The following is a 56,179-nucleotide window of genomic DNA, read 5'->3' on the forward strand; positions in this document are numbered from 1 at the left end:
CGATCCCGACCGCGAGCCGCCGTTCTTCTTCCAGAAAAACCCCGACAACCTCGATGCCTCGGGCGAGTTCCCCTACCCGGTGAAGAGCGAGGACGTGCACCACGAGGCCGAGATGGTCGTGGCGCTGAAATCGGGCGGCAAGGACATCCCCGTCGAGAGCGCGCTGGACCATGTCTATGGCTATGGCCTGTCGCTGGACATGACGCGCCGCGACCTGCAGGGCGTGGCCAAGAAGATGGGGCGGCCGTGGGAAATCGGCAAGGCCTTCGAGCGCTCCGCCCCCGTGGGTCCGCTGCACCCGGTGAGCGCGGTGGGCCATCCCACCGAGGGCCGCGTCGCGCTGGAGGTGAACGGCGAGCTGAAGCAGGAAGGCGACCTGAACCAGATGATCTGGAAGGTGCCGGAAATGATCTCCTACCTGTCGGAGTATTTCGAGCTGGCGCCGGGCGACGTGATCATGTCGGGCACGCCCTCGGGCGTCGGGCCCGTGGCCAAGGGCGACGTTATGAAACTCTCCATCGAGGGCCTGGGCGAGATGACGGTGACCGTGGTCTAAGATCACGGTCCATGTTGGGCAGGACGGTCCGGAGGTTTCCTCCGGGCCGTTTCTGTTTGCGGGGCTGACGTGAAGACCGGGGCAGGGGCCTCAGTCGTGATCGTCGCGGGGGCGGCCGGCCTCGCGCACCGCTTCGGAGAGGCGGACCAGCACCTCGCCCCGGGTGGAATGGGGGCTTTGCACGATGCCGAGCCTGCGGTGAATCGGCGGGTTGCCGAAGGGGAACCATCCCAGCGAGGCGGTGATCGCATCCTGCAGCACCGCGTAGGGCACTATGGCAAAGCCGAGCCCCGCCTGCACGCAGCCGATCACCGAGGTCATCGTGTTGACCGAAACGACCTGTTCCGGCGCGGCGCCGAGGCGGGCGATTTCGGTGTCGATCTGGCGCGCCAGTGGCACCTGCGTACGGTAGCGGATGTAGGGGATGCTGCGGACCACCTCGGCCAGCGAGCGGCTGAGGGTGCCGGGCGGGGTGATCACCACCAGCATCTCCTTCACCACCTCGGTCCAGTAGAGGCTGGGCGGCACGGCCACGTGATCGGCGACGAGGGCGGCGTCGAGCTGCCCGGTTGCGACCTCGTTCATCAGCTCCTCGGACATGCCGATGCGCATCCGGAAGGTCAGTTCGGGATAGAGCGGGCGCAGCGTGGCAAGGGCCCGGGGCAGGATCGATTGCGCTCCGGTGCGCAGCGATCCGATGGCCAGCGTGCCGCGCACTGCGCCGCCGCCGGGGGCGGCCCTGGCCTCGTGCACCAGCTGCAGGATCGTCCGGGCCGAGCGCACCATCTCGGCCCCCTTGGCGGTGAGCGCGGGCGGGCGGCGGGAGCGGTCGAAGAGCGGCGCGCCGATCTCCTCCTCCAGCGCGCTGATCTGCTGGCTGACAGCTGAGGCGGTGAGATGCACCTCGCGCGCGGCGGCGGCGAAGCCGCCGTGCTGCACGATGGCGAGGAGGGTCTGAAGCTGGCGGGTGTCCATGACACTCATGTTAAGCAAAACTGGAATTGATGCCAAGTATTACGCGCTTTGTGTGGGTCTGTCTTGTGTTAGCTGTATACCGCAACCAAAACGCCCGGCGGTCCACGTCGGGCCCCTCTAGGGAGATCTCGAATGACGATCCGTGCGGGCCTTGCAGCTCTCTTCACCGCCGCCACTCTGGTCGCGGCCCCTGCCTCGGCGCAGGACTACCCCGATCACCCCGTTGAATTCATCGTGCCCTGGTCGCCGGGCGGTGGGTCGGACACGCTGATGCGCCTGATCGCAGGCAATGTCGCGCCCTACCTCGGCACCGAGATGCCGATCATCAACATGCCCGGCGTCGGCGGCACCGTCGGCCTGCGCGAAGCCTCGCGTCGCGCGGCGGACGGCTACACCATCAGCCAGGTCCACGAAGGCCTGCTGGTCGCCCATGAAACCGGCATCACCGAGCTCAACTGGGACAGCTTCGACCCGATCGCGCTGATGACCGCCTCGCCGCAGTACCTCGTCGTGCACCCGACCGAGGACTACAGCGACTTCAACGAATTCGTGGAGTTTGCCAAGGCGCACCCCGGCGAGATCACCATCGGCGTGACCCTGGGCGGCGTGCCGCACCTGCACGCGGCGATGATCGAACAGGCCTATGGCCTGCAGTTCCAGTACGTCGGCTATGAAGGCACCGGCGAGCGCGTGCGCGCCCTCGTGGGTGGCAACCTCGACGCCGCCATCGGCGACATCTCCTCTTCGCTGCAGTTCGTCGAGAACGGCGACCTCCAGTTCCTCGCCGTCGGCTCGCCCGAGCGCATGGCTGCCACGCCCGACGTGCCGACCTTCATGGAACTCGGCTCGGACCTCGAGCTGAACGTGACCCGCGGCATCGTGATGCCCAAGGGCGCGCCGCAGGAGGCAAAGGACAAGCTGGAAGCCGCGCTGGAGGAACTCTCCAAGGATGCGACCTACATCGAGCAGACCAACAATGCCGGTGCGGAAGTGATGTTCCGCGGCCAGGAGGGCTATGCCACCTACCTGAGCAAGCTGGATGAAACCGTGAAATCGCTGTCGGAGGTCCTCGCACCGTGAGCGAAAACGGCTTCAACAAGGAGCAGGCGCGGGAGGCGGGCGAGATCGCCCGCCTCCTCAGCTACGTCCTGATCCTGATCGCTTCCGTGGCCCTCTTCCTCTCGGCCGCCGCTATTCCGACCACACGGTTCGAGCGGCTGGGAGCAGGGGCCTTTCCCAAGATCGTCTTTGCCGGTCTCGCGCTGATGGCCGTGGTCGCCATCGTCGACGCGCTGCGCAAGATCCCCACCGATGCCTATGGCCGGTTCGCGGCCGAGACGGTGGCCTGGGCCAAGCGCCGCTCGCTGGTCTTCGTCTGCCTTGCCGCCTTCGGCATCTACATCGTGGCGATCCCCGTCCTCGGGTTCTCGATCGCCAGCTTCGTCTTCATTCTTGCGGTGGAACTCGTGCTGATGCCCCGCAGCCCCAAGACGCTGATCATCGCCGTCATCGCGGCCGCGGTCTTCTCCTTCGGGCTGAACTGGCTCTTTGCCGAGGTCTTTACCGTCTTCCTGCCGCGCGGGGTGCTGTGACATGGAAGATTTCCTCTCCGGTCTGACGCAGATCTTCACCTTCGCCACGCTGATCTACATGCTGGCGGGCTCCGTCGCGGGCATCATCGCCGCGGCGATCCCGGGCTTTACGGTCACCATGGCGATCGTGCTGACCCTTCCGCTGACCTTCACGATGGAGCCGCTGCAAGGCATCGCCGTGATGCTCTCGGTCTATGTGGGCGGCTATACCGGCGGCCTGATCTCGGCCGCACTGCTGGGCATCCCCGGCACGCCGTCCTCGGTCGCCACCACCTTCGACGCCTTCCCCATGGCGCGGAAGGGTGAACCGGGCCGCGCGCTCTCGCTGGGGGTCTGGGCCTCCTTCTTCGGCACCGTCATCTCGACCGTGGTGCTGATCGTGGCGGCGCCGCCGCTGGCGATCTTCGCGGTCAAGCTGGGGCCGTGGGAATACTTCTCGCTCATCGTCTTTGCGCTGACCATCGTGGCCAGCCTCGTGGGCGACAGCGTGATCCGCGGGATGCTGGCCGGCCTCATCGGCCTTGCGATCTCGACCGTGGGCCCCGACCCGATGATGGGGCGTCCGCGCTTTGACTTCAGCATCGAGATGCTGGAGGCGGGGCTGCCTTTCCTCGTGGTGCTGATCGGGATCTTCGCGATCTCGCAGCTGGCCTCCGAGGTCGAGGACAAGAGCGAGGTCCGGTCGGGCAATGCGCTCGTCACTGGCGCCATCGACTTCCAGACCTGGAAGGTGATGAAAGAGGTGCTGATGCGGCCCGTGAACCTGATCCGCTCCTCCATCGTGGGGGTTTTGATCGGGGCGCTGCCGGGGGCCGGGGGCTCGATCGCGAACCTCGTGGCCTATGACCAGGCGAAACGCGCCAGCAAGGACCCGGACAGCTTCGGCAAGGGCAACCCCGACGGCGTCGTGGCCTCGGAGGCGGGCAACTCCGCCACCGCGGGCGGCGGTCTGATCCCGCTGATCGGCCTCGGCATTCCGGGTTCGGCGGTGGATGCGATCCTGATGGCCTCGCTCATGGTGCACGGCATCTCGGTCGGGCCGCGGCTGATCATGGATCACGGCGATCTGGTCTATGGCATGTTCATCGCCATGGCTGTGGCTTCGCTGCTGATGCTGATCGTCTCGGTGCTGTCGATGCGGCTCTTCCTGCGGGTTGCGACGGTGCCCAAGTGGCTGATCGTGCCGGTTGTGATGGTTTGTTGTGCTGTTGGCTCCTTCGCCCTCAATAACCGGGTTACCGATCTGTATTTGCTGGGCTTTATCGGCGTGGCTGGATACGTTCTGCGGGCGCTCGGCTACTCGCTTGCCCCGCTGGTTCTGGGCGTGATCCTCGGACCCATTGCCGAGACCAACCTGCGCCGCGCCCTGATGACGGACGGCGATCCGACGCTCTTCGTCACGCGCCCGATCAGCCTGCTGTTCCTCATCGCCGCGGTCCTGTCGATCGCATGGGCCATCCGTGGCCATCTGAAGCAACGCAACAAAGCCAAGAGGTCCTCCGATGCAGCTGCGTCATGATCCCGTCTACCCCTCCCGCCGCTCCCCTGTGCTGGCGGAAAACATGGTCGCCACCTCGCAGCCGCTGGCGACGCAGGCCGGTCTGACGATCCTGCAGCAGGGCGGCAACGCCGTGGACGCGGCCATCGCCACCGCTGCGGCGCTGACGATCGTCGAGCCCACCGGCAACGGGCTTGGCTCCGACGCCTTCTGCATCCTCTGGGACGGCAAGCAGCTGCATGGCCTGAACGCCTCGGGCCGTGCGCCGGTCGCCTGGTCGCCCGAGCGGTTCCCGAACGGGATGGTGCAGCATGGCTGGGATTCGGTCACCGTGCCCGGCGCCGTCAGCGCCTGGGTCGCGCTCTCCGAACGCTTCGGCAAGCTGGGCCTCGCCACGGTGCTGGCGCCCGCGATCCGCTACGCGGAAGAGGGCTTCCTCGTCTCGCCGGTGATCGCCGCGCTCTGGGAGAAGGGCGCCAAGACGCTCGGCCACCAGCCCGGCTTCGCCGAGACCTTCATGCCCGGCGGCCGTGCCCCGAAGGCGGGTGAGCGGTTCCGCAACCCCGGTGCCGCGCGCACGCTGCGCCTGATCGCCGAGACCAAGGGCCGTGCCTTCTACGAGGGGGAGATCGCGGAAGAGATCGCCGCCTTCGCCAAGGCCCATGGTGGCGCCATGACGGTCGAAGATCTGGCGGCCCACGAGGCCGACTGGTGCGGGACCATCTCGCAGAAGTTCGACGACGTGGAACTGCACGAGATCCCGCCGAACGGGCAGGGGATCGCGGCGCTGATGGCGCTCGGGATGCTGCAGCACACCTCGATCCGCGACCACGGGCCGGATGACCTGACGGCGGTGCACCTGCAACTGGAGGCCATCAAGCTGGCCTACAGCGACATGCACGCCTATGTCGCCGACCGCCGCTTCATGACCGAGGTGGACGAGACGGCGCTGCTGGATGCCGATTACCTCAAGTCCCGCGCCGCGCTGATCGACCCGACCAAGGCGCAGGACTTCGGTCCCGGCGCGCCCAAGCAGGGCGGCACTGTCCTGATGAGCACCGCCGATGCCTCGGGCATGATGGTGAGCTTCATCCAGTCGAACTACGCCGGTTTCGGCTCTGGCGTCGTGGTGCCGGGCACGGGTGTGTCGCTGCAGAACCGTGGCTTCGGCTTCACCACCAAGGAAGGCCACCAGAACCAGGTGGCGGGCGGCAAACGTCCGTTCCACACGATCATCCCGGGCTTCGCCATGAAGAACGGCGCGCCGCTGATGGCCTATGGCATGATGGGTGGCCCGATCCAGGCACAGGGGCATCTGCAACTGCTGCTGCGCACCCAGCTTTGGGGGCAGGATGTGCAGGTCGCGGCGGATGCGCCGCGCTGGCGGATGATCTCGGGCCTCGACGTGGCCTGCGAGCCGACCATGGACGCCAATCTGCTGGCGGGTCTGGAAGGGCTGGGCCACAAGATCACGGTCGAAAGCCCGGACAACGCCTTCGGCTTTGGTGGGGCGCAACTGATCCATCGGCTGGAAGACGGCGGCTATGTCGCTGGCTCCGATCCGCGCAAGGATGGTCAGGCCGCCGGGTTCTGAGCCTGTCGATTGTGAGATGAGAGGAGCCTCCGCCGGGTGCGGGGGCTCTTTTCGTTTGGGGGTGGGTCAGTCTCTAAACTGCCGTGCAGAGCCTGAACTCACGGTGCACCAAACGGGTGAACCGTCGCGGACACCACGAAGCCGCGCAGTGCCGGCGCGCGCGGGGGCGATCCGAACCCCTCTGGCCACCACTTTATGGTAGCCAAGCTTGTCCCTCCCTCTCGAGGGACGGCCCAGCCTCACCAAATCGCCGCCGCGTGGGGGCGCGCCGGCGATGCGCGGCGGCCTGCGGCCTTGCTCCGCGCTGGAGATAGTCGGTGCCGGGGCTTAGGGGGCGCTGCGGATTAGTGGTCGTAATGCATGAGAAAGGGCGGCGCGAGGCCGCCCTTTCGCCTGAAACAGGGACGCGTCAGCGCTGCATCAGATGCGCCACGGCCGCATGCGACGGCCGGGCGCGGACGCGGTCCAGATGCGCCGCGAGGTTCTCGGGCAGGGTCACGCCGTCGCCGTCGGCCCAGCGGGAGGTGAAGTAGAGCGCGGCATCCGCGGCGGAGAAATCGCCCAGCAGGTACTCCTGCTCGCCCAGCATGTCGGAGAGCAGTGCAGAGGCCTGCGCCACCTGCTCATGCCCGTGGGCCGAGATCGCCTCATGCGCGGAGGCGTCCTCGACGAAACGGGCGGGCCGCTTGATGAAGCTGTAGCCACGCATGTGGAGCGAGGCGACGATATAGTCCATCGCCGCGCAGAGCTGTGCCCGGGCCAGCGGATCGGCGGGGGCCAGACCGGCCTCGGGGTGGGTGTCGACGATATATTGCGCGATCGACTGGAACTCGGTCAGGACGGTGCCATCGTCGAGACGCAGCGCGGGGATCTTGCCCTTGGGGTTCAGCGCCAGGTAGCTCTCGGTCCGGTGCGCGCCCTCGATGATCGGCAGCACCTCGACCTCGTAGTCGGCGCCGACTTCCTCCAGTAACAGCAACAGGCCGTTCGAACAGCTTCCGGGCGAATGAAACAGGGTGATCATGGGGCTCTCCTCTGCGCGACATGCGCAGGCCCGGCATACACCACGGCGGGCCGCCTGTCCGTAGCCGTAGGCGCAGGGGCGGGCGTGCCGGGGTGCGGATCGGCCCCGGTGCCTGTGCGCGCGCCGCTTCAGGGCCGCGGGGTCAGGCTTTCGGCCTGCTGGAAGAAGGCATCGACGATCTGGCCCGAGGTCTCGGTCAGGCTGAACACCGTCTCGTGGATCGTGAGCCCCCGCATCTCGGCAATCGGCAGACGGGCGACGCCGTCGCTGCGGCTGGTGGAGCCCTGCCAGAGGAAGCCGATGCCAAGGCCGTTGGCCACCGCCTCGTAGAGCCCGTCGCGGGCGTCGAGGGTCAAGAAGGGCCGGGGCGAGAGACCGGCGCGGGCGAACATCCGGTCCACCGCCCGTTGGGTTGAGGAGCCCGAGGCGCGGAAGATCAGCGGCTCGTCGCAGAGCATCTGGGCCGTCACCTCCCCTACCCGGGCGAGGCGATGCCCCAACGGGGCAATGGCCACGACGCGGGCGGCGGCGAGGTGGGCGCGGCGGAAGCGGGGATCGGCGGGCACGTCCGGCAGCACGCCGATGTCGCATTCATGGGTCAGCACCGCGCGGGTGATCTTGGCGTGCGATCCGGTTTCGACCTTCAGCGTCACGCCGGGATAGGCGCGGTGGAAGGCCGCGACGAGCGCCATGCCCGGCATCGCATTGCCGAGGCCCACGATGATCTGCCCCTCGCGCAAGGAGGATCGGGAGAGCAGGAGGCGTTCGGCCTCGGCCCGGGCCTCGGCCATGCGTTCCGCCGAATCGCAGAGTTGCAGGCAGAGATCTGTCGGCAGCAGCCGCCCCGATTCGCGCCGGAACAGGCGGATGCCGAATTCCTGTTCCAAACCACGCACTTGGGCGGAAATGTTGGGCTGCGTGACCGCGAGCGCCCGCGCGGCGGCGGCATAGGAGCCGCTCTCGGCCACGGCCCGCACGGCATCCAGTCTTTGGGGGGAGAGGGCCATTTGCAAACTCCGGCTTTGGTTTCCCCAAGGTCTAGCCTTGGTTCGTGTCGGCCCTGTTACAAAGCGCGGTCATTCCTCTCTCCAGCAGCGGGCGCAAGACGGCCCCTGCACAGACGCAGGAGAGACAGACTTGGCCGCCGTCACGACATCGACCGTTCCGACCACCCGACGCCTTGCAAAGCTTGACCCCCGAGCGGTGCAGGAGGCGCGGATCGTGCTGTGCGATCTGGACGGGTGCCTGATGTCCGAGGGGCGGCTCTTCGAGGAGACGGCGGAGTTCGTCGAAGGATGCGGCGACCGGCTCCGCGTCGTCTCGAACCGGTCCGACAGCACCGCCGCGGCCCTGTCCCGGCAGCTGTCGGACCTCGGCCTCTCCGTCCCGCCCGCGCATATCCTGATGGCGGGGGAATTCACGCTGCAGCATTTCGCGCGGCAGGGGCTGCGCCACCTGACGCTCTGCGCCGCACCGGTGCTGGTGGCGCGCGCCCGGGCGATGGGGCTGGTGCCCGACGCACGGGAGCCGGAGGCGGTGCTGCTGTGCCGCGATCCCGGTCAGAACGTCGATACGCTGGGCCCGCTGCTGGCGCAGTTGGCGCGCGGTGTGCCGCTCTGGGTCGCGAACGAGGATGTCTCGCATCCCGATCACGCGGGCCAGCCGGTGGCCGAGACCGGCGCGCTGCTGGCCGCGCTGCGGGCGATCCGCCCCGGGCTGGCGTGGCGCAGCCTTGGCAAACCCTATGCCCCGATGCTGACCCATGCGCTCGCCGAGGCCGGGCTGCGGGCCGAGGACGCGATCTTCGTGGGCGACAACGTGCAGACGGACGGGCGGGCCGCCTCGGCGGCGGGCATGTCCTTCATCCATATCCACCGGAGGGCCGGACAATGATCCCCTACCTTCTCCGCCTCGTCGTGAAGGCGGCGGTGACACTCTTTGCCATCGTCACGGTGACCTTCGTGGCGACCCGGCTGTCGGGCAACCCGATCGACACCTTCCTGGGCGAGGGGCTGACGGAAGAGGGACGGCAGGCGCTGATCAACTACTTCGAGCTCGACCGCTCGCTCTGGCATCAGTACCTCGCCTACCTGCGCGGCGTGCTGTCGGGGGAATTCGGCCTCAGCTTCGTGGACCGGCGCCCGGTGACCACGGTGGTGGCGGAACGGCTCTGGCCCTCGGGGCAGCTGCTGCTGGCCTCGGTCGCACTGACCGTCGCGGTTTCTCTGCCGCTTGGCGTGCTGGCGGCGGTCTACCGGCGCAGCTGGATCGGATCGGCGGTCATGGTGGTGGCCTTCACCGGCTACGCGGTGCCCTCCTTCGTGCTGGCCATCGTCATGGTGCTGACCTTCTCCTACTGGCTGAACTGGCTGCCGGTAGTGGGCAACGGGACATGGGCGCATTTCATCATGCCGACCATCGCCATGTCCGGCGTCCTCGTCGCGGCCCTGACCCGCTTCACCCGCAATGCCATGCTGGACGTGCTGGGGCAGGACTTCATCCGCACCGCCCGGGCCAAGGGCCTGCGCGAGACGCGGGTGGTGCTGAAACACGGGCTGGGGAATGCCTCGATCACCGTGATCTCGGTCATCGGGTTGCAGATCGCCGGTCTGGCCGCCGCCGGATCGGTGGTGGTGGAGAGCATCTTCTCCTGGCCGGGTGTCGGCCAGATGCTCGTCAATGCCGCGATCCTGCGCGACTACCCGGTGCTGCAGTTCGGCGTGATCGCCGTCGCCGTGGCCGTCGTCGCCATCAACATGCTCACAGACATCGCCTATGCGCTCGCCGATCCGCGGATCCGGCTGGCCCGGGCCTGAGGAGAGAGACATGGCAAGCCTCGCCGATCCCATCCTGCGCCTGCGCCGCCGCACGTCCCGCAAAGGACAGGGTGCCGACATCATCCAGAAGATCGCCATGGTGCTGGCGGTGCTGCTGGTGGGGGCTGCGCTTTTCGCGCCACTGCTGACGCCCTTCGACCCGCTGCAGCAGAGCCTGCTGTCGCGGCTGCGCCCGCCGATGGGGTTCGACCGCTATGCGCCGGGCCATTTCGCGGGCACCGATGAATTGGGCCGCGACGTGCTGGCGCGCTCGCTTCACGGGCTGCGGCTGACGCTGGCGCTCGCCTTTGCGGGGGCCGTGATCGGGCTGGTGATCGGGGGGCTTCTGGGGCTGATCGCGGGCCTGCGCCGGGGCTGGGCCGAAGACGTGATCATGGCGCTGGTCGACATGCAGATCGCCATCCCCTTCACGCTGGTGGCGCTTCTGGTGCTGGCGCTGATGGGCTCCAGCCTGACGGTGCTGATCTTCGTCCTCGGCATCGCCGGCTGGGAGCAATATGCCCGCATCGTGCGCGGCGAGGTGCGAAGGATCGCGGCGCAGCCCTACCTCGAGGCGGCGAAGACCGCCGGGGCCGGGCCCGTCTACACCGCATGGCGCCACGTGCTGCCCAACCTCGTCTCGCCGCTGGTGGTGCAGTTCACGCTGGCGCTGTCGAATATCGTCATCCTCGAAAGCACGCTCTCCTTCCTCGGCCTTGGCGTCCAGCCGCCGCAGCCCTCGCTGGGCTCGATGGTGGGGCTGGGGCGCGACTACATGCCGACCGCGCCGTGGATCGTGCTGACCCCCGCCGCGCTGATCGTTCTGCTGACCTTCACCGTGCAAATCCTGGGCGACTGGTTGCGAGACCGCGCCGATGTCCGGCTGCGCGAACGCTGATCCCTACACCAAGAGCCGGTCAACCGGCCCTCACCCAATATCCACCCTACCTTCAAACGGAGACATCCCATGTTCCGCCTGATGCTGACCACCGCCCTTGCCGCGCTGCCGCTGGCTGCCGCCGCACAGGAGATCACCGTTGGCGCCGCCAACGTCACCCCCTACGTCGATCCCGGCCGCGACCACTCCAACGTCGGTTCGCAGTTCTACTACAACACCTTCGACACGCTGATCGACCGCGACCACACCAAGCTGGCGCCCGAGTGGACCCCCGGCCTCGCCACCTCGTGGGAGCTGATCGACCCGACCACCATGGAGCTGAAGCTGCGCGAAGGCGTGAAGTTCCACAACGGCGACGAGATGACGGCCGATGACGTGGTCTTCTCGCTAAACCGGATGTTCCAGGCGACCTTCCCGCCCTACGTGGTGCGCGCCAAGGACCGGTTCGGCAACTTCACCGGCGCCGAGAAGGTGGATGACTACACCATCCGCATCCACGCCGCCCGCGAAGAGCCGCTGTGGGAAACCCTCGTTTCGATGCAGCAGGCGATGATCATCCCCGAGGCCTACACCAAGGCGCTGACCGGCGACCCGGACGTGGCCGAGGACAGCGACTTCGAGGCCTTCTCGCTTGCCCCCGTGGGCACCGGCCCCTACAAGATCGCCTCCTTCCAGCCCGGCGAGAAACTGGTCTGGGAACGGTTCGACGACTTCTGGGGCGAGGCCGCCCCGCTGGAGCGCGCCACCGTCGTCCAGATCGCCGAGACCGCCAGCCGCGTGACCGCGCTGAAGACCGGCGAGGCCGACATCATTACCAACGTGGCCCCCGACCAGCTGTCGCTGATCGACAAGGACCCGAACATGAAGACCGAAGGCTCTGCCACCGCGCTCTTCCATGTCATGATCATGAACCAGAACCACCCCAAGCTGCAGGACCCGCGCATCCGTCAGGCGATGTCGCTGGCCATCGACCGCGACGCCCTGAACGAGGCGCTGTGGCTGGGCAAGGCGGTTGTCCCCTCGACCCACACGATGGCCGAGATGGGCGCGCTGCATCAGCCTGACCTCGTGACCTTCGAATACGATCCCGAGCGCGCCAAGGCGCTTCTGAAGGAAGCGGGCTACGACGGGTTCGAGATCACCTATGACACCGCCGCGACCTACTACACCAACGGCCTGCTGGCCGCGCAGGCGATCATGGAGATGTGGGCCGCTGTCGGCATCAACGGCCGGGTGAACGTGCAGGACCAGTGGTCCGGCAAGGACCCCGAGATGATGACGCGCAACTGGTCGAACCCGATGTACTTCGCCGACCCCTTCGGCTCCTTCGGCGTGATGTGGGCGCCCGGTGGCCCCTCGGAAAGCGAAGGCCGGTTCAACACCGACGCCGACTATGCCGAGAAATGGGAGCGCTTCCGCTTCTCCACCGACGTCGAGGCCCGCAAGGCCGCCTACGTCGAGGTGATGGAAGAGATCAAGCAGGACCCGCCGGTTCTGCCGCTGTACCGCCCGTTCGAAAGCTGGGGCATGAAGAACGCGGTCAACTGGGCGCCGATGCCCGGCCATATCCCCTATGTTCTCGACTTCCGCGCCGGCAGCATCTCCCTCGCCGGGAGCTGATCCAGCGGGGACCGGGCTTTGCGGCCCGGTCCCACCCCATGCGTTTGTCCCTTTTCCAGACCCCCTCACGGCACACCCTCCACGGAGACCGACATGACCCGGATCGCCATCGTCACCGACATCCACCACGGCGCCCCCTCGCACACCAAGCGCGGCGACACGGCGCTGGAGCTGCTCTCTGCCTTCGCGGAGTGGGCCAACGATCAGACACCGGACCTGGTGCTGGACCTCGGCGATCGCATTTCGGACGTGGACAGCCAGACCGATGCCCGGCTGGAACGCGAAGTGGCCGAGATCTTCGCCCGCATCGACGCCCCCGTGCACCATGTCTGCGGCAACCATGACCGCGACCACCTGAGCGTGGCGAAGAACGAGGCGATCCTCGATGCGCCGCTGGCATCCGAGGTGATCGACCTCGGCGCGTGGCAGCTGGCGCTGTGGCGGGCGGATTCGCGCATTCACCGCAACGTGCTGCGCCCCGGTTTCGACCTGCCCGAGACCGATCTGCTGTGGCTCTCGCGCATGGCGCAGCAGGCCGAGAAGCCGACGCTGCTGGCCTCTCATGTGCCGATCTCGGGTCACTCGCAGGTCGGTAATTACTACTTCCAGCGCACGCCGGGCCTCTCGACCTATCCGCAGGCCGACCGCGCCCGCGCGGCGCTTGCACAGGCCCGCGTGCCCATGGCGGCGATCGCGGGGCACGTGCACTGGAACACGGTGACCACCGTGGACGGTATCCCGCACATGACCCAGCAGAGCCTGACCGAAAGCTTCACCACCGCCGGCGCACCCGCCCGCGCCTGGGGCATGCTGGAGCTGGGCGAGACGGTGCATTGGCAGGTCTTCGGCGACGATCCCTTCGAGGCACGCCTCTCGCCCATGCGGCACCGCTGGACCCCGCCGCTGGCCCCGCTCTTTGCCGAGCTTGCGGCGGAGTGAGCCCCATGCTGCCCAATCCGCCCGTCCTCTCCGTCAAGGACCTGCGCGTCGCCTTCGGCTCGGTCGAGGCGGTGCACGGGTTGAGCTTCGACATCCACCGCGGCGAGACGCTGGCCCTCGTGGGCGAGAGCGGCTCGGGCAAGAGCGCCACGGCGCTGTCGATCCTGCGGCTGATCGAGCGCGAGGGCGGGCGGATCACCGGGGGCAGCATACGACTGGGCGGTGACCGCCCGGCCGAGATCACCGCGTTGCCGCCCGCTGCGCTGCGGGCAATCCGGGGCGACCGGATCGCGATGGTGTTCCAGGAGCCGATGACCTCGCTCAACCCGGTGATGACCATCGGGGCGCAGATCGGCGAGACGCTGGCGCTGCACCGGGGCCTGCGGGGCCGCGCCGCCCGGGCCGAGGCCCGCGCCGCGCTGGAGCGGGTGAAGATCCCCGAGCCGGAGCAGCGGCTGGATCAATACCCCCATGAGCTTTCCGGCGGGTTGCGGCAGCGGGTGATGATCGCCATGGCGCTGATCTGCGAGCCCGATGTGCTGATCGCGGATGAGCCCACCACCGCGCTCGACGTCACCACGCAGGCCGAGATCCTCGCCCTGATCGCGGGGCTGCAACGGGACCTCGGGATGGCGGTGCTGTTCATCACTCATGACCTCGGCGTCGTGTCCGAGATCGCGGACCGGGTGGTGGTGCTGAAGGACGGCAATCTGGTGGAGGAGGGCCGCAAGGCCGATCTCTTCGCCGCGCCGAAATCGGAGTATGCGCGCGAACTGCTGGCCGCCACGCCGCGCCTCGGCGACGGATCGCCCGCGCCGTTGATCGGGGCCGAGCCGGTGCTGGAGGTGCGCGACGTGGTCACCACCTACGGCGGCGGCGGGCTCTTCTCCCGCAAGGCGCCGGTGGCGGCGGTGCGCGGTGTCTCCCTCACGCTGGGGCGGGGCGAGACGCTGGGGTTGGTGGGCGAAAGCGGCTGTGGCAAGTCCTCACTCGCCCGCACGGTGATGCGGCTGGTGGACCCGGCCTCGGGGCAGATCGACCTGCTGGGCACGCGGATCGAGGCCTTGGGGCCCGAGGCGCTGAAGCCGCACCGGGCGCAGATCCAGATGGTGTTCCAGGACCCATATGCCGCGCTCAACCCCCGCATGGCAATCCGCGATCTGGTGACCGAACCGGCCTACCTGCACGGCATGGTCGCCCCCGCCGGGCGCGACGCACTGGCGCGCGAGTTGCTGGAGCGTGTCGGCCTGCCGGCGGATGCGGCGGAGCGGTTCCCGCACCAGTTCTCGGGCGGGCAGCGGCAGCGGATCTGCATCGCGCGGGCACTCTCGGTGAAGCCGCAGATCATCGTCGCGGACGAGGCGGTCTCGGCGCTCGACGTCTCCAACGCGCGGCGGGTCACGGACCTGATGGCGCGCATCCAGCGCGAGGAGGGGGTCTCCTTCCTCTTCATCAGCCATGACATCGCCGTGGTGGAGCGGGTCAGCCACCGCATCGCGGTGATGTACAAGGGTGAGATCGTGGAGCAGGGCGAGACGGCGCAGGTGCTTCATGCGCCGCGCCACGCCTATACCCGCCGCCTGCTGGCCGCCGTGCCGCGGGCCGAGGGGCTGGCGCTGCCCGTGGCGGGCGCGACCGAGGTGGCCACGATCCCCGCTTGAGGTGGGGATTTCGACCCTGAACCGGCGCTTCGGGCCTGTGCCCCGGATGCGCCAGCCTGTGGCCATCGCCCGCGCGAGGCTTGCGCGGACGATCCTGCGCGACTACCCAGATCTCAGGCCCTGCGCCTTTCGGCGCGGGCGACGAGAGAGGGAGGCGGCGGCCTTGGCATCCTACAATCCGGTGGCGGCGGTCCTGCGCGGGCTCGACGTGTTGCAGGCGGTGAACGCCCATGACCCGGCGGATCTCAAGACGATCCACGCGGCGACAGGCCATGACAAGGCGACGATCATCCGCATGCTGGAGACGCTGATCCACGCCGGCTACGTGGTGCAGGACCCCGAGAGCGGCGCCTATCTCGTCACCGGGCGGACCCTGCAGCTGAGCGCGGGCTACGACCGGGCGCGGCAGTTCGAACTGTTGCTGGCCCCCGCGCTGAAGGCCTTCCGGACCGAGGTCGGCTGGCCGTCGGATTTCGCCACGCTGGACGGGACCGAGATGATCGTGGTCGAGACCTCGCGCGACACCGGGCCGATGTCCTTCAACCGGCGGCGCGGGTTCCGCGCGCCGGTGCTGCGCACCTCCATCGGGCGCGCCTACCTCGCCTTCTGCCCCGAGGCGAAACGCGCGGAGCTGATCGCGGCGCTGCGCCAGCGGGCCGAGGCAGGCGGCCCCGCCGTGCCGACGGATGCCGAGATCGCGGCGCTGGTCGATCAGGTGCGGGCCGAGGGCTATGCCACGATGGACGAGGGCTATAGCAGCGACGAATACAACGGTTCCTTCTGGGCCGTTGCGGTGCCGGTCATGGCGGGGGATCGGATCTGGGGCGCGCTGAACCTGATGATGCTGAAGCAGGCCACGACGCCGGAGCGGGTCCGCGAGGAACTGCTGCCGAAACTGAAAGCCGCCGCCGATGGTCTGGCGGCGGCCTTTGCGGAGGCCGGGGTCTGAGGGCGATGTCCGAGACCGGTGTCCGAGGCCGGGGATTAAACCGAAGCCTTGGACGGTGGTCTGGTATCGGCTGCGCCCTTGGCAGGACCCAAGGGGCACGCCGGGTGCCGTGACCGTGGCCCCGAGGGGCCGGGCTGCGCCGGACGGGTGCCGGGCAGCGGGGCTTCCGCGGTCGCTCAGACGCCGGTGAAGGCGGGGGAGCGACGGGAGAGGAAGGCCTGCACCGCCTCTTCGTGATCGGCGGTGGCATGGGCAAGCGCCTGGAAGGCGGCGGAGAGCTCCAGCACCGAGGCGAGTGACTGGTTGCAACTTTCGCGCAGCAGGCGCCGGGTCATCCGCACCGCGTGGGTGGGATGGGCGGCGATCTTGCGGGCCACGCTGCGGGCGGTCTCCATCAGATCGGCATCCGCGACGACCTGCGACACGAGACCGATCTTCAGCGCCTCCTGCGCATCGACCGTGTCGCCGGTCAGGGCCATCTCGCTGGCCTTGGAGAAGCCGACGATGCGCGGCAGCAGCCATGCGCCGCCGTCGCCCGGCACGATGCCGAGCCGCACGAAGCTTTCGGCAAAGAGCGCCGCCTCGCCCGCCACGCGGATGTCGCACATGCAGGTCAGATCACAGCCTGCGCCGATGGCGGGGCCGTTCACGGCGGCGATCACGGGGATCTCCATCGCTTCCATGGCCATCGGCAGTCGCTGGATGCCATGGCGATAGCCCAGACGGGTCCGTGCCGGCAGCGGATCGGAGAGCCCGCCCGCCGCCCCCATCTTCTTGATGTTCCCGCCGGAGGAGAAGGCCTTGCCCGTGCCGGTGAGGATGATCACCCGGCTGGCCGGATCGGTATTGGCCCCGTCGAGCGCGTCGAGCAGCGCCTCGATCATCGGCAGGTCGGAGATCGCGTTGCGCGTGTCCGGGTCGTTCAGGGTGAGGGTCACGATGCCTTCGGCGTCGATCTCGTGGGTGACGAGCGTCATGTCGGTCTCCTTCAGCGCAGGCCGAGCCCGCGGGCGATGATGCCGCGCAGGATTTGCCGGGTGCCGCCGCGCAGCGAGAAGCTGGGCGCGGCGAGGATGGTCTGGGCCAATACGGCGGCGAATGTATCGCGCTCCCCGGGGCGGGGGGCGGTGTCGGTCAGGGCGCGGGCGATCTCGGGGATCTCCTGCTCCAGCAGCGCGCCGAGGTCCTTGACGATGGTCGCCTGCTGGGCCGGGTTCTCGCCCCGCGCCAGCATCCCGGCGACCGAGATCGACATCTGCCGCAGCACCATCAGATGCGCCGCGATCCGGCCGATGACCTGCGCCTCCAGCCGGTCGGGCCCGGTGCCGATCTGGGCGATCAGGGCGTTGATCAGCGCGAAGGATGACAGGAAGCGATCCGGCCCGCTGCGCTCGAAGGCCAGCTCGCCCATGACCTGTTTCCAGCCCTCGCCCTCCTGCCCCAGCAGGGCATCGGCGGGCACCTCCACGTCGCGGAAGGAGACCTCGTTCATGTGATGATCGCCCGCGATGTCGAGGATCGGGCTGATCGTGATGCCGGGGGTCGAGAGATCGATCAGGAACTGGCTGAGTCCGCCATGACGATCCTCGGCCGGGCCGGTGCGGGCCAGCAGGATCATGTAATGCGCCTCATGGGCATAGGTGGTCCAGAGCTTGGTGCCGTTGATGCGGAAGCCGCTCTCGGTCCGCTCGGCCCGGGTACGGGCGGCGGCGAGGTCGGAGCCGCTGTCGGGCTCGCTCATGCCGATGCAGAAGTAGCAGTCTCCCGCGGCGATCTTGGGCAGGATCAGCTGGCGCTGTGCCTCGGTGCCGTTGTGCAGGATCAGCGGCGCGCTCTGGCGATCGGCGATCCAGTGGGCGGCGACGGGGGCACCGGCGGCCAGCAGTTCCTCGACCACGACATAGCGGTCGAGCGCGCTGCGCTCGTGCCCGCCATAGGCGCGCGGCAGGGTCATGCCGAGCCAGCCCTGCTGGCCCAGCTTGCGCGAGAACGCCGGGTCATGGCCGCTCCACGAGCGGGCGCGGAGCGTGGGGCCGTAGTCGGGGCCCAGTTCGGCGGCAAGGAAGGCGCGGACCTCGGCGCGCAGGGCGGCGGGGTCAGCCACGGCCTCGGCGGCGACGGGGGGAAAGGCGATCATGTTCATCAGGCGGCTCCGCGGATCTCGGGCTGGGTCAGCAGCGGCCAGAAGCCCTCGGCACCGCGGGCACAGCAGGTTTCCCCGATCCAGCGGGCCCAATGGGCCTCGCTGCCGCATTCATCGCGCCAGGCCCAGAGGCGGCGGGTGAGGGCGTGAAGCGGGTATTCATGGCTGAAGCCGATGGCGGCGATCACCTGATGGGCGATGGCGGCGGATTTGCCCGCGGCCTCGCCCGCGCGCAGCTTGGCGGCGGCGACGGCAAGGCGCCAGTCGGCCTCGGTATTGCCGGCAAGGGCATCGGCGAAGGCGCGGGCGGCCATTTCGGCACCGGCTCCGGCGGCGGCGGTTTCACCGGCCAGCACGGCCAGTTCCTGCTGGATCGCCTGGAACTTGCCGATCGGGCGGCCGAACTGCTTGCGCTCGTTGGCGTAGTCCACCGTCAGGCCGAGCAGGGCAGAGAGCGCCCCGGCCACGCCCTGCGCCCGCAGCAGGGCCCCGAGGAGGAGCATCTCCTCGCAGAGGGCGGGGGCGTCGGTGACGGCCTCGGCGGGCAGGGTCAGGTCGTAGACGAGGGTATCCTGCGGCTCGGCCACGAGGTTGTGGGCGGGCAGGGCGGTGCCTGCGGGCAGTGCCGCCAGCTTGGCACCCTCGGCGGTTTTGACCCGCACGACGATGGTCTGCGCCATCCGGCCATAGGGCACCGCGTGCAGGCGCCCGGTGGCCTGCCAGCCGGAGGCGACGGGCGTCAGGGTCAGCGCATGGTCGGCGGTGAAGCTGGCGATGCCCTCCACCGGGTCCAGACCGGCGCGGGCCAGCAGGAGGTTGGCGATCATCGTCTCGCCCAGGGGGGCGGCGACGGCATGTTCGGCGGCCATGCGGACGAGGGCGAGGGCGCTTTCGGCGGGCAGGCCGAAGCCGCCTTCGTCCTCCGAGAGCAGCGCCAGCGGGAAGCCGGCCTCCTCGATCTCGGCCCAGAGGCCTGCGGGGAGGGGGGCGGCATCGGCCCCGGCCTGGGCGGGCAGCGCCGCAAAGCTGTGTTCACGGTAGGCCGAGAAGAGCCGCTCGGCGCTGTCGGCAATCATCCTGTCCATGATGTCTCCTGGAAAGTCGGGCGCCGCCACCCCGCGGGGCGGCGGCGCGGTGTCACTCGGCGGCGACCAGCGGGCGGCGGCTGCGCGCCAGCAGGATCGGCAACGCCACGAGCGCCGCGCCGATGAGAGCGGTTTCAGTATGGTTCAGGCCGAGGGAGCCCATGCCCGGGATCGCCACCATGAAGCCCCCCAGCAGGAGCATCCCGCGGCCGAAGATCGCCGCAGGGCCATCCCCCAGCGGGCCGAAGCCCACCACGTAGCCCCGGAAGCCCGAGGCCATGAGCCAGATCCCCGTCATCGCTGCGGCGAGCGCCAGCAGCACCTCCGCCGCCGTGCCCTGTCCGACGAGGGCCGGGTCGAGGACGAAGAAGAAGGGGATGATGTAGATCACGGCCCCGAGGCGCATGGATTCCACGCCCACCGCGAAGGGTTTCGCCTTGGCCAGCGTTGCCGCCGAGAAGGCGCCGAGCGCCACGGGCGGGGTGATGAAGCTGACCATGCCCCAGTAGAGGATGAAGAGGTGGATCGCCATCCGGTCGATGCCGGTCTGTTCCAGCGCCGGGGCCAACACCACGGCGAGGAAGACGTAACAGGCGGTCACGGTCATCCCCATGCCGAAGACGAAGGCGGTGACCGCCCCCATGATCAGCAGCGCCACGGCACTGTCGCCCGCAAGGAAGACGAGGTCATTGACCAGCGTGCCCGCAAGGCCGGTGGCCGAGAAGGCGCCGACGATCAGGCCCACGCCCATCAGGACGGCGGTCAGTTCGGCCAGCGAGGCGCCAACGCTCCACATCAGGTCGCGCAGGCCGGTGAGGCTGAGCCGGGTGCTGGGGAAGACCTGGTTCAGCGCGACCATCAGCGCGGTGGCGAAATAGGGCGCCCGGGTCTCGGCGCGCAGGCCGATCATCATCCAGATCAGCAGGGCGAAGACGAGGATGTAGATCCAGCCCTTGCGCAGCGTCTCGCCCAGCTTGGGCAGTTCGTTGCGCGGGATGCCCTTCAGGCCCTTGCCGGCGGCATAGGCGTCGATCTGCATGAAGAGACCGAAGTAGAAGAGCAGCGAGGGGATCGCGGCGGCCAGCGCCACCTCGGCATAGGGCACACCCAGGAAGGAGGCCATGATGAAGGCCGTGGCGCCCATGATCGGCGGCATCAGCACGCCCCCGGTGGAGGCGCAGGCCTCGGTCGCGGCGGCGGTCTTGGCCGAGAAGCCCGAGCGTTTCATCGCGGGGATCGAGACCGAGCCCGTCGAGAGCACGTTCGAGATCACCGAGCCCGAGAGCGAGCCCATGAAGCCCGAGGCGAAGATCGCCACCTTGGCTGCCCCGCCCCGGAAGTGGCCCACGAGGGCGAAGGCGAGGTCATTGAAGAACTGCCCACCGCCGGTCTTGGCCAGCACCGCGCCGAAGAGCACGAAGCCCACGACCAGCTGGCCGAAGCTTTTCATCGGGATGCCGAAGGCGCTTTCCGAGGAAATGACGTGATAGGCGACTGTGTCGAGGAAGGGCTGCTGGAAGCCGTTGAGCGGCCCGGGGAAATGGCCCGCCACCGTGGGGTAGAGCGAGACCAGGAACACGATGATCGCCAGCGGCAGGCCGCCCGCGCGGCGCGTCGCCTCGACGATCAGCGCCCAGAAGAGGATCGAGATCACCTGCACATGCATGGGGGCTGCGTATTCCCAGCCCTCGTTCAGGGACCTTTCCGATGTCGCGATGAAGAAGGCGCAGACAGCCAGCGACAGGACCAGCAGCACCCAGTCCGTGGCCTTGCCCGCAGCGCCCTTGATCCCGCCATCGAAGACGAGGAAGGCGAGCGAGAAGAAGGCCGCGGCCAGAAGGTAGAGATATTGCCCTTCCAGCAGGGTGATCCCCCCGATGCGCAGCTGGAAGATCTGGTTGACCGACAGCGCGATGCCGAAGGCGGTGCCCACAACGACGGTGTAGAGACGGAGAGAGGGCTTGCGCCCCCTCTCGAAGATCTCCTGCGCCTGCTGGAACTCCTGCTCGTCCTGAAGCGTGGCCATGTCGGCGCCTCAGAAGACGGGCTTGAAGCCGCCGGCGGCAAGCGCGGCGTGGCGTTTCTCGGCCCAGGCGGCCTCCCAGTCGGCGGGCTTCTCGGCCTGCAGCTCTTCCCATGCGGCGGCGAGGGCGTCCTGACGGGCGATCATCCGGTCGTTGTGGGCCTGTGCGGCGTCGGTCCAGATGCCCGCTTCCTTGAAGTAGCGGATCGCGCCGTCATGGAAGGGCACCAGCCATTCGAGGTTCTGGGCCTTGATGTCCCAGCCGTCGGCGGCAGGGGCTGCGTCCTTGTAGGCGTCGAAGGTTTCGACCATGGCGCGGGTCTGCTTGTAGACGAGGTCCGCGTCCTGCTCCTCCATCGCGATCAGCACCGGGTAGGGATAGCTGGCCGCGCCCACGCCGTTGTCGGCAGAGAGTCCGGCGCCATCGGTGGCCGTCATGGGCGCGAAATAGGGGGCCACGTCCTGCATCCGCTGGATGCCTGCCGCGTCCGAGGCGTCGATCGGCGGCCAGTAGAGCCCGCGCGGACCGGCTTCGACTTCGTAGGCGGTGCCGGCGGTGGTGCTGGAATAGGTCGCGTCGATGTTGCCGTCGGCGAGGCCGCGCCAGCTGTCGCCGTAGCCGCCGAAGTCGACCGCCTCCACGTCATCCCAGGTCAGCCCGCCATAGGCCAGCAGGGCCTCGATGGCGACGTTGATCGCGGGCGAGCCCTTGATGTGGCCCACCTTGAGGCCGCGCAGGTCAGAGTAGGTGAAGCCTTCGCAGCCCGGCTTGCCGGCCTTCTCGCAGGTTTCCTTGGTCACGGCGAGGGCAAAGCCGAACTTGGCACCCGCGTTCTGCAGCAGCACGCGCACCTTCTGCGGGCCCCAGCGTTCGGCACCGAATTCGAAGACGCCTTCCTGCGCCATGTAGACGCCGCCGATACCCGCGGCGGTGAAGTCCACCTTGCCCTGGCGCAGCGGCTCGGAGCGGGCGATGTCGTTCTTGCCCGGCAGCAGCCGCAGGTTGGTGCCATAGGCCGATTTCATCGCGGACCCGATGGCCACGGCCTGGTTGTAGCCGGTCGAGCCCATGTCATAGGCTGACCAGGACAGCTGGCCCGGCATATCCATGTCGGCCGCCTGCGCGGTACCGGCCGCAAGGGCCAGCGTTGCCGCAAGAATCACTCGTTTCGTCATGTCTTCCTCCCAGTATCGGGCCCGCAGCGGACCCGGTTCGCGCCAAGACGCGATTGAAACCCTGATGTTGGGCGCCCCCCTCCTCGGGGCGCCCGGGGTGCATCTGCGGGCGGAACGCGCCGCCCGGACCGATGCAGGTAGAGGCTAGGAACCGCCTCCTCTCTTGTAAATGAAAAAGTATTTCATCTGCTGAAATTCAGCTGCCCTCGAAGACCGGCGTCTGTTTGGCGAAGAAGGCATCGCGGGCGCGGACGTGGTCTCCGGAGAGCATCAGGCCGGGCTGGTGGTTGGCCTCGAAGGCCAGCACCTCGTCGAGCGAGGCCATGTGGCGGCAGAAGGCGGTCTTGGTCGCGCCGATCGCCAGCGTGGCGGCATCGGCATAGAGCTTCGCCTGCTCGAGGGCCACCTCCAAAGCCGTGCCGGGCGCCGCCGCGATGTCGGCCAGACCGATGCGGACGGCCTCTTCGCCAGTGACGACTTCGGACAGCATGGCCATGCGGCGTGCCCGGCCCATGCCCACGCGCATCGGCACGGACCAGAGCCAGCCCCAGTCGGGCGCAAGGCCGACCTTGCCGAAGACCGCGCCGAATTTCGCCTCTCGGCTGGCGACGCAGAGGTCGGACATGGCGGCGATCGACATGCCCGCGCCGAAGGCCGCGCCTTCGACCGCCGTCAGCACCGGCTTGGGCCCCTCGGCGATCAGCCGCACGAGGCGATGGCCCCGCATCATCCGGTGCCGTGCGCCTTGGAGCGTGGCACCGACCATGGATTTCAGGTCGCCGCCCGCGCAGAAGACACCCTCCGCCCCGGTCAGGACGATGGCGCGGCACGTGGCGTCGTTCATCAGATCGTCCAGCACGGCGGTCAGCGCGTCGCGCATCGGCGCGGCCAGGGCGTTGCGGGTTTTCGGGGACGTCATGGTGACGATGGCGATGCTGTCGCGGCGGTCGACACGGACGGGCGAAGTCTCTGACATGGGCTCTCCTCCAAGCGCATTTCAACAGTTGAAATTCTTTTTCATTTACATTCTAGCTGGAGGTGGCGAGTCTGCAAGCGCTTTCGGGAGGGCCTGCGCAGGTCCGCATCGCACAAAGGAGGAGGTGTGTATGAACAGTCCTGAGAAGGGGGAATCCCTGTCCGCGGTGACCGTGCTGGGGGTCGTCGGAGCCGGCGCCATGGGGCAGGGAATCGCACAGGTTGCGGTGACGGGCGGCATTCGCACGCTGCTCTACGATGTCTCTTCCGAGGCGGCCGAAGCGGGTGCCGCGACCATCGCCAGCCGCCTGCGGCGTCTGGTCGAGAAGAACAAGATGGAGAGCGCCGAGGCGGAAGCCGCCATCGCGCGTCTGTCCGTGGCCGGGGCGCTGGAAGACCTCACGCCCTGCGAGGCGGTGGTCGAGGCCATCGTCGAGAACATCGACGTCAAGCGCCGGGTCTTCCGAGATCTGGAGGCCGTCGTCTCGCCCGCCTGCCTGCTGGCGTCGAACACCTCCTCGATCCCGATCGCCTCGATCGCCTCGGCCTGCGAACACCGGGGCCGGATCGCGGGGCTGCATTTCTTCAACCCCGTGCCGCTGATGCGCCTTGTCGAGGTGATCCGTCCGGTGGAGGCGACCGATGCCACCATCGCCACGCTGATCGCCCTCGGCCGCCAGATGGGCCGCACCCCGGTTGAGGTGAAGGACAGCCCCGGCTTCCTCGTGAACATGGGCGGCCGCGCGATGACCACCGAGGGCATCCGCATCCTGCATGAAAGCGTCGCCACGCCCGAGCAGGTCGATGCGGTGATGCGCGACTGCTACGGCTTCCGCATGGGGCCGTTCGAGTTGATGGACCTGACGGGGATCGACGTGAACTACCCGGTCAGCGTCTTCGTCTGGGAAGGCTACGGCAATGATCCCCGGATCACGACCTACCCGGAACACCGCGCGTTGCTGGACGCGGGCCTCTATGGCCGCAAGAGCGGGCGCGGCTGGTTCGACTATGCCGAGGGGGCGCAGAAACCCTCGCCCGATTTCGTCACCGATGCGGCGCCTGCGAAAACCGTGGCCCTTGCCGAGCCCAACCCGGTGCTGGAAAGCTTCGTCGTCGCGGCGGGTCTGACCGTCGTGCCCGATGACGGGACCATCGCACTGTTGGCCGCGCCGGTCGGGCTCGATGCCACCTCGACCGCGCTGCGCACCGGGGCGGACAGCCGTCGCCTCGTCTGCCTCGACCTGATCGGGCGCACCGACCGCCGCGTCGTGGTAATGACCGCGCCGGGCGCGGACCACGGCCTGCGCGATGCGGTGGCCGCCGCGCTCACCAGCGAGACCCGCGCCGTCACCGTGATCAAGGACAGCCCCGGCTTCATCGGCCAGCGGGTCACCGCCGCGATCTGCAACCTCGGCTGCTCCATCGCCGAGACCGGCCTCGCCGCGCCCGAAGACATCGACATGGCGCTGGAACTGGGCCTGAACTACCCGGCCGGGCCGATGCGCCTTGGCGAACAGGTCGGCGCCGGCACGATGCTGACGATCCTGACCGCCCTGCAATCCCTGACCGGCGAAGACCGCTACCGCCCGACCATGTGGCTCAGCCGCCGGGCGCGGCTCGGCCTGCCGCTGAAGACCGCGGCGTGAGGAGGCCGAGATGAGAGGAGACCCCGTGATGAGCAGCCTCGACCAGCTGACCAACCCCGCCTCCATTGCCATCGTCGGCGCCTCGGACACCCCGACGCGGATCGGCGGGCGGCCGCTGCACTACATGCTGACCAAGGGCTACAAGGGCGATATCTACGCCGTGAACCCCAAGAGCGAGACGGTGCAGGGCCTCAGGGCCTACAAGACGATCTCGGACATTCCGGGGCAGCTGGACTTCGTGCTGATCGCCATTCCCGCCACCGCCGTGGTCGGCGCGGTGCGCGAGGCGATTGCCAAGGGCGCGCGCACGATCCTGATCTTCTCCTCCGGCTTTGCCGAGGCGGATGCCGCGGGCATCGCGGCGCAGCAGGAGATCCTGACGATGGCGCGGGCCGCGGGTGTGCGCATCCTCGGGCCGAACTGTCTGGGCGCGATCAGCCCGCGCAGCCATTTCTACCCCACCTTCACCTCGACCATCGAGAAGGGCGAGCCGCTGGCGGGCCACCTGGGCATCGCCAGCCAGTCGGGGGCGTATGGCAGCCACATCTTCCTGATCTGCCAGCAGCGTGGCCTCGGCATCTCGAACTTCGTCACCACGGGGAACGAGAGCGACCTGCACGTGGGTGAGCTGATCGGCATGCTGGCCGAGGATGACAACACCCACGCCATCGCGGCCTACGTGGAAAGCATCAAGGACGGCCCGGCCTTCATCGAGAGCCTCGAAATGGCCCGTGCCGCGCGCAAGCCGGTCTTCGTCATGAAGGTGGGCCACTCCTCTGCGGGGGCGGCGGCGGCCTCGTCCCACACCGCCTCGCTGGCGGGCGAGGACGTGGTCTATGACGCGGTGCTGCGCCAGCATGGCGCGATCCGGGTGAACTCGACCGAGGAGATGATCGACCTCGCCTACGCCGCGCGGCCCCGGATCTATCCGGCGGGCAAGCGGGTCGGGCTGGTCACCGTCTCGGGCGGGGCGGGCATCCTGATGGCCGATGCGGCCTCCGACTGCGGGCTCGACGTGGCCGAGATGCCGGAGGAGGCGCAGGCCGAGCTGAAGGCGGTTCTGCCCTTCGCCTCGCCGCGCAACCCGGTGGACGTGACGGCGCAGCTCTTCAACAACCTCTCGCTGGTGCCGCAGTTCACCACGGCGATGCTCGACCGCGGCAACTACGACGGGATGATCGGCTTCTGGACCTCGGTCGGCGGCGCGCCGACGCTGGCCAAGCCGCTGATGGACGGGCTCAAACAGTCGATGGAGGGGCGCACGGACACGCTCTTCATCCAGTCGGTCGTGGCCCCGCCCGAGATCATCGCGCAATACGAGGCCGAGGGCTTCCCCTGCTTCGAGGACCCCACCCGCGCGGTCGAGGCGCTTGCCGGGCTGATGCAGGCGGGTGCGGCCTTCGCCGCCGGTCGCCCCGTCACGCCGCCCGCACTGGACCTGCCCGCGCTGCCCGATCGCGACCTGAGCGAGCTGGAGGCGAAGGAGCTGATGGCCGCAGCCGGGCTGGCGGTGGACGTGGATCGCCTTGTCACCACGCCCGAGGACGCGGCCGAGGCGGTCGCAGTGCTGGGGCGCAAGGCGGTGCTCAAGATCGTCTCGCCCGACATCGCGCACAAGACGGAAGCGGGCGGCGTGAAGCTGAACGTCTCCGCCGAAGAGGCGCCCGCCGCCTTCAGTGCGATCATGGAAAGCGCCAAGGCCTATAATCCCAAGGCCAAGCTGGACGGCGTGCTGATCGCGCCCATGGCGGGCGAGGGGGTGGATTGCATCCTCGGCGCGCGGATCGACCCGGTCTTCGGCCCGGTGGTCCTCTTCGGGCTGGGGGGCATCTTCACCGAGGTGCTGAAGGACGTGGCCTTCCGTGCCGCGCCCTTCGACGAGTCCACCGCGCGCGAGATGATCGACGAGTTGAAGGGCCGCGACCTGCTCTTCGGCGCGCGGGGACAGGCGCCCTGCGATATCGACGCGCTCACGACACAGATCAGCCTTTTCAGCCGCGCGGCGGCAGGCTGGGCCGACCAGATCGACAGCATGGAAATCAACCCGCTCCGCGCCCTGCCCGAAGGGTGTCAGGCGCTGGACGCGCTGATCCTGCGCAAGACCAAGGAGGAGAGCCATGACTGACGTGGCAGAGGCAACCGGACCGGAGGCGCAATACCGCGCCTACCTCGCCGAGGGGCGGTTCATGATCCAGAAATCGCGGAGCAGCGGACAATATGTCTTCTATCCGCGCGTGGCAGAGCCGGGCACCGGCGCGCGCGATCTGGAGTGGGTGGCCCCCAGCGGGCTGGGGCGCGTCTGCGCCACCACCGTCACCCGGCAGCGCCCCGAGACGGGCGGCGATTACAACATCGCCATGGTCGACCTCGACGAGGGGCCGCGCGTCCTGTCGCGGGTGACCGGCATGGCGCCGGAAGAGGTGACCATCGGCCTGCGGGTCGAGGCCTATGTGGACGATCTGGACGGCGCCCCCGCGGTGCTCTTCCGCAAGGTGGAGGGCGCGCAATGAGCCACCAGTTGAGAGGCAAGGCCGCCTGCGTGGGCATGGCCACCACCGGCATGGGCGAGGCCCCGAGCCGCAGCGCGATGGACCTGATGGCGGGCGCGGTTCTGGACGCGCTGGAGGATGCGGGCATCCCGCTGGCGGAGGTCGACGGCGTCTTTGCCGCCAATGCCGTGCATTCCATGGCCAGCATGTCGCTGAGCGAACACCTCGGCATCGTGCCGGTGATCTCGGACAATTCCAACGTCGGCGGGTCGTCCTTCATGCAGCATGCGCTGCTGGCGGCCACCGCGCTGGAGGCGGGTCTGATCAACGTGGCGGTCATCGCCTATGGCTCCAACCAGCGCTCCGCCGGCGGGTTTCAGGGCGTGTCCGAGCCGTTGCCCTACGAGGCGCAGTTCAAGCCGCGCAACCCGATCACCAGCTACGCGCTCGTCACCTCGCACTACCTTCACCGCTTCGGCGTCACGCGCGAGCAGTTGGCCGAAGTGCCCGTGGCGGCCCGGGCCTGGGCGAACCTGAACCCCGAGGCCTTCATGTACGACAAGGGCCCGCTGACGGTGGAGGATGTGCTGGCGGCACGGATGATCTCCGACCCGCTCGGCAAGCTCGACTGCTGCCTTGTCACCGATGGCGGCGCGGCCATCGTCATGACCCGCGCCGACCGGGCCAAGGACACGCGGCACACGCCGGTGCACCTGCTGGGCGCGGGGGTGGCACACTATCACCGCATGATCTCGACCATGCCGGACCTCGCGGTGACGGCGGCGACGACCTCTGGCGAACGGGCCTATGCCATGGCGGGGCTGACGGCGGCGGACATGGACAGCGTGCAGCTCTACGACGCCTTCTCGATCAACACGCTGCTCTTCCTCGAAGACCTCGGCTTCTGCGCCAAGGGCGAGGCGGCGGAGTTCATCAAGGGCGGCCATATCGCGCCCGGGGGCGGGCTGCCGGTGAACACCAATGGCGGCGGGCTCTCCTGTGTCCATCCCGGGATGTACGGGCTCTACGTCATGATCGAGGCGATCGCGCAGATCCGCGCCACGCTGGACGGCGCGCCTGCACCCCGCGACGTGGGCGGCTGGGTGCCGGGGACGAAGCTGGCGCTGGCCCATGGCAACGGCGGTGTCCTGTCGGCGCAGGCAACCACCATCTGGGGCGCGCCGGAAACGGTCTGACGACAACACGCTGGCCCGGCGGCGCAAGAGGCCGGGCCAGCCAGACGGCAAGGAGGGGAGAGGACCATGTCAGATAGGATGCCAACCGCCGAACAGGCAGCGGAGGCTGCACAGCCCAGCCCCGGCGCGCTGGACGGGCTGCGGGTGCTGGATCTGTCGCGGGTGCTGGCAGGGCCATGGTGCGCCCAGAACCTTGCCGATCTCGGCGCGGACGTGGTGAAGGTCGAAAGCCCGGATGGCGGCGACGACACCCGCAAGTGGGGCCCCCCCTTCGTGACCGAGCCCGAGACCGGGCGCCGCGATGCGGCCTATTACTTCGCCACCAACCGCAACAAGCGCTCCATCGCCGTGGACTTCCGCCAGCCGGAAGGGCTGGAACTGGTCCGCGATCTTGCGCGGCAGGCGGACGTGGTGATCGAGAACTTCAAGCTCGGCGGCCTGCGGAAATACGGGCTTGACGTGGAGAGCATCCGCGAAATCAATCCGAACGTCATCTATTGCTCGATCACCGGCTTCGGCCAGACCGGGCCCTATGCGGCGCGGCCGGGCTATGACTTCCTGCTGCAGGGCATGGGCGGGCTGATGAGCTTTACCGGCCTGCCGGACGGGGTGCCCGGCGCGGGGCCGATGAAGGTGGGCGTGGCGGTCTGCGATCTCTTCACCGCCATGTATGCCACCACCGCGATCCTTGCCGCCGTGGTCCACCGTGAGAAAACCGGTGAGGGCCAGCACATCGACTGCGCGCTTTTCGATACGCAGATCGCGGTGCTGGCGAACCAGGCGTCGAACTGGCTCAACGGCGGGACCGTGCCGCAGCGTATGGGCAACAATCACCCCAACGTGGTGCCCTACCGGGTCTACCCCGTCGCGGACGGGCATATCATCATCGCCTGCGGCAATGACCGGCAGTTCGGGGCGCTTGTCACCGCGCTTGGTGCGGCGGAGCTGGCGGGCGATCCGCGCTTTGCCACGAACGAGGCGCGGGTGATGAACCGCGCCGAGATCGACCAGCGGATCGAAGCCCTTTTGCAGGCGATCCCGCGCGACGCGGCGCTGCACCAGATCGAGGCCGCGGGCGTGCCCTGCGGGCCGATCAATGACCTCGCCGATGTTTTCGCCGACCCCCATGTCGCGGCGCGGGGCGCGGTGGTCGAACAGACCGACGACAGCGGCCTGACCACCCGCTCCGTCGCCTTCCCCGCGCGGCTGGACCGCACGCCCGCCACCTATCGCCGGGCGCCGCCGCGTCTGGGGCAGAACGGGGCCGAGGTGCTGGCCGACTGGGCCGGCTACGATCCCGCGCGGCTGGCGGCGCTGCGCCGCGACGGGGTGATCTGACGTGGCCTCCTACAAGCCGGTCAATGCGGCCCTGCGGGTGCTGGACGTTCTGGTGGCGGTGAACCAGCAGAGCGGCCGGGCCAGCGTGGGCGGCATCCACCACCAGACCGGCATCGACAAGGCCACCATCGTGCGGATGCTGGAGACGCTGATCAGCGCGGGCTTCGTGGTGCGCGATGCAGAGGCGCCGCTCTACGAGGTGACAAGCAAGACGCTGATGCTGTCGAACTCCTACCAGAAGCACCGGGAGTTGGGCCGCCTGCTGACCGCGCCGCTGGAAACCTTCCGCACGCGGATCAACTGGCCCTCGGACGTGGCCTTCTATGAGGACGGCGTGATGCTGGTGGTCAGCAGCACGCGGCAAAGCGGGGCGCTGTCCTTCAACCGCGCGGCAGGCTTCCGGTCGCCGGTCTTTGCCAGCAGCCTTGGCCTCGCCTACATGGCCCACGCCCCGGAGGCCGAGGTGGAGGAGGCCGCCCGGCTGGCCGCCGCGCAATCCGCGCCATGGAATGGTTTGGCGCGCGATCCCGTGGCCCGGGCCGAGAGGCTGGCCGAGATCCGCGCGCGCGGCTACGCCGAGATGGACCCGGTCTATTCCCAGCTGGAATACCAGCGACAGGTGACCAGCATCGGGGTGCCCGTGCTGGCGGGGGGGCGGTCGATTGCCTCGGTCAACGTGATCTACCTGCGCCGCGCCATGACGGCAGAGCGCGCCGTGGCCGAGGTGCTGCCCGGCCTGAAGGAGGCCGCGGGCGAGATGGCCGAGGTGCTGCGGTCCGAACTCGTCGGCGCAGTCTGACGGGGCCGTTGGGACCGCGCCGCGACCCAAAACAGTCTCTAACAAGGCAAAACGGCCACCCGGGGGCGGCCGTCTCTCGATCCGGGTCAGGCGTGGATCAGCCCTTGTAGTCGGTCCAGGCCATGTCCTCGCCCTTCAAGCCGCCCTTGATGACGCGGGTCGGCAGGCCGATCCGGTCCAGCAGGGTGAAGAAGGGTTTCGGGTCCAGCTCCTCGACGTTCTTCATGGTCTTGGCATCCCATTCGCCGGTGGCGACCAGCATCGCTGCGGCAACCGGGGGCACGCCCGCGGTATAGGAAATGCCCTGGCTGCCCACTTCCTCGTAGGCTTCCTTGTGGTCGGCCACGTTGTAGACGAAAAGCTCGATCTCCTGACCGTCCTTGGTGCCCTTCACCAGATCGCCGATGCAGGTCTTGCCGGTGTAGTCGGGCGCCAGCGAGGCGGGATCGGGCAGGCAGGCCTTCACCACCTTCAGCGGCACCACTTCACCGCCGTCGGCCAGTTTCACCGGCTGCTCGGACAGCAGGCCGATGTTCTTCAGCACGGTGAAGACGTTGATGTAGTGATCGCCGAAGCCCATCCAGAAGCGCACGTCCGCCTGCGGATAGTTGGTGGCCAGCGAATGCACCTCGTCATGGCCCGACTGGTAGGCCTTGGAGGGGCCGACCACCGGCAGGTCCCATTCGTGGCCGGAGGCGAACATGGTCGTCTCCTTCCACTGCTGGTCTTCCCAGTAGTAGACCACGCCGGTGAATTCGCGGAAGTTGATCTCCGGATCGAAGTTCGTGGCGAAATACTTGCCGTGGGAGCCGGCGTTGATGTCGACGATGTCGATGCTCTTCACCTCGTCCATCTGGTCGATGGCGAAGCGGGCATAGGCGTTCACCACGCCCGGATCGAAGCCCGCGCCGAGGATCGCGGTCACGCCCTTCTCGGTGCAGGTGTCGCGGCGCTTCCACTCGTAGTTGGCATACCACGGCGGGGTCTCGCAGATCTTCTCGGGCTCTTCGTGGATCGCGGTGTCGATGTAGGCGGCGCCGGTCTCGATGCAGGCGTCGAGGACATGCATGTTGACGAAAGCGGTGCCCACGTTGATCACGATCTGGGCCCCGGTCTCGCGGATCAGGGCGGCCACCTCGGCCGGCTGGGTCGCGTCGACGGCATGGGCGGTGAACGCGCCCTCCACCTTCATCGCGCCCTTGGCATGAACGCTCTCGATGATCGCGTCGCACTTGGCCTTGGTGCGGCTGGCGATATGGAGATCTCCCAGCACGTCGTTATTCTGGGCGCATTTGTGCGCCACCACCTGGGCGACGCCACCGGCGCCGATGATGAGAACGTTCTTCTTCAAGACAGAACTCCCTTTATGATGAGGCGCCGCACGGACGCTCGGTCAGCATGGCACCCGGTGAAGGGTGCGGGGTCAGCCTGCGCCGGCGTGGCGCAGGGTCTGGCCGCGCGGGATGCGCGGAGTCTGGATGCGCCCGCGGGGGCGCGCAATCGCGGCACCCTCAGGAGAGGGCGGCCGCGAAATCCTCGTAGGTGAAGCCGCGCACCAGCCGTTCGGTGCCGTCCAGTTCACGAATGGCAATGGCGGGCATCTGCACACCGTTGAACCAGTTCTTCTTCACCATGGTATAGCCCGCCGCGTCCTGGATCGACAGGCGGTCGCCCGGTTGAAGGGCCTTCGGGAAGCGATACTCGCCAAAGATGTCACCTGCGAGACAGGATTTTCCGCAGATCATCCACTCCTGATCACCGCTTTCCTGCATCTTGGCGCTTTCGCGGTAGATCAGCAGGTCGAGCATATGCGCCTCGATGGAGCTGTCGACGATGGCGAGGTTCTTGCCGTTGTAGAGCGTGTCCAGCACGGTCACCTCCAGCGTGGTCGACTTGGTGATCGCCGCCTCGCCGGGTTCGAGGTAGACCTGCACCTCGTTCTCGCCGGCAAAGCGTTTCAGCCGCTCGGCCAGTTTCTCCAGCGGGTAGCCCTCGCCGGTGAAGTGGATGCCGCCGCCGAGGCTGATCCACTTCATCCGCTTGATGAGCGGGCCGAAGCGGTCCTCGATCTGGCCCAGCATCTCGTCGAAACGCTCGAAGCTCGCGTTCTCGCAGTTGTTGTGGAACATGAAGCCGCTGATCAGATCGGCCACCGGCTCGATCACCTCCGGGCTGTGCTCTCCGAGGCGCGAGAAGGGGCGGGCGGGATCGGCAAGGTCGAAGCCCGAGGTCGAGACACCGGGGTTCACCCGCAGCCCGCGGGTGTGATCGCGGCTGACCTCTTCGAAGCGGGCCAGCTGCTGCGCGGTGTTGAAGATCACCTTGTCCGAGGAGGCCAGCACCTCCTCGATCTCCTCCGGGGCCCAGGCCACGGAATAGGCATGGGTCTCGCCGGGGAACTTCTCGCGGCCCAGCTTCACCTCGAAGAGCGAGGAGGAGGTGGTGCCGTCCATGTACTCCGACATCATGTCGAAGACCGACCACGTGGCAAAGCACTTCAGCGCCAGCAGGGCCTTGGCGCCGGAAAGCTCCCGCAGGCGGGCGATCTTTTCCATGTTCGGAAGCAGGCGGGACTTGTCGATAAGATAGTAGGGCGTCTGCATGCGCGTCGGAACCTTGGTTGGAGGACAGGAGAAGCGAGGCTGCATCAGGCAGGGCTGTTCTGGGGGCAGATAGCCTGCCTTGCCCCCTCCCGCAATGGTGCGGGGGAGGTTCAATCGCAGAAAAGCAGGGGTTCCACGGCGAAACGCGGGGTTGCAGGGGCGGCCTGCGGGTGGTGCGGGGCCGTTCCGTGGGGCGGAACGAGGCCCGGACCTGTCGCCGCCTGCGCGGGGCGTCGGCGGGCCCGCGCCCCTTCGGCCCGCGCGGGCGGGCCGTTGCGCCTGCGGAGGATGATCCGCAGACGCAGGCTGTTTAGTCGCAGCGCACCGACATGCCGCCATCCACCACGATCTCGGTCCCGGTGATGAAGCGGCTTTCCTCGGAGGCGAGGAAGAGCGCGGCATTCGCCGTATCGCGCCCGTCGCCCATCCAGCCCATGGGGATCCGGGCCAGCCGCTGTGCCAGCAGCGCATCCACATCGCCCCCCGCCCGTTGCCCGGCAAGGCGCGCCTCGACCATCGGCGTATGGAGCTGGCCGGGCACCACGGTGTTCACACGGATGCCCTTGGGCGCATATTCGACGGCCGTGACCTTGCCGAACTGGATCACCGCCGCCTTGGAGGCGGCATAGGCGGCCTGCGCCGCGCCGGTCCAGCGCATCCCGGAGGTGGAGGAGGTGTTGACGATGGCCCCCGCGCCCTGCGCGTCCATATGGGGCAGCACCGCCTTGCAGGTCAGGAAGACGGATTTGAGGTTGAACTCCATCTGCCGGTCCCAATCCTCCTCCGAGAGCTGAACCGCCCCGCCCTTGAACGACCCGCCCACGTTGTTGACGAGGATATCGACCCGGCCGAAGCGCGCGATACAGGCGGCGACCATCGCCTCGACCGCCCCGGCGTCCGTCACGTCGCAGAGGTAGGGCTCGATCTCGCCCCCCACGGCGCGGGTGCGGGTCAGAGTCTCTTCCATCGTCTCGGCGCGCAGGTCGACGGCAAAGATCTTGGCCCCCTCCTCGGCAAAGCGCACGCAGGCGGCGCGGCCGTTGCCCCAGCCGGGGCCGACACAGCCCGCGCCGGTGATGATCGCCACCTTGTCCTGAAGCCGCCCGCTCATGCCGCGCCCCCGAAGTCGTAAAGCCGCTGCGGGTTCTCCACCATCAGCCGGTGCAGGGCCGCCGCGTCTGGTGCGATGACCTTCAGCGTATCGACGAGGATGCCGTCATCCGGCGGAGCGGCGCGGAAGTTGGGGTGCGGCCAATCGGTGCCCCAGATCGTCCGGTCGGGGAACATTTCGACCAGCTTGGCGGCAAAGGGCGTGGCATCGGCATAGGGCGGCTCCTGCACCGAGCAGCGTTCGGAGCCCGAGACCTTGAGCCAGACATGCTCCTGCTCGCCCAGCTTCATCAGGGTCTGGAACGGGGCCTGATCCATCCCGAGGCTGGCGTCGATCCGGCCCATGTGGTCGATCACCACGGGGCAGGGGAGCCCGGCCAGAACCGGGGCAAGATCGGCGATCAGCCCGGCCTCCATGTGGATCAGCAGCTGCCAGCCATGCTCCGCCAGACGGGGGGCGAGGGCGCGCAGCTGGTCATGGCTCGCGCCGGGGGCGAGATGGGCCATGTAGTTGAACCGCACCCCGCGGAAGCCCTGCGCGTCGAGGCGCCGGATCTCGGCATCCGAAATATCCGGCGGGGCAAGCGCGATGCCGAGATAGCGGCCCGGCCGGGCGGCGATGGCATCGGCCACGACGGAATTGTCATGCCCGTGACAGCCGGACTGGACGATCACGCAGCGGTCGATCCCCAGCATGTCATGCAGGCGGAAAAGCTCTTCCTTGGGCGCCTCGCCGGGTTTGAAGCCGCTCTCGGGCGCATAGGGAAAGCGCGCGACGGGGCCGAAGACATGGACGTGACAATCGGTGGCGCCGGCGGGCAGCGTCAGCGTCGGCGCGCTGCGGTCGGGGTTCCAGGTGAGGGCGGCGTCGGTCATGTCAGGTCCTTCGGGGCGTCGGCGGGCGGCGAGATGCGGAACACGTTCAGCGTGGCGGAAATCAGCGTGTAGTAGCCAATGACCCCCACCAGATCGACGAGCCGCTGCGTGCCCAGAACCTCGACCGCCTCGGCATAGAGGGCATCGGGCAGGTTGTGCGTGGTCAGCACGGAGGTAGCGACCTGATGGGTCACGCGTTCCTCGGCGTCGGCGTAGGGCGGCGGCGTGCCGGTGCGGATCGCCTCGACCACTTCGGGCGAGAGACCGGCCTTGAGCGCGGGGGGCTTGTGGGCGAACCACTCGTATTCCGCGCTCCAGTGCCGGGCCATGGTGAGGATCGCCAGTTCGCTCAGCCGGGGCTCGAGCGCGGAGTCATAGCGGCAGTAGCGCCCGAGGTCCTGCGCCTTCGCGGCCAGTTCCGGGCGATGCAGCCAGACGGCGAGCGGGCCGCGTACGCCACCGCGCGGGCCGCTGGCGATGGCCTCGTGGATCTCGCGCTGACGGTCGGTGTAGGTGGCGGGATCGGGCGCGGCGAGGCGCTGTGCGGGCCAGTCGGTCATCGGGGTCTCTCCGTTTCGGCATGGGCGGGTTCGGCGGCGTCGAAGGCGGCCAGCCAGTCCACGAGCGCGGGCCAGCGGTCGCGCCATGTCACCGGCTGGCGCCAGTCGAGATACCCCAGCGAACAGGCCAGCGAGATCGAGGCCGCATCGGTCACCCGGGGATCGGGCGGCAGGGCGGCAAGCGCCGTCAGCCCGCGGTCGATCTTGCCCCGCTGATGGTCGAGCCAGACCTCCGAGGCCTGATGCGCCTCGCGGAAGCGGCCCTCGTAGACCATCAGAAGCGCGGCATCGGTGACGCCATCGGCAAGGCAGGACTGCGTCAGGCAGCGGAACCTGTCCGGCCCGGTGCGCGGGATCAGCCGCCCGCCCCCCGCCAACGTGTCGAGGTATTCGAGGATCACGCGGCTGTCGTAGTAGGTCTCGCCCGCCGTCATCAGGCAGGGGATCTTCCCCAGCGGGTTCTGCTGGCGCAGGCTGTCGCTCTCGTCCCGGGTATCGGCGGGGATGACCTCGATCCGCTCCGTCAGGCCGAGGACCGAGATCGCCATGCGCACCTTGCGGCCATAGGGCGAGGTGAGGGTCGAGCGCAGGATCGCCCGCCCCCCATGCCCTGCCCCGGCAAGGGGCAGGCGGGGGTCTGTCACGGCGCCGGTCACAGCATCGTACTCGGCAGGAAGAGGGCGATCTGCGGGATCAGGCAGAGCAGGATCAACATGGCAAAGCCCGCCAGCACGAAGGGCACGAGACCCTTGAACACCTGCTCCAGCGAGACCCGGCCGTTGGAGGCGGATTGCACCACGAAGCAGTTGATTCCCACGGGTGGCGTCACCGCGCCGATCTCCACCAGCAGCACCACGAAGATGCCGAACCAGATCGGATCGAAGCCGAGGTTCATCATCACCGGGTGGGTGATCGGCAGGGTGATCGCCAGCAGGGCGGGTGCATCCATCATCATGCCAAGCGCGAGGTAGATCAGCGAGACCAGCACCACGATCACCCAGCGGTTCACGTCCAGCCCCGTGAGGTAGCCCCCCACCGTGTTCGCCACGCCCGAGAGGGCGAGGAACTTGGAGAAGACGAGCGCCGCGATCAGGATGCCGAAGATCATCGCCGTGGTCTGGATCGTCTCCATCAGCGTCTTGCGCAGCTCGACACCCTTGATGCCCTTGTGGCGGATCACGGCGAGCGTCAGCGTGGCGAAGGCCCCGATGCCGCCGGCCTCGGTCGGGGTGAAGATCCCGACATAGAGCCCCACGACGATCAGCATGATCAGCAGCACCAGCGGCCCGGCCAGCTTCAGCGAGGCGAATTTCTCGCGCAGGGTGAAGCTGTAATTTTCCTGCGGGGCCAGCGAGGGGTTGCGCAGCACGGTCAGCCAGATCGCGAAGCAAAGCACGATGGCGAAGACCACGCCGGGAATGAAGCCCGCGATCAGCAGCGCCCCGATCGAACTGTCGGTCAGGATGCCATAGACCACCACCAGGGCCGAGGGCGGGATCATCACCGCCAGTGTCCCCGCGATGGCGATGGAGGCAGAGGCGAGGCTCTTGTCATAGCCCCGGTCCAGCATCTGCGGCAGCGCCAGCTTGGTAAAGACCGTGGCCGTGCCCACCGAGGAGCCCGAGGCCGCGCCGAAGGCCGCCGCGCCGAGCGTGGTCGAAATCGCCAGCCCGCCGCGCAGGTTGCCCAGCCACTTGGTGGTGGCCTCGAAGAGGTCTTCGCCAAGGCCCGCGCGCATGGCGAAGAAGCCCATGAGCAGGAAGAGCGGGATCACCGAGAAGTGGAACGAATGGGTCGTGTCGAAGAAGACCGTCCCGAGGATGGCGGTGGCGGCCTTCATCCCCACCAGCGCGGCGAGGCCGAAGGCCCCCACGAGGCCCAGCACCACCATGACGTTGATGCCCAGCAGGATGCCGCCAAAGAGCGCAGCGACTCCGATGCCGCCGATGACCAGCGAACTCATTCCAGTACCTCATGTTTGTCGTCGTCGAGACGGCCGCCCGCGGCGACCCAGATCGCGTCCAGCAGGAACTGGATCGCCAGCAGGGCGAGGCCGAGGAAGATGGCGAATTTGATCGGCCAGATCGGGAAGCGGATGGACCCGCGTTCCAGCTCGCCGATGGAGAAGCTCTTCATCGCCATGAGCCAGCCCGCGTAGGCCGCCCAGGCGAAGAGCACGAAGCCCGCCAGCATCGCCAGAACCCGCGCGGCGCGTTCCAGCGGCTTGGGCAGATGTTGCGTCAGCAGGACCACCTTGATGTGGCCGCCGCGCATCTGTGTCAGGGCGAGCGAGAGGAAGATGATCAGCGGCAGGGCGCTTTCGGTCAGTTCCAGCGTGCCGGTGACGGGCTGGTTGAAGAGGTAGCGCATCAGCACGTTGGCCACGACCAGCAGCATCACGGCGAAGAGCATCACGCCGGAGACCGTGCCGCAGAAGATCAGGAGGGCACCGAACTTCCGGCGCAGGAGGTCTAGGGTTTGCATGTCAGGAGCTTTCGGCAGAGGGAGGCCCCGCCCGCGGATCGCGCGGGGCCGGCTCCGCCCCGGGGGGCGGAGACTGTTGTAGACGGGCCCGCATGGAACGGGCTGGATCGGCTAGGCGCGCCGCAACCGGACTGTCGGTCAGGGTTTGGCGGGCAAAGGCGGCCGGGCAGGGGCCCGGCGCGCCGCGGGGCTCACTTGAAGTCGAAGGCTTTCACGATCTCTTCGGCGGGAACGCCTGCGGCATTCGCCTTGTCGATCCACTCCTGCCGGACGCCCTGAACCCCGGCGTCGTCGATCACGCTCAGCAGTTCCTCCTCGGGGAAGGGGATCACCTCGACGCCGAGGTCGCCCTTCCAGAGTTCGCGCACCCGCGCCGCGTCTTCGTCCAGCACGCGGGCGTATTCGACAAGGTAGTCCTTGCCCAGCTGGTCCACGACGGCCTTCGTCTCGTCATCCATGCCGTTGTAGGTGTCGAGGTTCATCGCCAGCAGGTGCCCGAAGGAGGCCCCCAGCGGGATCTCGATGTAGTACTTGGCCACCTCGTCGTACTTCCAGCCGCGGGCGAGGGCGGGGCCGATGGGCGTGCAGTCGATGATCGAGCGTTGCAGCGCCTCGTAGGCTTCCGAGGTCGCGATCGAGACCGGCGAGGCACCAAGCGCCTCGATCAGCTTGGGATAGGCAAAGCCGTAGGAGCGGATGCGCAGGCCCTTCATGTCCGCCACGCTCTTTACCGGCTTGGTGCAGAGCAGGCCGTAATCCTCCAGCGGGCGGAAGCCCATGGCGTGCAGGTTCTGCGCCGCCAGCTCTTCGCCGAACTGGGGATAGGTCGCGTGCATCTCTTCCATGAACTCGCCCACGGCGCGGGCGTTCATCGGCTGCGGGATGAAGAAGCCCACCGCGTTGTTGAGCGGCATCAGGTCGGGGAAATAGGGCGTGATGACATCGCCGAAATCGCCGACACCGGCGGCGAGCGCCTCGGGGATCTCGCGGGTCTTGGCGACGGAGCCGCCCCAGAAGACCGTGATGGAATGCTTGCCCTCGGTGCGTTTGGCGAATTCATCCACCAGCCACTGGGTGGTGATCGCCTGCGCGTCGCCTGCGCCCTGCGGCTTGAAGGTGATCCATTTGTACGTGTCGGCCTGCGCCACCGAGGCGAGACCGATCAGGGCCGTCAGCGCAACCGCCGACGACTTCGCGAAAGAAGTCAGAGACATGTATCCTCCCAGAGTTACGGACCTCCTCCGGGCCCGTCTGCGGTGATCCTCGACTGCGGCGAGGCATAATTCAAATACTGTAATTTCATGGGCGCGATACCTTTGCGGTATCGCTCACTTCCAGATGCCCGCCTCGACCAGCCCGCCGACGATGGCGCGGACCTCGGCCTCGACCACCTGGATCGCCTTCTTGCGCTGCTGGTCGGCCTTGGTGGCGGTGCAGAGCGTCCATTCGACCCGGGGATCGGTGATCGGCCGGGCCTCCAGCGTGCCGTTCTGCACCTCCGACAGGACGCCGCCATAGGTCAGGATGGTGAAGCCGTGGCCGTTGCGGACGAGGGCCTTGAGGTGCCAGACACCATCCACACGCTGGCGGATGTTCAGCTCCTTGCCGATCTCGTCGGCGTGCTTGTCCACGAGGACCCGCAGGAAGTTCGGGCGGCTCGGCATGATGAGGGGCAGATCGGCGGCCTCGGCCAGCGGATAGCTCTCGCGGTCGAGAGAGCCACAGGGCCCGATCACGCAGAGATGCTCCACCAGCAGGTCGGTGGTGACGATGTCGGCCTGCATCGGCGCGTCATGCATGACGGCCAGCCCGATCTCGCCCTGTGAGAGCTTGGATTCCAGCGCGTTGGAGAAGCCCTCGATGAAGCGCAGTTCGATCTCGGGGTAGGCGGCCTTGATCCGGGCCAGCAGCGGCGGGGCGATGAATTCGCCCGGTGTGGGCGGCATGCCCACCACCACGACGCCCTGCGGCCGGTCGGCATGGGCGGTGACATCGTGATGGGCCTGCGCCACCTGCGCCATGATCGCATAGGCCCGGCGCTGCAGGATCTCGCCTGCCTCGGTCAGCTCCATGCCGCGCGGGGTCCGGTTGAAGACCGGCAGGCCGAGGTCCGCCTCCAGCCGGGCGATCTGGCGGCTGAGCGCGGGCTGCGCGATGCGCAGTCGCTCGGAGGCGCGGGTCATGTTCTTCTCTTCGGCGACGCAGAGGAAATAGCGCAGGGTCCGCAGCTCCGGCTGCCAGTCGCGCGTCGTGATCCCCGTCGACATGCCTGTCTGTATCGCCTCATCCGCCATCGTGCCCTCCACCGTCGCCCCCGAAGGTATAGCGCCGCCGGGACGGGCTGGCGATGGGGTGCCATGGGGGATGGGGGCGGAACAGGAAACGGCCGCCCCGGTGGGGCGGCCGTTGAACATCTGGCGCAGGGCTAAGGCCCGGCTCAGTCCATCCGCGTGACGAAGCGGGTGTCGAGGTAGGCCTCGATAGCTTCCGACCCGCCCTCGGTGCCGATGCCGCTGTCCGCGATGCCGCCGAAGGGCACTTCGGGCAGCGCGAGGCCGAGGTGGTTGATCGTCAGCATCCCGGCGCGCATCTCCTGCGCGAGACGGTGACCGGTCTCGGCCGACCGGGTGAAGGCATAGGAGGCCAGCCCGAAGGGCAGGCGGTTCGCCTCGGCCATGGCCGCATCGGTGGTGTCGAAGCGGTTGATCACCGCGACCGGGCCGAAGGGCTCGTCGTTCATGATGTTCGCATTGGTCGGCACATCGGTCAGCACGGTCGGTTCGAAGAACCAGCCGCGGTTGCCGATCCGCTGGCCGCCGGTGGCAAGCGTCGCGCCCTTGGCCACCGCGTCCTCGACCATGCCCTGCAGGGCGGGGATGCGGCGCTCATTGGCGAGCGGGCCCATTTCGCTGGCCGGATCATTGCCCGGGCCGACCTTCACGGCCTTGGCAGCCTCGGTGAAGCCGTCGATGAAGCGGTCGGCCACGCCTTCCTGCACGAGGAACCGGGTCGGCGAGACGCAGACCTGGCCGGCGTTGCGGAACTTGTGCACCGACATGAGCGAGATCGCCTGATCGACATCCGCGTCGTCAAACACCAGCACGGGGGCATGGCCGCCCAGTTCCATGGTGGATTTCTTCATGTGCAGACCCGCCATCGCGGCCAACTGCTTGCCCACCGGGGTGGAGCCGGTGAAGGAGATCTTGCGGATCACCGGGTGCGGGATGAGGTAGGAGGAGATCTCGGCCGGATCGCCATAGACGAGGTTCGCAACACCCGCCGGCAGGCCCGCGTCGGCGAAGCAGCGGATCAGGGCCGCGGGGGAGGCGGGGGTCTCTTCCGGGGCTTTCACGATGATCGAGCAGCCCGCGGCGAGCGCGGCAGAGAGCTTGCGCACCACCTGGTTGATCGGGAAGTTCCACGGGGTGAAGGCGGCGACGGGGCCCACCGGCTGCTTGAGGGTGAGCTGCGTCACGCCGGGCTGGCGGGCGGGGATCACCTGGCCGTAGGTGCGGCGGCCTTCTTCGGCGAACCAGTCGATGGTGTCGGCACCGCCGAGGATTTCCATCTTGGACTGGGCGAGGGGCTTGCCCTGTTCCGCGGTCATCATGGCGGCGATCTCGTCCGCGCGCTCGCGCAGCAGGTCGGCGGCCCGGCGCATCAGCTTGTAGCGGTCGAAGGCCCCGGTGGCGGCCCAGCCGGGGAAGGCACGGGCGGCGGCATCCAGAGCCGCGTCGAGATCGGGGATGCCGGCGTGGGCAACGCGGCCGATTTCCTCTTCGGTGGCAGGGTCGACGACCGGCAGGCTGCGCCCGTCGAGCGCGTCGCGCCAGATGCCGTCGATGAAGAGCTGGGTATCAGGATAGCTCATGAGGGGTCCTTCCTGTTTCGGGGGCCGGTGCCGAAGTCGTCTCTCCGGTCCGAACAGGCCTGTGCCCGTGCGTCCGGCCGCCCATGTCGCGATCGGGGCGGACATTCCGGGCAACCTTGCTGAATGTCAAACGCTATGGGCCGCAGACGGGCCGAATCCGGGGGAAATCCCCGCCGCCGCCCGCCTGCAGCGCTGCGCTGTTCCACGCCTTGGAACCGATCCGGCAAAAGGCCCCTGCGGCGGCGCAATTCGCCATTTGCTCTGCGCCGGATACAGGTTACTTACCGCAGGCGGGAGGAGGACCAGCGCTCTTGGAACCGATCGGAAGACGATGCCCGACACCTATGCCCCGCAGCCTGCCTCCGAAGCCGAGCTCCCGCCCGCCCCGCTTTCGGTGATCATCGGGCTTCTGCTCGTCGGGAACATCCTCGTCAATTTCCTTCAGGGCCTCGGCGTGGGTGGGGTGACACCCCTGCTGGCGGATGTCTTCTTCATCGCGGTTCTGGTGCTTTTCGCCCCGCGCGTGCGCGGGTCGCGGCACGTGTTCCTCGCGGTGCTGATCCTGCTCACCGGCTATTGCCTGCTGGTCCTGCCCGATCCGATGCGCGTGCTGGGCCCCGCGCTTGCGCAGGGCAGTTTCATCATGGCCTTCTTCTGCGCCCTTGCCAGCCTCGAACATGTGGCGAAACGCTCGGCCGCGATCAGCCGCGCGGCGGCCTTCATCGCGAACCAGCCGCCGGGGCGGCGTTACCTCGCGCTCGGCTTCGGGACGCAGGTCTTTGCCCTGATGCTCAGCTATGGTGCGCTCTCGCTGCTCGGCACCATGGCGCGCCGCTCGGCCGAGCGGGAGCCGGTGCCCGAGGTGCGGGCGCTGCGCATCCGCCGGATGCTGCAGGGCGCGCAATGCGGCTTCAGCGCTTCGCTGTGCTGGTCCCCGCTGGCCTTCGCCACGGTGCTGACCTCCGCCCTCGTGCCCGGCGCCAACATCAATTCGGTGGTGCTCCATGGCCTCGGCTCGGCGCTGATCATCGTGGTGGCTGGCTGGCTGCTGGATCGCCGGTTGAAGGGCTCCCTGCCGGCGGGCACCGTCATCGCCCCGCCGGACCGGACCGCGGCGCGGGATGTGCGTGCGCTCTGGCCGCTGCTCTGGCTTCTGGCCAGCGTGGCCATCCCGGCGGTGCTGCTGGACGTGATCTGGGGCATCCAGCCCGCGCGCGCGGTGCTGGGCCTCGTGCCGCTGATCGCCGGGTGCTGGGTGATGATCGAGGCGCGGCGCGGCGCGCGCCTGAGCGATCTGGCCCTGCGCAGCCGGTCCTTCGGTTTCGGCGATCTGCCCGGCTACAAGGGCGAGATCGTGCTGCTGAGCACGGCCGGTTTCATCGGCAGCGCCGCCGGGGCCCTGCTGGCGGGTGCCATCGCGGCGGCGGGCGTCGATCTGGGCGCGGTGCCCGCGCGGCTGCTCCTGGTGCTGCCCATCCTCCTCGTGCCGCTGGCGGGTCAGGCGGGCCTCAACCCGATCCTCTTCGTTTCGCTCTTCGCGCAGCTTCTGCCGAGCCCGGCAGAAATGGGCGTCACGCCGATTTCGCTCGTGCTGGCGCTGACCAGTGGCTGGGCGCTGACCGCGCCGACCTCGCCCTTCACGGCCTCGGTCATGATCATCTCGCGGCTCGGGGGGGTCACGCCGAAGGAAGTGGCCTTCAAGTGGAACGGCCCCTTCGTGGCCTGCGCGGCGCTTGCGCTTGCGATCTGGGTGCAGCTGCTGGCCTGAGCGGTGCGCGCAGGCGATGGACAGCGCGCGGCGGGCCGGGTAGCACTTGGGCATGGATGTGAAAGACGAACTCGACGCGGTCGGGCTGCTCTGCCCGCTGCCGGTGCTCAAGGCCCGCAAGCGCCTGTCGCAGATGGCGACCGGCGAGGTGCTGCGCATGCTGGCGGATGATCCCGCGGCGGTGATCGACGTGCCGCATTTCTGCAATGAAAGCGGCCACGAGATGATCGGCATGTCCGAGGACGGCCCGGTCCAGATCTACCTGATCCGCTGCCGCTGATGCGGCTCTGACACGGGCTTTTACCGCAGGCCGAGGGCGCTGTAGGGCAGGAAGCGGACCGGCGTGCCGGGGGAGACCTCCACCGCGCCGTCGGGCAGTTCCACCAGACCCTCCGCCCAGGACAACCCGCTGATCCGGCCCGATCCTTCGGAGGCAAAGACCTCGGCCCGCCCCTCCGCATCGAGCCTCGCGCGCAGGTATTCGCGGCGGCCCGGTTTCTTGCGCTTGGAGAAGGCGGCGGGGACGGTGAAGCCCTGCGGTGCCAGCCAGCCCGCGCCCGCAAGCAGCGAGAAGGCAGGCCGGGCGAAGATCAGCGCACAGACGAGCGCCGCCACCGGGTTGCCCGGCAGGCCGAAGACGGGTGTCCCTTGCCACAGCGCAAGGGCCAGCGGGCGGCCCGGTTTCAGCGCGATGCGCCAGCTGGACAGCGTGCCTTTCGCCCGTAACAGAGCCGAAACATGGTCCTCGTCCCCGGCAGAGGCGCCGCCGGAGGTGAGGATCACGTCACAGGCCTGCGCGCCCCGGTCGAGGCGGGCGGCGATCTCCTCCGCGTCGTCGCGGGCATGGCCGAGGTCGATGGCCTCGTAATCCCAGCCCTCGGCCAGCGAGAGCAGCATGGGCCGGTTCGCGTCCCAGATCTGGTGCGGCTTGGCGGGATCGGCCGGCGAGCCGATGATCTCGTCCCCGGTCGACAGCACACCCACGCGCAGAGGGCGATGCACCGTCACTTCGGCCACCCCAAGTGCCGACAGAAGCGCGAGGTCCGGCGCGCGCAGCCGGTGCCCGGCGGGCAGGGCGGGGCTGCCCTCGGTCACGTCCTCGCCGGCCTTGCGGGTGTTGGCGCGGGGCTTCACCGGCCCGTCGAAGGCCACGACGGCGCCATCGGTCGCGCAATCCTCCTCCAGCACCACGGTATCCACGCCCTCGGGCAGGATCGCCCCCGTCAGGATGCGGATCGCATAGCCCGCGGGCACGGCGGCCTCGAAGGGTTGCCCGGCAGCGGCGCGGCCCTCCACCAGCGGCAGGCGCTGGACGCCCTCGCCGGTGGCCTCATGGGCAAAGCCATAGCCATCTACGGCAGAGTTCGGGCGCGGCGGGTTGGAGCGGCGGGCGATCGTGTCGGCGGCCAGCACACGGCCCCGGGCCTGCGCGGTCGGGAGCACCTCGGTGCCCGTTACCGGATGCAGCGCGGCACGCAACCGCTCCAGCGCCTCGTCCACCGGTACCCAGGACACGCCCTGCGGCATGGCAAAGCAATCGTCGCGCAGGCGCGGCGGGGTCAGCGTGCTGGCCTGCGCCAGCTTGGCGGCGGCGGCCAGTTCCTCTTCATGCCCAAGGCCCAAGATCCAGCCCTCCTCTCGGTCGCCCTCGCGGGTCAGTGCCTCCAGCCGCGCGGGCGGCAGGGCCCGGAGCGCGGCAGCAAGGAGGCGCACCTGCGCGCGGTCCTTGATCTCCCCCGGTTCTGCAAGCAAGCGGATGGTCTTGGCAAGGAGGGAGGGGAAGATTTCCACCAGCGTCAGGGGCGTGGCGCGGTCCTCGAAGGGTCGGACGGAGAGGGCGGGGCCGAAGTGCTGGCGCAACCGGTGCAGGCGGGGCAGGCCAAGCAGGCTCTGCGAGCCGACGGAGCCGGTGGTGTAGAGCTTCCACACGCTCTGCGCGCCCGGCACGCGCGCCTCGCATTCCCGCCGTTCCGCCATACCATGCCCGTGCCGGGCGGTGCCCTTGTCCGGCAGGCCGGGGAGGTCGCGTGTGGCGGGACGGCCCCAGAAGGGACCGACACCGGGGAACCGGGCGTTCAGCGCGGCAGCGACCTCGAACCGGTTGTTGGCATTGTCGGGCGCATCCTCGATCCGCGCGGCCAGAGCGGCCCAGACGGCGAGGGGATCGGCACTGCCGGTGAGCGCCTCGGCAAAGCCGCGCGGGTAGCCGAAGGCGAAATCGAACCCCGCCAGCACCCGCCGCCCGGCGGCGATTTCTGTCTCGAACATGCGTTTCAGAGCCTGATACGCGTCCTCACGCCCCCGGTGGTAGTGGCAGGTGATCGCCTCGGCGCGGGCAATGGCGATCCAGATCGCATCGGCCGAGGGTCGCACGGGAGAGAGCGCGGCCCGGGCGGACCAGTCGACGATGACGATGGTGTCGAACCCGGAGGCGCCGGTATCTGTCACAAGCCCAGATCACGTGCGATGAAATCCGCGATTGTCGCGGTGTCATCCAGATCGAAACGGGGCAGGGCGGTCTCCACTGGGCTGTCGGCGGCCACGGCGCGGATGCTGGGGTTCTCGCCCGCCAGCAGGGCCTTGCCGGTCTCTGCGCGGTGGGCCTCGACCTTGGGATGGGGCGCGGACTTGTAGCCCTCGATCAGCACCAGATCGACCGGCGAGAGGCGGGTCAGCAGCTCCTCCAGCGGCGGTTCGGGCGCATCGCGAAGCTCCGCCATCAGGGCCCAGCGATGGGGCGAGGCCAGAAGCACCTCGCGCGCGCCCGCCTGACGGTGGCGGTGGCTGTCGGTGCCGGGCTGGTCCACATCCGTCGTGTGATGCGCATGCTTGATCGTCGAGACGGAGAGCCCGCGGGCGGTGAATTCCGCCACCAGCCGCTCCATCAGCCCGGTCTTGCCCGCGTTCTTCCAGCCGGTGACGCCATAGACCTTCATGCCGCCCCCGCCCGGACGAGGGTTTCGGCATGGGCCAGGTCTTCGGGCGTGTTCACGTTGAAGAAGGGATCGAAGGGCTCGGCCGGGAAGAGCGCCTCACCCGCGCCATGGCCGTCGGTCCAGACGATGACCTTGCGCAGCCCGTCCTGCAGCGCCGCGCGCAGGTCATCGCGCAGCGCCACGGGCCAGAGGCCGAAGGTCGGATGTCGGTTCACCCGCTTGCCGCCGCCGGATTTCAGCACCTCCGCGCCGGAGCGCGGCGTGGCGGCAAGGGCCAGCGGATGGGCCGCGCCCTCGGCGGCAAGCAGGAGGCGGGGGACAAGATCGCAGGGGAAGAAGGGCGTGTCGCCCGCCACGGTGACGATGCTTTCCGCCCCTTGCTCCGCGGCCCAGTCGAGCCCGGCGAGGACCCCGGCCAGCGGCCCGGCAAAGCCCGCGATACTGTCGGCCACGACGGGCAGGCCGAGGGCGTCAAACCGCGCGGGATCGCCGTTGGCGTTGAGCGCGATGGCCTCCACCTGCGGCTCCAGCCGGGCCACGATCCGGCGCAGCAGGCTCTCGCCGCCCACTTCCAGCAGCGCCTTGTCGCCGCCGCCCATGCGCGTGGCGAGGCCGCCCGCGAGGATCACACCGAGGGGTTGTTTCATGCGTCTTCTCCGGCGCTCTTGCGGCGCGATTTGCGGCTGTCTTCGGGGATCGATGCCGGGTCCACGTCGCGGATCAGGCGGTCTTCGCCCGAGAGGCAGACGAACCGCTGGCCGCGCATCCGACCGATCAGGGTCAGCCCGACCTGCCGCGCGATCTCGACCCCCCATGCGGTGAAGCCGGAGCGGGAGGCCAGCACCGGGATGCCCATCATCGCGGTCTTGATCACCATCTCGGAGGTCAGCCGCCCGGTGGTGTAGAGGATCTTGTCCGCCGCGCCCACGTCATGGCGGAACATGAAGCCCGCGATCTTGTCCACGGCGTTGTGGCGGCCCACGTCCTCCATGTAGACCAGCGGGCGATCCTCCTGACACAGCACCGTGCCATGGATCGCGCCTGCCTCGAGGTAGAGCGAGGGCGTGGTGTTGATCTGCCGGGCGAGGGCATAGAGCCAGCTGGTGCGCACCTTCGTCGCGGGCAGCTCCAGCCCCTCCAGCCCCTCCATCATGTCGCCGAAGACCGTCCCCACGGCACAGCCGGAGGTGCGGGTCTTCTTCTGCATCTTCTCCTCGTAGCTGGTCTGACGCTCGGTCCGCACCACGACGGTTTCGATCTCCTCGTCGTAATCGACGCCGGTCAGCACGTCATCGGCGAGCAGCATGCCCTGGTTCCGCAGGAAGCCGAGGGCGAGGTAATCCGGGTAGTCGCCGATGGTCATGGCGGTGACCACCTCCTGCCGGTTCAGGTAGATGGTGAGCGGGCGTTCCTCCACCACGGCGATCTCGGTCTCGGCGCCGGTCTGGTCGAAGCCGGTGACCCGCCGGGTCAGGCCGGGGGCGTTGGGATCGGGCAAGAGGGGCAGGGGGGGCACGGGCATGAAGCCTCCGGGTCGCAATCTCGTGTCGCGGACGCCGTGCGGCGTCTCTTTTCGGCGCAGGGCACATCTTGTATGCCCGTGGGGCGAGAGGCAAGAGGAGCCGCCGATGCTGGGATATGTCAGTGCCGCCGGACAGGGCGAGGCGGACGAGCTGATCCGCGCCGTGGCCACGCGGTTGCGCGGGCAGGGGCTGCGGCTGGCCGGGGCGGTTCAGGTGAACCTCGAGACCGACCCGGCGCATAAATGCAGGATGGATCTGCACATCCTCTCGGGCACCGAGGTGGTGCGCATCTCGCAGGACCTCGGCACGCTGGCACAGGGCTGCCGGCTGGATCCGGAGGGGCTGGAGCGCGCCGTGGGGCTGGTGCAGGCGGCGCTGGCCGAGGGCGCGGATCTCGTCATCGTGAACAAATACGGCAAGCAGGAGATCGGCGGGCGCGGCTTCCGCCCGGTGATCAACGAGGCGCTCGGCGCAGGGGTGCCGGTGCTGACGGCGGTGAACCCGGACAATATCGCGGCCTTCGAGGCCTACGCCGAAGGCATGGGCGAGGCGCTGCCGCCGGAGGAAGACGCGGTGCTCGACTGGGTGGCGCGGGTCCGGGCCTGAGGTTGGGCCTGAGATTGGCCTGACATTTGTCTGAAGCGGCGGCCTGACATCGGACCTGACACGCGGGCCCTGACATTGGTCCTGTCACTGGGACCCTGACGCTGGGGCCGCGCGCGACGCGCTGCCATGCAGCGCCGCCATGAGACCCATGCGCCTGCGGGCCTTGCCCGAGGACGGCGGCGGCGATAGCGAGGGCTGTTGCCGCTCTGCCGAAAGGTATCCCCCATGATCATCCGCAAACGTCCCAGCATGCTGGCGCTCTTCTTCGTGCTGCGCGGATCCGTGATCCAGCAGATCTGGGTGCAGGTGGTCTTCGTGGTGCTGATCTCCATCGGCGTGGTCTATGCGCATCGCAACCTGCCGGGCCTCGTGCCCTCGGTCGATCCGGCGCCCTTTGCCATGATCGGGATTGCGCTGTCGATCTTCCTCAGCTTCCGCAACAGCGCCTGCTATGACCGCTGGTGGGAGGCGCGCAAGCTCTGGGGGCTGATGATCCAGTCCGCGCGCGACATCCTGCGCCAGACCATCGTGCTGGAGGGGACGGAGGCGCGGCGCGTGCTGCTGATGGCGGTGATCGACTACGCCCGCCGCTCGGGCGCGCAGCTGCGCGGGCAGGGCGGTGCGGCCACGGCGGACGAGGCGCTGACCGAGGCCGGGCGGATCGTCTCGACGCTGGAGCGGGACGGGCGGCTGACCGCGCCCGAGACGCTGGTGCTGCACGAGAGCCTGAACCGCATGGCCGCGGCCCACCTCGGCTGCGAACGGCTGGCAAGCACCCCGGTGCCCTTCGCCTACATGCTGCTGCTGCATCGCACCGCCTATATCTACTGCGTGATCCTGCCCTTCGGCTTTGCCGATACGCTGGGATGGGTCGCGCCCTTTGCCGCCGGGCTGGTGGCCTATGCCTTCTTCGGCCTCGACGCGTTGGCCGAGGAGCTGGAGATGCCCTTTGCCCGGGGCCAGAACGCCATGCCGCTGACCGCCTATGCGACCCATATCGAGATCTCCCTGCGCCGGGGTCTGGGAGAGACCGACCTGCCCGAGATACCAAAGCCGGTGGATTTCGAGCTGACCTGAGGCTCTGAACGGCCCGTTAGAGACGGTTTTGCCTTCGCGAAGGGGCCGCCTCCCTGCGGCCTGCGAGGGGCGCCTGATCGCGGCAGGCGCGCAGCCCTCACCGCAGATTTCACGGTTCCGATACCCCGGCGTCATGAAATCATCACCTCCGAGGCGCATCTGTCGCTGCAACTGCAAACGACCGGTTCCAAGGCTGTGGTCTCTCCCCTGTCCGACGCCCCTTTCACCACGGATCCAGACCCGCTGACGGCGGCCGCGCCGCAGCGCCCGGCCAAGCCGCGGCTGCGGGTCAAGACGCTCTTCCTCTCGGACCTGCACCTCGGGGCGCGGGCCGCACGGCCCCGGCAGGTGCTGGAGTTCCTGCGCGCCTACGAGGCCGAGACGATCTACCTCGTCGGCGATATCCTCGACATCTGGCATGGCGGGCGGGTGCATTGGACCGAGGCCACCGAGGCGGTGATGCAGGACCTGCGCCGCCGGGTGGCCGAGGGCACGCGGATCGTCTACCTCGCCGGAAACCACGACGCGGTGCTGCGCTATCCCGGCGCCACGCTGCCCGAGGGCTGGACCCTGCGCGAGGCCATCACCCACCGGGCCGGTGACGGGCGGCGCTACCTCGTGCTGCATGGCGATCAATGCGACAGCCGCCTGATGCGGTGGCATTTCATGACCCGTCTCGGCAGCCGCGCCGATGCGCTGCTGCGCGGGATCGATGCCTGGCTGGGCCGATACCTGCCCGCCCGCGCGCCCGGCCGTCCGAGCCGGATCGAACGCGCCATCGGGGCCTTCAACGGGCTCTTCGTCATGGCGGGCCGTTTCGAGGGGCGCCTCGTGGCGCTTGCCCGGGCCAGCAAGGCGGACGGGGTCATCTGCGGCCATTCCCACAAGCCGATGCTGCGCGAGATCGACGGCAAGATTTACGCCAACTGCGGCGACTGGATCGATAGTTTCACCGCCCTGACGGAAACTTTCGACGGGGTGCTGCGTTTGGTCGAGTGGGCCCCGCAGGCATCGACAGCCGGGGCGGCCCTGCCCTTCGGGGCCTTGGCAAAGGACGTATGAGACGTGTTGGACGAACTCCTGCTTGGCGGCATCGCGGCTGCCTCCCTGACGGCCCATCTGGGCAGCAACGCTCTCGCCATCCTCAGACCCTTCCTCGTGAACCGGCGCGGCAGCGACACGACCTTCCGGCCCCATGTGACCCTGATCCGCCCGGTGAAGGGCGTCGATCCCTATGACCGGGTCACGCTGGCCAGCTCCTTCGAGCAGGACTACCCGAGCTATGACATCGTCTTCTGCGTCGAACACGCGGAAGACCCGGCCTGCGCCCTCGTCCGGGCGCTGATCGCCGCGCATCCGGAGGTGCCCGCGCAGTTGCTGGTGGGCGAGAGCCGGATCAGCGCGAACCCCAAGCTGAACAATGTCGAGAAGGGTTGCGACGCGGCGCGGGGCGACTGGTTCGTCATGGCGGATGCGAACCTGATGCTGGGGCCCGATTACCTTGCCACGCTGGCGGACAGCTGGTGCGAGGGCACCGGCCTCGTCTCGGGCCCGCCGCTTGGCGCGGTGCCCGCGAATTTCTGGGGTGCGGTGGAATGCGCCTTCCTCAACACCAACCAAGCGCGGTGGCAGCTGGCCGCGGATGTGCTGGGGCTCGGCTTTGCGCAGGGCAAGACGCTGTTCTGGAACCGCCGCATCCTGAACGCGGGCGGCGGTCTGCCGGCTCTTGGCCATGACACGGCGGAGGACGTCGGCTCCACCAAGCTGGTGCGCGGGCAGGGGCTGCGGGTGCGGCTGCCCCGGCGGCTCTCGCTCCACCCTGTCGGGCGGCGCACGGCCAAATCCGTCTGGGACCGGCAGCTGCGTTGGAGCATCATCCGGCGCGAGGGCTTTCCGGTGATCTTTGCCGCCGAGGCTTTGCAGGGGCCGGTGGCCGGGCTTCTCGCGCTCTTGCTGATGGCGTTGCTCGGCGGGCACGCGGTGCTGCCGTTGATCTACCTGACGCTCTGGTACGGGGCCGAGATCCTCTTTACCCGGGTCTATGGCCTGCCCTTCGCCCCCCGCGATCTGGCAGCGATGATGCTGCGCGACGGGATGCTGGCGGCGATCTGGGGGACGAGCCTCTTCCGGCGCGGCTTTGACTGGCGCGGCAATGCGATGGCCGCCGAACCGGCGCGCTGAGATGTTGGGACTGGAAACCGTCACCCTGCTGATCGGGAAATACGGCCTCGCCCTCGTCGCGCCCGTGGCGGTGATCGAGGGGCCGATCGTCACGGTGATCGCGGCCTGGCTGGCCTCCACCGGGCGGTTCGACCTCTGGTCGGTGATCTGCGTCGTGATCCTTGCGGACCTGATCGGGGATTTCATCGCCTATGGCATCGGCCGCTGGGGCCTGACCCGCCTGCCGGACGGCTGGCTGCGCCGCCTCGGGCTGCGCCGGGCGCGGCTGCGACATCTGAGCGGGCATTTCGCCCATAAGGGCGGGCGCACGCTGATCATCGGCAAAATCACCCATTCGATGGGCCTTCCGGTGCTCGTCGCGGCCGGCATGGCGCGGATGCGGATCGCGGCCTTCCTGTGGTTCAACCTGCTGGGCACCGTGCCCAAGAGCCTGTTCTTCGTCGCGCTCGGCTACGGCTTCGGCCATGCCTACACGCGGATCGACGACTGGATCGGGCGGGTCTCGCTGATCCTGCTGGTGGCGACACTGGTCGCGTTCGGCTGCTGGCTCTTCTACCGGAGGACGCACCGATGAGCGATCTGCGTTTGAGCTGCATCATCCCCGCCTACAACGAAGCCCCCCGGATCGCGCGGGTGCTGGAGGTGACGCTGGCCGCCCCCGGAATCGACGAGGTGATCGTCGTCGACGATGGCTCTGCCGACCGGACCGCCGCGATTGCTGAGAGCTTCGACGACCCGCGTCTGCGGGTGATCCGGCTGACGCGGAACGGCGGCAAGACGCGGGCCGTGGCCGAGGGGCTGACGGTCGCGCGGGGCGCCTACGTGATGTTCCTCGACAGCGATCTGACCGGGCTGACGCCTGCCCATCTGTCCCAGCTGGCCGCCCCGGTGCTGGAGGGGCGCGCGGGCGCCTCGATCAGCCTGCGGGGCAATGCGCCCCGGACGTGGCACCTGCTGGGGCTCGACTACATCTCGGGCGAGAGGGTAATGCCACGGGCGCTGCTGCTGGACGAGATCGCGGCGCTGGACCGGCTGCCACGGTTCGGGCTGGAGGTCTTCATGAACCGGCTGTGGATCGCGGCGGGGCTGGAGATCGCCGTGGTGAACTGGCCCGACGTGGCCAGCCCCATGAAGCACGAGAAATACGGCCTGATCGTCGGGATCCGGGCCGATGCGGGCATGATGCGGGACATTTTCCGCACCATCGGGCCGATGACCGTCCTGCGCCAGATCCGGGCGATGCGCGGGCGCCGGGTGCAGACTGGCTGAGGCGCGGCGAAACGGCAACGCAAGTCAGGGTTTGCGGCCGGCACGGGATGGCCTTGCCGGTGGATTGCGCTAAGTCGCCACGCGACCGCCCCTGTCGCGCAGCCTCCCCCTCTGGCGCGGCATGGCCCAGAAATGCCTAACCAGACGTGGTGACATGAGAAGAACGAAGAGCTGGATCACCTCCCTGCTGATCCTCCTGACCGTGACGATGGGCCTTGTGGCCCCGTCAGGGTCCCTCGCCCAAGAGGCCGCCGCCTCGACCGAGACCTCCGAGACACCGACGCCCAGCAACCTCGACCTGCTGTTGCAGGTGATCGAGAATGACGACAGCCGCGCCGCGCTGATCGATGAGTTGCGCGCCGCGCAGACGGAGAGCGAGACGCCTGCCGACGACAAGATCGTCGAGACGCTGGCCCCCGAGGGGCAGGTCCCGTCCGAGAGCCTGTCCTTCGGACGCCGGATCGCTCTGATCACGCAGGAGGTGGCCGAGGATACCGCCTCCAACCTGCAGAGCGCGTGGCATCAGATCACCATGGCGCCGCAGGTCTTTCGCGGGCTGAACGGATCCGAGGCGGGCGTACTGCTGGAGGCGCTGAAGGAGCTGGCGCTTGTCATCGTTGTGACGGTCGCGGTCTTCCTCGTGCTGCGCCGGATGGGCAAATCGCTCTATGGCCGCATGGGCGCCACGGCGCAGAACAGCGGCATCGTGCGGACCGTCGCGCTCTTCCTTGCCTCGGTGATGATCGACGCGCTGATCGTCGTCGTCTCCTGGGCCGTCGGCTACCTGATTGCGACCCTGTTCCTGGGGAATTTCGGCCAGATCGCCATTCGCCAGACGCTCTACCTGAACGCCTTCCTGCTGGTGGAACTGGCCAAGGTCGCGGTGCGCATGGTGCTCTCGCCCTCGGCGCGCTACCTGCGGCCGATGCCGATCTCGAACGAGGCGGCAAAGTACCTGACGCGGCGGCTGAACTTCATGGTCGGCCTCGTGGGCTATGGCCAGCTGCTGATCGTGCCGATCATCAATGGCAATGCCTCCTTCGCCGCCGGGCGTGCGGTCTCGGCGCTGATTGCGCTGATCGTGGTCGCCCTTGCCATCTGGATGGTGCTGCGCAACCGGCGTGACGTGGCCGCCTGGCTTGAGCGCGGGGGCCAGTCCGAGGCGGACTATGCCGAGGAACAGGAGTTCCACCTCAAGGCCGAGCAGGAAGAGGCCGCGCTGGACTCCGCCGTGGCCGAGCCCACCGAGGACGGCGAGGGTGTCGAGACGGTGACCACCATGCGGGAGGAATTCCCCATGGGCACGCCCGAGACGCCCAAGCGCCGCGCCAATGCCTTCGAGTTCCTCGTGCGGCACTGGCACTGGCCGGTCCTGCTCTACCTCGTCAGCATGCTGGTGGTGGTTCTTGTGCAGCCGGGCGATGCCGCCTTCCGCTCGATGCTGAACTCGGCGCAGGTGCTTGTCGTGGCCCTGCTGGGCGTGATGCTGTCGGGTGTGCTGACGCGGGTCATGGTGCGGGGCGTGCAACTGCCCGACAACGTGACCGCGCGGCTGCCCCTGCTGGAGAAACGGCTGAACACCTTCGTACCCAAGGCGCTTTTCGTGCTGCGGTTCGTGATCTTCGTGATGGTCGTGGTCTTTGCCCTGAACGCGATCAGCGTGATCGACCTGAAGTCGTGGATGGCCAGCCAGTTCGGCCTGCAGGTGACGAGCAAGGTCTTCTCCGTCGCCGCTGTCCTGCTGGTGTCCTTCGCGATCTGGGTCGCGCTGACGTCCTGGGTGGATTACCGCCTGAACCCCGAGTTCGGCTCTGTCGCCACCTCGCGGGAACGCACGCTGCTGACCCTGCTGCGCAACGCGGCGACCATCGCGCTAATCATCATCACGGCGATGTTCGTCCTGTCCGAGATCGGCCTCGACATCGCGCCGCTGCTGGCCTCTGCCGGGGTGCTGGGTCTGGCCATCGGTTTCGGGGCCCAGAAGATGGTGCAGGACATCATCACCGGTATCTTCATCCAGTTCGAGAACGCGATGAACGTGGGCGACGTGGTGACCGTGGGCGGGACCACCGGCTCGGTCGAGCGTCTGACGATCCGCTCCGTCAGCCTGCGCGACGTGACCGGCGCCTTCCACGTGATCCCCTTCTCCTCGGTCGACATGGTGACGAACTACGTGCGCGAGTTCGGTTATTCCGTCTGCGACATGGGCGTGGCCTACCGCGAGAATCTCGCCGAGGTGAAACAGGCCATGGTGGATGCCTTCGAACAGCTGCGCGCTGACCCGGATCAGGCCAAGAACATCATGGGCGATCTGGAGTGGTTC

At 68.5% G+C, this 56,179-nt stretch carries 51 protein-coding genes (2 of these 51 only partly in view); 27 read left to right on the top strand and 24 right to left on the bottom strand.

The genetic code is table 11. The features are described from left to right. Positions 1–556: the 3' portion of a fumarylacetoacetate hydrolase family protein gene (locus tag LCM32_RS19290; protein WP_224822720.1), read on the top strand. It extends 131 nt beyond the left edge of the window; only the last 556 of its 687 coding nucleotides appear in the window; the start codon falls outside the window, past its left edge; the stop codon is at positions 554–556. Between the two features lie 90 nt (positions 557–646). On the opposite strand, the gene LCM32_RS19295 is transcribed toward LCM32_RS19290, so the two are convergent. Next, a complete protein-coding gene (locus LCM32_RS19295) occupies positions 647–1,540 on the bottom strand; it encodes a LysR family transcriptional regulator (RefSeq protein ID WP_224822721.1) in 894 nt (297 codons plus the stop codon). Positions 1,541–1,663: 123 nt separating this feature from the next. Between LCM32_RS19295 and LCM32_RS19300 the strand changes: the two genes are divergently transcribed. From LCM32_RS19300 to LCM32_RS19315, 4 genes are read left to right on the top strand one after another with little or no spacing between them, the layout of a single operon-like run. Continuing rightward, positions 1,664–2,611, top strand: coding sequence for a Bug family tripartite tricarboxylate transporter substrate binding protein (locus LCM32_RS19300; protein WP_224822722.1), 948 nt, complete (start codon positions 1,664–1,666; stop codon positions 2,609–2,611). Then, positions 2,608–3,123 carry a tripartite tricarboxylate transporter TctB family protein gene (locus tag LCM32_RS19305; RefSeq protein WP_224822723.1) on the top strand — a complete coding sequence of 172 codons (516 nt, stop codon included), beginning with the start codon at positions 2,608–2,610 and terminating at the stop codon, positions 3,121–3,123. Before LCM32_RS19300 ends, LCM32_RS19305 begins: the two co-directional genes overlap by 4 nt. Position 3,124: 1 nt before the next feature. Then, positions 3,125–4,642, top strand: a complete 1,518-nt coding sequence (locus tag LCM32_RS19310; protein ID WP_224822724.1) for a tripartite tricarboxylate transporter permease — start codon at positions 3,125–3,127, stop codon at positions 4,640–4,642. After that, complete coding sequence (locus LCM32_RS19315; RefSeq protein WP_224822725.1) at positions 4,626–6,215, top strand: gamma-glutamyltransferase family protein; 1,590 nt, start codon at positions 4,626–4,628, stop codon at positions 6,213–6,215. Before LCM32_RS19310 ends, LCM32_RS19315 begins: the two co-directional genes overlap by 17 nt. Positions 6,216–6,624: 409 nt before the next feature. Here LCM32_RS19315 and LCM32_RS19320 read toward each other — a convergent pair whose 3' ends face one another. Beyond that, a complete protein-coding gene (locus LCM32_RS19320; RefSeq protein WP_224822726.1) occupies positions 6,625–7,239 on the bottom strand; it encodes a glutathione S-transferase family protein in 615 nt (204 codons plus the stop codon). A gap of 128 nt (positions 7,240–7,367) precedes the next feature. Beyond that, positions 7,368–8,246 (bottom strand): LysR family transcriptional regulator, encoded by an 879-nt coding sequence (locus tag LCM32_RS19325; RefSeq protein WP_224822727.1) that lies wholly within the window; start codon positions 8,244–8,246, stop codon positions 7,368–7,370. Between the two features lie 196 nt (positions 8,247–8,442). Here LCM32_RS19325 and LCM32_RS19330 point away from each other — a divergent pair, with 196 nt between their 5' ends. The 7 genes from LCM32_RS19330 (at position 8,443) to LCM32_RS19360 (ending at position 16,122) form a co-directional block, all read left to right on the top strand. Next, on the top strand, positions 8,443–9,132 hold the full coding sequence (locus LCM32_RS19330; RefSeq protein ID WP_224822728.1) for an HAD hydrolase-like protein: 690 nt from the start codon (positions 8,443–8,445) through the stop codon (positions 9,130–9,132). Then, positions 9,129–10,055, top strand: coding sequence for an ABC transporter permease (locus LCM32_RS19335; protein WP_224822729.1), 927 nt, complete (start codon positions 9,129–9,131; stop codon positions 10,053–10,055). The genes LCM32_RS19330 and LCM32_RS19335 overlap by 4 nt, the downstream gene beginning before the upstream one ends. Positions 10,056–10,065: 10 nt before the next feature. Beyond that, positions 10,066–10,953 (top strand): ABC transporter permease, encoded by an 888-nt coding sequence (locus LCM32_RS19340; RefSeq protein WP_224822730.1) that lies wholly within the window; start codon positions 10,066–10,068, stop codon positions 10,951–10,953. Positions 10,954–11,022: 69 nt separating this feature from the next. Then, positions 11,023–12,573, top strand: coding sequence for an ABC transporter substrate-binding protein (locus tag LCM32_RS19345; protein ID WP_224822731.1), 1,551 nt, complete (start codon positions 11,023–11,025; stop codon positions 12,571–12,573). Between the two features lie 93 nt (positions 12,574–12,666). After that, the gene (locus LCM32_RS19350) at positions 12,667–13,512 is read left to right on the top strand and encodes a metallophosphoesterase family protein (RefSeq protein ID WP_224822732.1); all 846 of its coding nucleotides are present in this window, start codon (positions 12,667–12,669) and stop codon (positions 13,510–13,512) included. Positions 13,513–13,517: 5 nt separating this feature from the next. After that, positions 13,518–15,173: an ABC transporter ATP-binding protein gene (locus LCM32_RS19355; RefSeq protein ID WP_224822733.1), complete on the top strand. Its 1,656-nt coding sequence runs from the start codon at positions 13,518–13,520 to the stop codon at positions 15,171–15,173. A gap of 163 nt (positions 15,174–15,336) precedes the next feature. Next, positions 15,337–16,122 (top strand): helix-turn-helix domain-containing protein, encoded by a 786-nt coding sequence (locus LCM32_RS19360; protein WP_224822734.1) that lies wholly within the window; start codon positions 15,337–15,339, stop codon positions 16,120–16,122. 176 nt (positions 16,123–16,298) lie between these two features. On the opposite strand, the gene LCM32_RS19365 is transcribed toward LCM32_RS19360, so the two are convergent. The 6 genes from LCM32_RS19365 to LCM32_RS19390 all read right to left on the bottom strand — a co-directional run bounded on the left by LCM32_RS19365 (position 16,299) and on the right by LCM32_RS19390 (position 23,525). Then, positions 16,299–17,099, bottom strand: coding sequence for a crotonase/enoyl-CoA hydratase family protein (locus LCM32_RS19365; RefSeq protein WP_224822735.1), 801 nt, complete (start codon positions 17,097–17,099; stop codon positions 16,299–16,301). 11 nt (positions 17,100–17,110) lie between these two features. Further along, positions 17,111–18,259 carry an acyl-CoA dehydrogenase family protein gene (locus LCM32_RS19370; RefSeq protein WP_224822736.1) on the bottom strand — a complete coding sequence of 383 codons (1,149 nt, stop codon included), beginning with the start codon at positions 18,257–18,259 and terminating at the stop codon, positions 17,111–17,113. 5 nt (positions 18,260–18,264) lie between these two features. After that, entirely contained in the window at positions 18,265–19,350 is a 1,086-nt protein-coding gene (locus LCM32_RS19375; RefSeq protein WP_224822737.1) for an acyl-CoA dehydrogenase family protein, read from the bottom strand. Positions 19,351–19,402: 52 nt separating this feature from the next. Continuing rightward, complete coding sequence (locus tag LCM32_RS19380) at positions 19,403–21,376, bottom strand: TRAP transporter permease (RefSeq protein WP_224822738.1); 1,974 nt, start codon at positions 21,374–21,376, stop codon at positions 19,403–19,405. Positions 21,377–21,385: 9 nt separating this feature from the next. Continuing rightward, the gene (locus tag LCM32_RS19385) at positions 21,386–22,549 is read right to left on the bottom strand and encodes a TAXI family TRAP transporter solute-binding subunit (RefSeq protein WP_224822739.1); all 1,164 of its coding nucleotides are present in this window, start codon (positions 22,547–22,549) and stop codon (positions 21,386–21,388) included. 196 nt (positions 22,550–22,745) lie between these two features. Then, on the bottom strand, positions 22,746–23,525 hold the full coding sequence (locus LCM32_RS19390; RefSeq protein WP_224822740.1) for an enoyl-CoA hydratase/isomerase family protein: 780 nt from the start codon (positions 23,523–23,525) through the stop codon (positions 22,746–22,748). Between the two features lie 130 nt (positions 23,526–23,655). On the opposite strand from LCM32_RS19390, the gene LCM32_RS19395 reads away from it, so the two are divergent. From LCM32_RS19395 to LCM32_RS19420, 6 genes are all read left to right on the top strand, one after another. Continuing rightward, positions 23,656–25,170: a 3-hydroxyacyl-CoA dehydrogenase gene (locus LCM32_RS19395; protein WP_224822741.1), complete on the top strand. Its 1,515-nt coding sequence runs from the start codon at positions 23,656–23,658 to the stop codon at positions 25,168–25,170. A gap of 28 nt (positions 25,171–25,198) precedes the next feature. After that, the gene (locus tag LCM32_RS19400) at positions 25,199–27,295 is read left to right on the top strand and encodes an acetate--CoA ligase family protein (protein WP_224822742.1); all 2,097 of its coding nucleotides are present in this window, start codon (positions 25,199–25,201) and stop codon (positions 27,293–27,295) included. Next, positions 27,288–27,680 carry a Zn-ribbon domain-containing OB-fold protein gene (locus LCM32_RS19405; RefSeq protein ID WP_224822743.1) on the top strand — a complete coding sequence of 131 codons (393 nt, stop codon included), beginning with the start codon at positions 27,288–27,290 and terminating at the stop codon, positions 27,678–27,680. Before LCM32_RS19400 ends, LCM32_RS19405 begins: the two co-directional genes overlap by 8 nt. Continuing rightward, a complete protein-coding gene (locus LCM32_RS19410) occupies positions 27,677–28,855 on the top strand; it encodes an acetyl-CoA acetyltransferase (protein WP_224822744.1) in 1,179 nt (392 codons plus the stop codon). Before LCM32_RS19405 ends, LCM32_RS19410 begins: the two co-directional genes overlap by 4 nt. A 66-nt stretch (positions 28,856–28,921) precedes the next feature. Beyond that, on the top strand, positions 28,922–30,193 hold the full coding sequence (locus LCM32_RS19415) for a CaiB/BaiF CoA transferase family protein (protein ID WP_224822745.1): 1,272 nt from the start codon (positions 28,922–28,924) through the stop codon (positions 30,191–30,193). Between the two features lies 1 nt (position 30,194). Next, on the top strand, positions 30,195–30,992 hold the full coding sequence (locus LCM32_RS19420) for an IclR family transcriptional regulator C-terminal domain-containing protein (protein WP_224822746.1): 798 nt from the start codon (positions 30,195–30,197) through the stop codon (positions 30,990–30,992). Between the two features lie 97 nt (positions 30,993–31,089). On the opposite strand, the gene LCM32_RS19425 is transcribed toward LCM32_RS19420, so the two are convergent. The 11 genes from LCM32_RS19425 to LCM32_RS19480 form a co-directional block, all read right to left on the bottom strand. After that, the gene (locus LCM32_RS19425; protein WP_224822747.1) at positions 31,090–32,343 is read right to left on the bottom strand and encodes a saccharopine dehydrogenase family protein; all 1,254 of its coding nucleotides are present in this window, start codon (positions 32,341–32,343) and stop codon (positions 31,090–31,092) included. Between the two features lie 160 nt (positions 32,344–32,503). Beyond that, complete coding sequence (locus LCM32_RS19430) at positions 32,504–33,595, bottom strand: carboxynorspermidine decarboxylase (protein ID WP_224822748.1); 1,092 nt, start codon at positions 33,593–33,595, stop codon at positions 32,504–32,506. A gap of 310 nt (positions 33,596–33,905) precedes the next feature. Next, positions 33,906–34,706, bottom strand: coding sequence for an SDR family NAD(P)-dependent oxidoreductase (locus tag LCM32_RS19435; protein WP_224822749.1), 801 nt, complete (start codon positions 34,704–34,706; stop codon positions 33,906–33,908). Continuing rightward, positions 34,703–35,581 carry an amidohydrolase family protein gene (locus tag LCM32_RS19440; protein WP_224822750.1) on the bottom strand — a complete coding sequence of 293 codons (879 nt, stop codon included), beginning with the start codon at positions 35,579–35,581 and terminating at the stop codon, positions 34,703–34,705. Before LCM32_RS19440 ends, LCM32_RS19435 begins: the two co-directional genes overlap by 4 nt. Then, entirely contained in the window at positions 35,578–36,141 is a 564-nt protein-coding gene (locus tag LCM32_RS19445; RefSeq protein WP_224822751.1) for a carboxymuconolactone decarboxylase family protein, read from the bottom strand. The genes LCM32_RS19440 and LCM32_RS19445 overlap by 4 nt, the downstream gene beginning before the upstream one ends. After that, a complete protein-coding gene (locus tag LCM32_RS19450; RefSeq protein ID WP_224822752.1) occupies positions 36,138–36,785 on the bottom strand; it encodes a glutathione S-transferase N-terminal domain-containing protein in 648 nt (215 codons plus the stop codon). Before LCM32_RS19450 ends, LCM32_RS19445 begins: the two co-directional genes overlap by 4 nt. An 8-nt stretch (positions 36,786–36,793) precedes the next feature. Then, entirely contained in the window at positions 36,794–38,104 is a 1,311-nt protein-coding gene (locus LCM32_RS19455) for a TRAP transporter large permease (RefSeq protein ID WP_224822753.1), read from the bottom strand. Further along, the gene (locus LCM32_RS19460) at positions 38,101–38,625 is read right to left on the bottom strand and encodes a TRAP transporter small permease subunit (RefSeq protein WP_224822754.1); all 525 of its coding nucleotides are present in this window, start codon (positions 38,623–38,625) and stop codon (positions 38,101–38,103) included. The genes LCM32_RS19455 and LCM32_RS19460 overlap by 4 nt, the downstream gene beginning before the upstream one ends. Positions 38,626–38,816: 191 nt before the next feature. Beyond that, positions 38,817–39,839, bottom strand: coding sequence for a C4-dicarboxylate TRAP transporter substrate-binding protein (locus tag LCM32_RS19465; protein WP_224822755.1), 1,023 nt, complete (start codon positions 39,837–39,839; stop codon positions 38,817–38,819). Positions 39,840–39,953: 114 nt separating this feature from the next. After that, positions 39,954–40,892 (bottom strand): LysR family transcriptional regulator, encoded by a 939-nt coding sequence (locus tag LCM32_RS19470; RefSeq protein ID WP_318246206.1) that lies wholly within the window; start codon positions 40,890–40,892, stop codon positions 39,954–39,956. Positions 40,893–41,062: 170 nt separating this feature from the next. Then, a complete protein-coding gene (locus LCM32_RS19480; protein WP_224822756.1) occupies positions 41,063–42,496 on the bottom strand; it encodes an NAD-dependent succinate-semialdehyde dehydrogenase in 1,434 nt (477 codons plus the stop codon). Positions 42,497–42,827: 331 nt separating this feature from the next. Between LCM32_RS19480 and LCM32_RS19485 the strand changes: the two genes are divergently transcribed. Together LCM32_RS19485 and LCM32_RS19490 are read left to right on the top strand one after the other, a co-directional pair. Continuing rightward, on the top strand, positions 42,828–44,264 hold the full coding sequence (locus LCM32_RS19485; RefSeq protein ID WP_224822757.1) for a hypothetical protein: 1,437 nt from the start codon (positions 42,828–42,830) through the stop codon (positions 44,262–44,264). A 52-nt stretch (positions 44,265–44,316) separates the two neighbouring features. After that, complete coding sequence (locus LCM32_RS19490) at positions 44,317–44,544, top strand: sulfurtransferase TusA family protein (protein ID WP_224822758.1); 228 nt, start codon at positions 44,317–44,319, stop codon at positions 44,542–44,544. A gap of 20 nt (positions 44,545–44,564) precedes the next feature. On the opposite strand, the gene LCM32_RS19495 is transcribed toward LCM32_RS19490, so the two are convergent. From LCM32_RS19495 to LCM32_RS19510, 4 genes are read right to left on the bottom strand one after another with little or no spacing between them, the layout of a single operon-like run. Then, positions 44,565–46,712 carry a molybdopterin-binding protein gene (locus LCM32_RS19495; RefSeq protein WP_224822759.1) on the bottom strand — a complete coding sequence of 716 codons (2,148 nt, stop codon included), beginning with the start codon at positions 46,710–46,712 and terminating at the stop codon, positions 44,565–44,567. Then, positions 46,709–47,200 (bottom strand): molybdopterin-guanine dinucleotide biosynthesis protein B, encoded by a 492-nt coding sequence (gene mobB / locus LCM32_RS19500; RefSeq protein WP_224822760.1) that lies wholly within the window; start codon positions 47,198–47,200, stop codon positions 46,709–46,711. The genes LCM32_RS19495 and mobB overlap by 4 nt, the downstream gene beginning before the upstream one ends. Continuing rightward, entirely contained in the window at positions 47,197–47,847 is a 651-nt protein-coding gene (mobA, locus tag LCM32_RS19505; RefSeq protein ID WP_224822761.1) for a molybdenum cofactor guanylyltransferase MobA, read from the bottom strand. Before mobA ends, mobB begins: the two co-directional genes overlap by 4 nt. Then, a complete protein-coding gene (locus LCM32_RS19510) occupies positions 47,844–48,722 on the bottom strand; it encodes a formate dehydrogenase accessory sulfurtransferase FdhD (protein ID WP_224822762.1) in 879 nt (292 codons plus the stop codon). Before LCM32_RS19510 ends, mobA begins: the two co-directional genes overlap by 4 nt. A 106-nt stretch (positions 48,723–48,828) precedes the next feature. Here LCM32_RS19510 and LCM32_RS19515 point away from each other — a divergent pair, with 106 nt between their 5' ends. The 7 genes from LCM32_RS19515 to LCM32_RS19545 all read left to right on the top strand — a co-directional run. Next, positions 48,829–49,329 (top strand): DUF2478 domain-containing protein, encoded by a 501-nt coding sequence (locus tag LCM32_RS19515; protein ID WP_224822763.1) that lies wholly within the window; start codon positions 48,829–48,831, stop codon positions 49,327–49,329. A gap of 225 nt (positions 49,330–49,554) precedes the next feature. Next, positions 49,555–50,406, top strand: a complete 852-nt coding sequence (locus LCM32_RS19520; protein WP_224822764.1) for a bestrophin family protein — start codon at positions 49,555–49,557, stop codon at positions 50,404–50,406. Between the two features lie 195 nt (positions 50,407–50,601). Next, positions 50,602–51,468, top strand: coding sequence for a UDP-2,3-diacylglucosamine diphosphatase (locus LCM32_RS19525; protein ID WP_318246207.1), 867 nt, complete (start codon positions 50,602–50,604; stop codon positions 51,466–51,468). A gap of 3 nt (positions 51,469–51,471) precedes the next feature. Continuing rightward, positions 51,472–52,587 carry a glycosyltransferase gene (locus LCM32_RS19530; RefSeq protein WP_224822765.1) on the top strand — a complete coding sequence of 372 codons (1,116 nt, stop codon included), beginning with the start codon at positions 51,472–51,474 and terminating at the stop codon, positions 52,585–52,587. A 1-nt stretch (position 52,588) separates the two neighbouring features. After that, complete coding sequence (locus tag LCM32_RS19535) at positions 52,589–53,161, top strand: DedA family protein (protein WP_224822766.1); 573 nt, start codon at positions 52,589–52,591, stop codon at positions 53,159–53,161. Further along, a complete protein-coding gene (locus LCM32_RS19540; protein ID WP_224822767.1) occupies positions 53,158–53,856 on the top strand; it encodes a glycosyltransferase family 2 protein in 699 nt (232 codons plus the stop codon). Before LCM32_RS19535 ends, LCM32_RS19540 begins: the two co-directional genes overlap by 4 nt. A gap of 154 nt (positions 53,857–54,010) precedes the next feature. Continuing rightward, on the top strand, positions 54,011–56,179 hold the 5' portion of the coding sequence (locus tag LCM32_RS19545) for a mechanosensitive ion channel domain-containing protein (RefSeq protein ID WP_224822768.1). 231 nt of this gene lie beyond the right edge of the window; only the first 2,169 of its 2,400 coding nucleotides appear in the window; its start codon is at positions 54,011–54,013; the stop codon falls past the right edge of the window.

The sequence above is a fragment of the Pseudooceanicola nanhaiensis genome (assembly GCF_020171315.1).
GTDB classification, from domain to species: Bacteria; Pseudomonadota; Alphaproteobacteria; order Rhodobacterales; family Rhodobacteraceae; genus Pseudooceanicola; species Pseudooceanicola nanhaiensis_A.

What these genes read in the sequence shown, in the direction of transcription:
- LCM32_RS19295 (WP_224822721.1), bottom strand. Translation starts at nt 1,540, where the DNA reads ATGAGTGTCATGGACACCCGCCAGCTTCAGACCCTCCTCGCCATCGTG.
- LCM32_RS19300 (WP_224822722.1), top strand. Translation starts at nt 1,664, where the DNA reads ATGACGATCCGTGCGGGCCTTGCAGCTCTCTTCACCGCCGCCACTCTG.
- LCM32_RS19310 (WP_224822724.1), top strand. Translation starts at nt 3,125, where the DNA reads ATGGAAGATTTCCTCTCCGGTCTGACGCAGATCTTCACCTTCGCCACG.
- LCM32_RS19315 (WP_224822725.1), top strand. Translation starts at nt 4,626, where the DNA reads ATGCAGCTGCGTCATGATCCCGTCTACCCCTCCCGCCGCTCCCCTGTG.
- LCM32_RS19320 (WP_224822726.1), bottom strand. Translation starts at nt 7,239, where the DNA reads ATGATCACCCTGTTTCATTCGCCCGGAAGCTGTTCGAACGGCCTGTTG.
- LCM32_RS19325 (WP_224822727.1), bottom strand. Translation starts at nt 8,246, where the DNA reads ATGGCCCTCTCCCCCCAAAGACTGGATGCCGTGCGGGCCGTGGCCGAG.
- LCM32_RS19335 (WP_224822729.1), top strand. Translation starts at nt 9,129, where the DNA reads ATGATCCCCTACCTTCTCCGCCTCGTCGTGAAGGCGGCGGTGACACTC.
- LCM32_RS19340 (WP_224822730.1), top strand. Translation starts at nt 10,066, where the DNA reads ATGGCAAGCCTCGCCGATCCCATCCTGCGCCTGCGCCGCCGCACGTCC.
- LCM32_RS19345 (WP_224822731.1), top strand. Translation starts at nt 11,023, where the DNA reads ATGTTCCGCCTGATGCTGACCACCGCCCTTGCCGCGCTGCCGCTGGCT.
- LCM32_RS19350 (WP_224822732.1), top strand. Translation starts at nt 12,667, where the DNA reads ATGACCCGGATCGCCATCGTCACCGACATCCACCACGGCGCCCCCTCG.
- LCM32_RS19355 (WP_224822733.1), top strand. Translation starts at nt 13,518, where the DNA reads ATGCTGCCCAATCCGCCCGTCCTCTCCGTCAAGGACCTGCGCGTCGCC.
- LCM32_RS19365 (WP_224822735.1), bottom strand. Translation starts at nt 17,099, where the DNA reads ATGACGCTCGTCACCCACGAGATCGACGCCGAAGGCATCGTGACCCTC.
- LCM32_RS19370 (WP_224822736.1), bottom strand. Translation starts at nt 18,259, where the DNA reads ATGATCGCCTTTCCCCCCGTCGCCGCCGAGGCCGTGGCTGACCCCGCC.
- LCM32_RS19375 (WP_224822737.1), bottom strand. Translation starts at nt 19,350, where the DNA reads ATGGACAGGATGATTGCCGACAGCGCCGAGCGGCTCTTCTCGGCCTAC.
- LCM32_RS19380 (WP_224822738.1), bottom strand. Translation starts at nt 21,376, where the DNA reads ATGGCCACGCTTCAGGACGAGCAGGAGTTCCAGCAGGCGCAGGAGATC.
- LCM32_RS19385 (WP_224822739.1), bottom strand. Translation starts at nt 22,549, where the DNA reads ATGACGAAACGAGTGATTCTTGCGGCAACGCTGGCCCTTGCGGCCGGT.
- LCM32_RS19390 (WP_224822740.1), bottom strand. Translation starts at nt 23,525, where the DNA reads ATGTCAGAGACTTCGCCCGTCCGTGTCGACCGCCGCGACAGCATCGCC.
- LCM32_RS19395 (WP_224822741.1), top strand. Translation starts at nt 23,656, where the DNA reads ATGAACAGTCCTGAGAAGGGGGAATCCCTGTCCGCGGTGACCGTGCTG.
- LCM32_RS19400 (WP_224822742.1), top strand. Translation starts at nt 25,199, where the DNA reads ATGAGCAGCCTCGACCAGCTGACCAACCCCGCCTCCATTGCCATCGTC.
- LCM32_RS19405 (WP_224822743.1), top strand. Translation starts at nt 27,288, where the DNA reads ATGACTGACGTGGCAGAGGCAACCGGACCGGAGGCGCAATACCGCGCC.
- LCM32_RS19410 (WP_224822744.1), top strand. Translation starts at nt 27,677, where the DNA reads ATGAGCCACCAGTTGAGAGGCAAGGCCGCCTGCGTGGGCATGGCCACC.
- LCM32_RS19415 (WP_224822745.1), top strand. Translation starts at nt 28,922, where the DNA reads ATGTCAGATAGGATGCCAACCGCCGAACAGGCAGCGGAGGCTGCACAG.
- LCM32_RS19430 (WP_224822748.1), bottom strand. Translation starts at nt 33,595, where the DNA reads ATGCAGACGCCCTACTATCTTATCGACAAGTCCCGCCTGCTTCCGAAC.
- LCM32_RS19435 (WP_224822749.1), bottom strand. Translation starts at nt 34,706, where the DNA reads ATGAGCGGGCGGCTTCAGGACAAGGTGGCGATCATCACCGGCGCGGGC.
- LCM32_RS19440 (WP_224822750.1), bottom strand. Translation starts at nt 35,581, where the DNA reads ATGACCGACGCCGCCCTCACCTGGAACCCCGACCGCAGCGCGCCGACG.
- LCM32_RS19445 (WP_224822751.1), bottom strand. Translation starts at nt 36,141, where the DNA reads ATGACCGACTGGCCCGCACAGCGCCTCGCCGCGCCCGATCCCGCCACC.
- LCM32_RS19455 (WP_224822753.1), bottom strand. Translation starts at nt 38,104, where the DNA reads ATGAGTTCGCTGGTCATCGGCGGCATCGGAGTCGCTGCGCTCTTTGGC.
- LCM32_RS19460 (WP_224822754.1), bottom strand. Translation starts at nt 38,625, where the DNA reads ATGCAAACCCTAGACCTCCTGCGCCGGAAGTTCGGTGCCCTCCTGATC.
- LCM32_RS19465 (WP_224822755.1), bottom strand. Translation starts at nt 39,839, where the DNA reads ATGTCTCTGACTTCTTTCGCGAAGTCGTCGGCGGTTGCGCTGACGGCC.
- LCM32_RS19470 (WP_318246206.1), bottom strand. Translation starts at nt 40,892, where the DNA reads ATGTCGACGGGGATCACGACGCGCGACTGGCAGCCGGAGCTGCGGACC.
- LCM32_RS19480 (WP_224822756.1), bottom strand. Translation starts at nt 42,496, where the DNA reads ATGAGCTATCCTGATACCCAGCTCTTCATCGACGGCATCTGGCGCGAC.
- LCM32_RS19485 (WP_224822757.1), top strand. Translation starts at nt 42,828, where the DNA reads ATGCCCGACACCTATGCCCCGCAGCCTGCCTCCGAAGCCGAGCTCCCG.
- LCM32_RS19490 (WP_224822758.1), top strand. Translation starts at nt 44,317, where the DNA reads ATGGATGTGAAAGACGAACTCGACGCGGTCGGGCTGCTCTGCCCGCTG.
- mobB (WP_224822760.1), bottom strand. Translation starts at nt 47,200, where the DNA reads ATGAAGGTCTATGGCGTCACCGGCTGGAAGAACGCGGGCAAGACCGGG.
- mobA (WP_224822761.1), bottom strand. Translation starts at nt 47,847, where the DNA reads ATGAAACAACCCCTCGGTGTGATCCTCGCGGGCGGCCTCGCCACGCGC.
- LCM32_RS19510 (WP_224822762.1), bottom strand. Translation starts at nt 48,722, where the DNA reads ATGCCCGTGCCCCCCCTGCCCCTCTTGCCCGATCCCAACGCCCCCGGC.
- LCM32_RS19515 (WP_224822763.1), top strand. Translation starts at nt 48,829, where the DNA reads ATGCTGGGATATGTCAGTGCCGCCGGACAGGGCGAGGCGGACGAGCTG.
- LCM32_RS19520 (WP_224822764.1), top strand. Translation starts at nt 49,555, where the DNA reads ATGATCATCCGCAAACGTCCCAGCATGCTGGCGCTCTTCTTCGTGCTG.
- LCM32_RS19535 (WP_224822766.1), top strand. Translation starts at nt 52,589, where the DNA reads ATGTTGGGACTGGAAACCGTCACCCTGCTGATCGGGAAATACGGCCTC.
- LCM32_RS19540 (WP_224822767.1), top strand. Translation starts at nt 53,158, where the DNA reads ATGAGCGATCTGCGTTTGAGCTGCATCATCCCCGCCTACAACGAAGCC.